General features: G+C 34.7%; 74 protein-coding genes (1 of these 74 only partly in view). 66 read left to right on the top strand and 8 right to left on the bottom strand.

The features are described 5' to 3' along the window. Positions 1-555 carry the 5' portion of a hypothetical protein gene (locus ACWZFG_RS03480; protein WP_177503328.1) on the bottom strand. Its footprint begins 117 nt before the window's first position, so the window shows 555 of its 672 coding nt (coding positions 1-555); it begins with the start codon at positions 553-555; its stop codon lies off the left edge, out of view. A 180-nt stretch (positions 556-735) separates the two neighbouring features. Here ACWZFG_RS03480 and hflX point away from each other — a divergent pair, with 180 nt between their 5' ends. After that, positions 736-2,523 (top strand): GTPase HflX, encoded by a 1,788-nt coding sequence (gene hflX, locus ACWZFG_RS03475; RefSeq protein WP_177503336.1) that lies wholly within the window; start codon positions 736-738, stop codon positions 2,521-2,523. Positions 2,524-2,549: 26 nt separating this feature from the next. Continuing rightward, positions 2,550-3,800 (top strand): methionine gamma-lyase family protein, encoded by a 1,251-nt coding sequence (locus ACWZFG_RS03470; protein WP_418626716.1) that lies wholly within the window; start codon positions 2,550-2,552, stop codon positions 3,798-3,800. A 164-nt stretch (positions 3,801-3,964) separates the two neighbouring features. On the opposite strand, the gene ACWZFG_RS03465 is transcribed toward ACWZFG_RS03470, so the two are convergent. The 6 genes from ACWZFG_RS03465 to ACWZFG_RS03440 form a co-directional block, all read right to left on the bottom strand. After that, positions 3,965-5,146, bottom strand: coding sequence for a tyrosine-type recombinase/integrase (locus tag ACWZFG_RS03465; RefSeq protein ID WP_455577099.1), 1,182 nt, complete (start codon positions 5,144-5,146; stop codon positions 3,965-3,967). Positions 5,147-5,237: 91 nt separating this feature from the next. Next, on the bottom strand, positions 5,238-5,747 hold the full coding sequence (locus ACWZFG_RS03460; RefSeq protein ID WP_455577098.1) for a hypothetical protein: 510 nt from the start codon (positions 5,745-5,747) through the stop codon (positions 5,238-5,240). 4 nt (positions 5,748-5,751) lie between these two features. Further along, complete coding sequence (locus ACWZFG_RS03455) at positions 5,752-6,066, bottom strand: hypothetical protein (protein WP_455577097.1); 315 nt, start codon at positions 6,064-6,066, stop codon at positions 5,752-5,754. Positions 6,067-6,147: 81 nt separating this feature from the next. After that, entirely contained in the window at positions 6,148-7,239 is a 1,092-nt protein-coding gene (locus ACWZFG_RS03450; protein ID WP_455577096.1) for a type I restriction endonuclease, read from the bottom strand. A gap of 164 nt (positions 7,240-7,403) precedes the next feature. Further along, positions 7,404-7,847, bottom strand: coding sequence for an ImmA/IrrE family metallo-endopeptidase (locus ACWZFG_RS03445; RefSeq protein WP_455577095.1), 444 nt, complete (start codon positions 7,845-7,847; stop codon positions 7,404-7,406). A gap of 18 nt (positions 7,848-7,865) precedes the next feature. Then, positions 7,866-8,246, bottom strand: coding sequence for a helix-turn-helix transcriptional regulator (locus ACWZFG_RS03440; RefSeq protein ID WP_455577094.1), 381 nt, complete (start codon positions 8,244-8,246; stop codon positions 7,866-7,868). Positions 8,247-8,403: 157 nt separating this feature from the next. On the opposite strand from ACWZFG_RS03440, the gene ACWZFG_RS03435 reads away from it, so the two are divergent. The 47 genes from ACWZFG_RS03435 to ACWZFG_RS03205 all read left to right on the top strand — a co-directional run bounded on the left by ACWZFG_RS03435 (position 8,404) and on the right by ACWZFG_RS03205 (position 39,638). Next, positions 8,404-8,634, top strand: coding sequence for a helix-turn-helix domain-containing protein (locus ACWZFG_RS03435; protein ID WP_455577093.1), 231 nt, complete (start codon positions 8,404-8,406; stop codon positions 8,632-8,634). Positions 8,635-8,860: 226 nt separating this feature from the next. Next, complete coding sequence (locus ACWZFG_RS03430) at positions 8,861-9,418, top strand: hypothetical protein (RefSeq protein WP_455577092.1); 558 nt, start codon at positions 8,861-8,863, stop codon at positions 9,416-9,418. A 50-nt stretch (positions 9,419-9,468) separates the two neighbouring features. Next, a complete protein-coding gene (locus ACWZFG_RS03425) occupies positions 9,469-9,693 on the top strand; it encodes a helix-turn-helix domain-containing protein (RefSeq protein WP_455577091.1) in 225 nt (74 codons plus the stop codon). 127 nt (positions 9,694-9,820) lie between these two features. Beyond that, a complete protein-coding gene (locus tag ACWZFG_RS03420) occupies positions 9,821-10,144 on the top strand; it encodes a LysM peptidoglycan-binding domain-containing protein (protein WP_455577090.1) in 324 nt (107 codons plus the stop codon). Between the two features lie 9 nt (positions 10,145-10,153). After that, positions 10,154-10,294: a hypothetical protein gene (locus tag ACWZFG_RS03415; RefSeq protein WP_177505946.1), complete on the top strand. Its 141-nt coding sequence runs from the start codon at positions 10,154-10,156 to the stop codon at positions 10,292-10,294. Positions 10,295-10,365: 71 nt separating this feature from the next. After that, positions 10,366-10,563: a hypothetical protein gene (locus ACWZFG_RS03410; protein ID WP_177505947.1), complete on the top strand. Its 198-nt coding sequence runs from the start codon at positions 10,366-10,368 to the stop codon at positions 10,561-10,563. Positions 10,564-10,610: 47 nt separating this feature from the next. Further along, a complete protein-coding gene (locus ACWZFG_RS03405) occupies positions 10,611-10,787 on the top strand; it encodes a hypothetical protein (RefSeq protein ID WP_177505948.1) in 177 nt (58 codons plus the stop codon). Then, positions 10,788-10,970, top strand: a complete 183-nt coding sequence (locus ACWZFG_RS03400) for a hypothetical protein (protein WP_455577089.1) — start codon at positions 10,788-10,790, stop codon at positions 10,968-10,970. After that, on the top strand, positions 10,960-11,538 hold the full coding sequence (locus ACWZFG_RS03395; RefSeq protein ID WP_455577088.1) for a host-nuclease inhibitor Gam family protein: 579 nt from the start codon (positions 10,960-10,962) through the stop codon (positions 11,536-11,538). Before ACWZFG_RS03400 ends, ACWZFG_RS03395 begins: the two co-directional genes overlap by 11 nt. 3 nt (positions 11,539-11,541) lie before the next feature. Beyond that, complete coding sequence (locus tag ACWZFG_RS03390; protein ID WP_455577087.1) at positions 11,542-12,078, top strand: ERF family protein; 537 nt, start codon at positions 11,542-11,544, stop codon at positions 12,076-12,078. A gap of 51 nt (positions 12,079-12,129) precedes the next feature. Further along, positions 12,130-12,774, top strand: a complete 645-nt coding sequence (locus ACWZFG_RS03385) for a hypothetical protein (RefSeq protein ID WP_455577086.1) — start codon at positions 12,130-12,132, stop codon at positions 12,772-12,774. 76 nt (positions 12,775-12,850) lie between these two features. Then, the gene (locus tag ACWZFG_RS03380) at positions 12,851-13,066 is read left to right on the top strand and encodes a hypothetical protein (RefSeq protein WP_455577085.1); all 216 of its coding nucleotides are present in this window, start codon (positions 12,851-12,853) and stop codon (positions 13,064-13,066) included. Then, the gene (locus tag ACWZFG_RS03375; protein WP_455577084.1) at positions 13,063-14,385 is read left to right on the top strand and encodes a DnaB-like helicase C-terminal domain-containing protein; all 1,323 of its coding nucleotides are present in this window, start codon (positions 13,063-13,065) and stop codon (positions 14,383-14,385) included. Before ACWZFG_RS03380 ends, ACWZFG_RS03375 begins: the two co-directional genes overlap by 4 nt. Positions 14,386-14,389: 4 nt before the next feature. Beyond that, the gene (locus ACWZFG_RS03370; protein WP_455577083.1) at positions 14,390-14,692 is read left to right on the top strand and encodes a hypothetical protein; all 303 of its coding nucleotides are present in this window, start codon (positions 14,390-14,392) and stop codon (positions 14,690-14,692) included. Further along, the gene (locus tag ACWZFG_RS03365) at positions 14,682-15,074 is read left to right on the top strand and encodes a hypothetical protein (protein WP_455577082.1); all 393 of its coding nucleotides are present in this window, start codon (positions 14,682-14,684) and stop codon (positions 15,072-15,074) included. The genes ACWZFG_RS03370 and ACWZFG_RS03365 overlap by 11 nt, the downstream gene beginning before the upstream one ends. Next, entirely contained in the window at positions 15,067-15,459 is a 393-nt protein-coding gene (locus ACWZFG_RS03360) for a single-stranded DNA-binding protein (protein ID WP_455577081.1), read from the top strand. The genes ACWZFG_RS03365 and ACWZFG_RS03360 overlap by 8 nt, the downstream gene beginning before the upstream one ends. A 14-nt stretch (positions 15,460-15,473) precedes the next feature. Then, on the top strand, positions 15,474-15,962 hold the full coding sequence (locus ACWZFG_RS03355) for a hypothetical protein (RefSeq protein WP_455577080.1): 489 nt from the start codon (positions 15,474-15,476) through the stop codon (positions 15,960-15,962). 15 nt (positions 15,963-15,977) lie between these two features. Then, positions 15,978-16,349: a hypothetical protein gene (locus ACWZFG_RS03350; protein ID WP_455577079.1), complete on the top strand. Its 372-nt coding sequence runs from the start codon at positions 15,978-15,980 to the stop codon at positions 16,347-16,349. Between the two features lie 48 nt (positions 16,350-16,397). After that, positions 16,398-16,721 (top strand): hypothetical protein, encoded by a 324-nt coding sequence (locus ACWZFG_RS03345; RefSeq protein WP_455577078.1) that lies wholly within the window; start codon positions 16,398-16,400, stop codon positions 16,719-16,721. 249 nt (positions 16,722-16,970) lie between these two features. Beyond that, the gene (locus ACWZFG_RS03340; RefSeq protein ID WP_455577077.1) at positions 16,971-18,350 is read left to right on the top strand and encodes a hypothetical protein; all 1,380 of its coding nucleotides are present in this window, start codon (positions 16,971-16,973) and stop codon (positions 18,348-18,350) included. Positions 18,351-18,532: 182 nt separating this feature from the next. Then, on the top strand, positions 18,533-18,811 hold the full coding sequence (locus ACWZFG_RS03335) for a hypothetical protein (protein ID WP_455577076.1): 279 nt from the start codon (positions 18,533-18,535) through the stop codon (positions 18,809-18,811). Beyond that, entirely contained in the window at positions 18,804-19,175 is a 372-nt protein-coding gene (locus ACWZFG_RS03330; protein WP_455577075.1) for a hypothetical protein, read from the top strand. The genes ACWZFG_RS03335 and ACWZFG_RS03330 overlap by 8 nt, the downstream gene beginning before the upstream one ends. A 64-nt stretch (positions 19,176-19,239) precedes the next feature. Further along, entirely contained in the window at positions 19,240-19,599 is a 360-nt protein-coding gene (locus ACWZFG_RS03325; protein WP_455577074.1) for a hypothetical protein, read from the top strand. Positions 19,600-19,666: 67 nt separating this feature from the next. Continuing rightward, positions 19,667-20,143 carry a helix-turn-helix domain-containing protein gene (locus ACWZFG_RS03320; RefSeq protein ID WP_455577073.1) on the top strand — a complete coding sequence of 159 codons (477 nt, stop codon included), beginning with the start codon at positions 19,667-19,669 and terminating at the stop codon, positions 20,141-20,143. Continuing rightward, on the top strand, positions 20,136-21,542 hold the full coding sequence (gene terL / locus ACWZFG_RS03315; protein WP_455577072.1) for a phage terminase large subunit: 1,407 nt from the start codon (positions 20,136-20,138) through the stop codon (positions 21,540-21,542). The genes ACWZFG_RS03320 and terL overlap by 8 nt, the downstream gene beginning before the upstream one ends. Positions 21,543-21,557: 15 nt before the next feature. Beyond that, complete coding sequence (locus ACWZFG_RS03310; protein WP_455577071.1) at positions 21,558-22,922, top strand: hypothetical protein; 1,365 nt, start codon at positions 21,558-21,560, stop codon at positions 22,920-22,922. Further along, entirely contained in the window at positions 22,922-24,640 is a 1,719-nt protein-coding gene (locus tag ACWZFG_RS03305; protein WP_455577070.1) for a hypothetical protein, read from the top strand. The genes ACWZFG_RS03310 and ACWZFG_RS03305 overlap by 1 nt, the downstream gene beginning before the upstream one ends. 12 nt (positions 24,641-24,652) lie before the next feature. Continuing rightward, entirely contained in the window at positions 24,653-24,937 is a 285-nt protein-coding gene (locus ACWZFG_RS03300; RefSeq protein WP_455577069.1) for a hypothetical protein, read from the top strand. A 6-nt stretch (positions 24,938-24,943) separates the two neighbouring features. Beyond that, positions 24,944-25,339 carry a hypothetical protein gene (locus ACWZFG_RS03295; protein WP_455577068.1) on the top strand — a complete coding sequence of 132 codons (396 nt, stop codon included), beginning with the start codon at positions 24,944-24,946 and terminating at the stop codon, positions 25,337-25,339. 139 nt (positions 25,340-25,478) lie between these two features. Next, entirely contained in the window at positions 25,479-26,003 is a 525-nt protein-coding gene (locus ACWZFG_RS03290) for a hypothetical protein (protein ID WP_455577067.1), read from the top strand. Positions 26,004-26,069: 66 nt separating this feature from the next. Continuing rightward, a complete protein-coding gene (locus ACWZFG_RS03285; RefSeq protein WP_455577066.1) occupies positions 26,070-26,768 on the top strand; it encodes a hypothetical protein in 699 nt (232 codons plus the stop codon). A gap of 35 nt (positions 26,769-26,803) precedes the next feature. Further along, the gene (locus ACWZFG_RS03280) at positions 26,804-27,913 is read left to right on the top strand and encodes a P22 phage major capsid protein family protein (RefSeq protein ID WP_455577065.1); all 1,110 of its coding nucleotides are present in this window, start codon (positions 26,804-26,806) and stop codon (positions 27,911-27,913) included. Between the two features lie 15 nt (positions 27,914-27,928). Continuing rightward, on the top strand, positions 27,929-28,126 hold the full coding sequence (locus ACWZFG_RS03275) for a hypothetical protein (RefSeq protein WP_455577064.1): 198 nt from the start codon (positions 27,929-27,931) through the stop codon (positions 28,124-28,126). Positions 28,127-28,128: 2 nt separating this feature from the next. Further along, entirely contained in the window at positions 28,129-28,641 is a 513-nt protein-coding gene (locus ACWZFG_RS03270) for a hypothetical protein (protein ID WP_455577063.1), read from the top strand. Then, a complete protein-coding gene (locus tag ACWZFG_RS03265) occupies positions 28,638-29,060 on the top strand; it encodes a hypothetical protein (RefSeq protein ID WP_455577062.1) in 423 nt (140 codons plus the stop codon). The genes ACWZFG_RS03270 and ACWZFG_RS03265 overlap by 4 nt, the downstream gene beginning before the upstream one ends. A 3-nt stretch (positions 29,061-29,063) precedes the next feature. Beyond that, entirely contained in the window at positions 29,064-29,516 is a 453-nt protein-coding gene (locus ACWZFG_RS03260) for a hypothetical protein (protein WP_455577061.1), read from the top strand. Then, positions 29,513-30,673, top strand: a complete 1,161-nt coding sequence (locus tag ACWZFG_RS03255; RefSeq protein WP_455577060.1) for a phage tail tube protein — start codon at positions 29,513-29,515, stop codon at positions 30,671-30,673. The genes ACWZFG_RS03260 and ACWZFG_RS03255 overlap by 4 nt, the downstream gene beginning before the upstream one ends. 33 nt (positions 30,674-30,706) lie before the next feature. Then, complete coding sequence (locus tag ACWZFG_RS03250) at positions 30,707-30,853, top strand: hypothetical protein (RefSeq protein ID WP_455577059.1); 147 nt, start codon at positions 30,707-30,709, stop codon at positions 30,851-30,853. A 48-nt stretch (positions 30,854-30,901) separates the two neighbouring features. After that, positions 30,902-31,333, top strand: coding sequence for a hypothetical protein (locus ACWZFG_RS03245; RefSeq protein ID WP_147668499.1), 432 nt, complete (start codon positions 30,902-30,904; stop codon positions 31,331-31,333). A gap of 249 nt (positions 31,334-31,582) precedes the next feature. After that, positions 31,583-36,088 (top strand): VgrG-related protein, encoded by a 4,506-nt coding sequence (locus ACWZFG_RS03240; RefSeq protein WP_455577058.1) that lies wholly within the window; start codon positions 31,583-31,585, stop codon positions 36,086-36,088. A gap of 62 nt (positions 36,089-36,150) precedes the next feature. Then, on the top strand, positions 36,151-36,657 hold the full coding sequence (locus ACWZFG_RS03235) for a hypothetical protein (RefSeq protein WP_455577056.1): 507 nt from the start codon (positions 36,151-36,153) through the stop codon (positions 36,655-36,657). A gap of 69 nt (positions 36,658-36,726) precedes the next feature. Continuing rightward, on the top strand, positions 36,727-37,080 hold the full coding sequence (locus ACWZFG_RS03230; RefSeq protein ID WP_455577055.1) for a hypothetical protein: 354 nt from the start codon (positions 36,727-36,729) through the stop codon (positions 37,078-37,080). Between the two features lie 109 nt (positions 37,081-37,189). Next, positions 37,190-37,360, top strand: a complete 171-nt coding sequence (locus tag ACWZFG_RS03225) for a hypothetical protein (protein ID WP_455577054.1) — start codon at positions 37,190-37,192, stop codon at positions 37,358-37,360. Between the two features lie 112 nt (positions 37,361-37,472). Further along, positions 37,473-38,216, top strand: a complete 744-nt coding sequence (locus ACWZFG_RS03220; protein WP_455577053.1) for a BRO-N domain-containing protein — start codon at positions 37,473-37,475, stop codon at positions 38,214-38,216. Beyond that, entirely contained in the window at positions 38,213-38,452 is a 240-nt protein-coding gene (locus ACWZFG_RS03215) for a hypothetical protein (RefSeq protein ID WP_455577052.1), read from the top strand. Before ACWZFG_RS03220 ends, ACWZFG_RS03215 begins: the two co-directional genes overlap by 4 nt. 100 nt (positions 38,453-38,552) lie before the next feature. Continuing rightward, positions 38,553-39,389 carry a hypothetical protein gene (locus ACWZFG_RS03210; RefSeq protein ID WP_455577051.1) on the top strand — a complete coding sequence of 279 codons (837 nt, stop codon included), beginning with the start codon at positions 38,553-38,555 and terminating at the stop codon, positions 39,387-39,389. Further along, positions 39,390-39,638, top strand: coding sequence for a hypothetical protein (locus ACWZFG_RS03205; RefSeq protein ID WP_455577050.1), 249 nt, complete (start codon positions 39,390-39,392; stop codon positions 39,636-39,638). A gap of 55 nt (positions 39,639-39,693) precedes the next feature. Here ACWZFG_RS03205 and ACWZFG_RS03200 read toward each other — a convergent pair whose 3' ends face one another. Beyond that, positions 39,694-40,260, bottom strand: a complete 567-nt coding sequence (locus tag ACWZFG_RS03200; protein ID WP_455577049.1) for a hypothetical protein — start codon at positions 40,258-40,260, stop codon at positions 39,694-39,696. A 130-nt stretch (positions 40,261-40,390) separates the two neighbouring features. Here ACWZFG_RS03200 and ACWZFG_RS03195 point away from each other — a divergent pair, with 130 nt between their 5' ends. The 17 genes from ACWZFG_RS03195 (at position 40,391) to ACWZFG_RS03115 (ending at position 55,590) form a co-directional block, all read left to right on the top strand. Next, complete coding sequence (locus tag ACWZFG_RS03195) at positions 40,391-40,945, top strand: hypothetical protein (RefSeq protein ID WP_455577048.1); 555 nt, start codon at positions 40,391-40,393, stop codon at positions 40,943-40,945. A gap of 265 nt (positions 40,946-41,210) precedes the next feature. After that, positions 41,211-41,459 (top strand): AbrB/MazE/SpoVT family DNA-binding domain-containing protein, encoded by a 249-nt coding sequence (locus tag ACWZFG_RS03190; RefSeq protein WP_147668515.1) that lies wholly within the window; start codon positions 41,211-41,213, stop codon positions 41,457-41,459. Continuing rightward, positions 41,456-41,791, top strand: coding sequence for a type II toxin-antitoxin system PemK/MazF family toxin (locus ACWZFG_RS03185; RefSeq protein WP_177505068.1), 336 nt, complete (start codon positions 41,456-41,458; stop codon positions 41,789-41,791). The genes ACWZFG_RS03190 and ACWZFG_RS03185 overlap by 4 nt, the downstream gene beginning before the upstream one ends. A gap of 68 nt (positions 41,792-41,859) precedes the next feature. Beyond that, complete coding sequence (locus tag ACWZFG_RS03180; protein WP_455577047.1) at positions 41,860-42,759, top strand: hypothetical protein; 900 nt, start codon at positions 41,860-41,862, stop codon at positions 42,757-42,759. A gap of 4 nt (positions 42,760-42,763) precedes the next feature. Beyond that, positions 42,764-44,200 (top strand): hypothetical protein, encoded by a 1,437-nt coding sequence (locus ACWZFG_RS03175; protein ID WP_455577046.1) that lies wholly within the window; start codon positions 42,764-42,766, stop codon positions 44,198-44,200. A 2-nt stretch (positions 44,201-44,202) separates the two neighbouring features. Continuing rightward, positions 44,203-45,309, top strand: coding sequence for a hypothetical protein (locus ACWZFG_RS03170; RefSeq protein WP_147668526.1), 1,107 nt, complete (start codon positions 44,203-44,205; stop codon positions 45,307-45,309). An 11-nt stretch (positions 45,310-45,320) separates the two neighbouring features. Beyond that, the gene (locus tag ACWZFG_RS03165) at positions 45,321-46,202 is read left to right on the top strand and encodes a hypothetical protein (protein WP_455577045.1); all 882 of its coding nucleotides are present in this window, start codon (positions 45,321-45,323) and stop codon (positions 46,200-46,202) included. An 85-nt stretch (positions 46,203-46,287) separates the two neighbouring features. Further along, positions 46,288-47,430 carry a hypothetical protein gene (locus ACWZFG_RS03160; protein ID WP_455577044.1) on the top strand — a complete coding sequence of 381 codons (1,143 nt, stop codon included), beginning with the start codon at positions 46,288-46,290 and terminating at the stop codon, positions 47,428-47,430. Next, positions 47,430-48,326, top strand: a complete 897-nt coding sequence (locus ACWZFG_RS03155) for a phage BR0599 family protein (protein WP_455577043.1) — start codon at positions 47,430-47,432, stop codon at positions 48,324-48,326. Before ACWZFG_RS03160 ends, ACWZFG_RS03155 begins: the two co-directional genes overlap by 1 nt. Before the next feature lie 12 nt (positions 48,327-48,338). Further along, positions 48,339-51,404 (top strand): phage tail protein, encoded by a 3,066-nt coding sequence (locus tag ACWZFG_RS03150; RefSeq protein WP_455577042.1) that lies wholly within the window; start codon positions 48,339-48,341, stop codon positions 51,402-51,404. Beyond that, positions 51,405-52,760: a hypothetical protein gene (locus ACWZFG_RS03145; protein ID WP_455577041.1), complete on the top strand. Its 1,356-nt coding sequence runs from the start codon at positions 51,405-51,407 to the stop codon at positions 52,758-52,760. Beyond that, positions 52,760-54,106 (top strand): LamG domain-containing protein, encoded by a 1,347-nt coding sequence (locus ACWZFG_RS03140; RefSeq protein ID WP_455577040.1) that lies wholly within the window; start codon positions 52,760-52,762, stop codon positions 54,104-54,106. Before ACWZFG_RS03145 ends, ACWZFG_RS03140 begins: the two co-directional genes overlap by 1 nt. A gap of 42 nt (positions 54,107-54,148) precedes the next feature. Continuing rightward, entirely contained in the window at positions 54,149-54,466 is a 318-nt protein-coding gene (locus ACWZFG_RS03135; protein WP_147668544.1) for a hypothetical protein, read from the top strand. After that, positions 54,453-54,614 (top strand): hypothetical protein, encoded by a 162-nt coding sequence (locus tag ACWZFG_RS03130; RefSeq protein WP_177505058.1) that lies wholly within the window; start codon positions 54,453-54,455, stop codon positions 54,612-54,614. The genes ACWZFG_RS03135 and ACWZFG_RS03130 overlap by 14 nt, the downstream gene beginning before the upstream one ends. Positions 54,615-54,659: 45 nt before the next feature. After that, positions 54,660-55,238 (top strand): GH25 family lysozyme, encoded by a 579-nt coding sequence (locus tag ACWZFG_RS03125; RefSeq protein ID WP_455577039.1) that lies wholly within the window; start codon positions 54,660-54,662, stop codon positions 55,236-55,238. 62 nt (positions 55,239-55,300) lie between these two features. Next, positions 55,301-55,432, top strand: coding sequence for a hypothetical protein (locus tag ACWZFG_RS03120; RefSeq protein WP_455577038.1), 132 nt, complete (start codon positions 55,301-55,303; stop codon positions 55,430-55,432). Beyond that, entirely contained in the window at positions 55,417-55,590 is a 174-nt protein-coding gene (locus ACWZFG_RS03115; protein WP_177505056.1) for a hypothetical protein, read from the top strand. The genes ACWZFG_RS03120 and ACWZFG_RS03115 overlap by 16 nt, the downstream gene beginning before the upstream one ends. Positions 55,591-55,707: the final 117 nt, after the last annotated feature.

The following is a 55,707-nucleotide window of genomic DNA, read 5'->3' as shown; positions in this document are numbered from 1 at the left end:
TACAGTTTCATTAAAGCCTAAATCACGTAAAATTTCCTTTCGGTCATTGATAGATAGATCGGAACTAAATGTATCAATAATAATTCCCATCGCCCCTATCAGTTTTACGTTATCTTCTTGTATTGAGCTTGGCTGCCCTATTAATGTTATTTGGCGTAAATGATTGCTTTGTGAATTTACTTTTTCAATCAATAAAAGCTTATCTGAAAGTGCATAATGATAGGTATCTTCACTGCCAGTCTTTTTTTCAACAGTTCCAATAGACAAATTAATTTTTTCTGCATAATCGTTATCATTAAACTGATTTTTAAACTGTATGTATGATATACCAAGATCGTTTGAAGGGTGAGTGGAATGATTGCCATTCATAGAGCTTTGAAAATTCATTGCTAGCATCCCGCAGATAAAGATTACAGCAACAGCAATTATGATAAAAATAATATAACTACGTTTTTTTACGGGCTTTTTTTCTTTCTTTTCTGCTAGTATTCGACCACAATTTGCACACAGGTGCGCATTTTCTGGTACTTGGTAATCGCAATATTTACATTTCATTTTTAACATCATCCTTATTTATAATATTTTAATCATTATTATAACAAATTCTTTATTATTTTGCTTTAGTTATATAGTATATATTTTTTATAACTTTGTGATATAATAATAGATAACTTTGGTGAGGGAACAGAGGCTATTAGCAGCCTCTGTTATTTCTTCATAATGGAGGCGATACTTATGGACGATATATATGGAGATACTGATGGAATAAAAAAGAGCATTTTAGATAATTTAAAAACTCTTTATCAAATGACAATTCCTTCTTATCAAATTATTACTGCTGATTTGGCAAGAAGTTTATTAGATTTTACAAGGCAATTAAATAAAGAAATTGCCATTTATGTGAACAGACGTGGCAACATTATTAAAATTGCAATTGGTGGCATAAAAAATGTAAGTTTACCTGAAATCCGTGTTTCGAATCGCAAATTAAGTGGAGTTAGATGTATCCACACGCACCCTAATGGTGAATCTGATTTAAGTAGCCATGATATATCTGCTTTAAAACATTTGAAATTTGATGTTATGGCAGCTATAGCGGATGATTCACAGAATAATATTATAGTTTCTATTGCATTTTTGACGGGAGAATGTGAAGAAAGAGATTCTTTTATAGTAGAAGAAATAAAAAGCTTGTCGATTTCAGCTATTGAACGATTAGACTTAAAGTATTTAATTACAATTATTGATAATCGCCTTCTAAATCAATCTAATTTAATCGACTTAAATTTTTCGGAACGAGCAATTTTAGTTGGATTAGAGACAAAAAATAAAAAGATGCATTGGAGTATTAATGATTCATTACATGAACTAAGTCAGTTAGCTGAGACTGCTGGTGCAGACGTTATATCTCAAATTCAGCAGAAGAGAGATTTGCCGGATAGCGCATTGTTTTTAGGAAAAGGGAAAATAGAGGAGTTGCTATTATTAATTCAAGATATACAAGCAACTCTTGTTATCTTTGACGATGAGTTATCACCATCACAACAAAGAAATATTGAAAATATATTAAATATAAAGGTTTTAGATCGGACAGCGTTAATTTTGGACATATTTGCACAAAGAGCACGTTCCTTTGAAGGAAAGTTGCAAGTTGAGTTAGCACAAATGCAATACCGCTTACCTAGAATAGGGGGGCAGGGACTCATTTTGTCCAGACTTGGCGGGGGAATAGGAACTAGAGGCCCCGGGGAGACGAAACTTGAAGTTGACAAAAGAAAAATTCGCAGTCGAATTACAGAGATTGAGCGGCAAATTAGCTTAATAAAAAAACAGCGTTCGTTACAAAGAGAAAATCGTTCCAAGAGCAATACGCCTACAGTTGCTTTAGTGGGGTATACAAACGCAGGAAAATCAACTCTTTTAAATTTGTTAACGAATGCTAATGTATTTGCAGAAAATAAACTTTTTGCGACGTTAGATCCTACTACTAGAAAATTGAATTTAGCGAATGTGAAAACAGTACTTTTAACAGATACGGTAGGATTTATTCAAAAGCTACCACATCAATTGATTTCTGCTTTTAGGGCCACATTAGAAGAGGTTCAAGAGGCTGATTTATTGTTACATGTTGTTGATTGTAGTCATCCTAATTATTTAGAGCAAATAAATTCGGTTATGTCTGTTTTAAGTGAATTAAATGTTGATGATAAGCCCATGATTTTGGTATACAATAAATGTGATAAATTGTCGAGTATACCAACTTATCCAAAAGAAAATGAATTATATATTTCGGCTAAAAATCGTATTGGAATAGATTCTTTATTAAAGCAAATTGAAGAGTTTTTTCTACAACAACATCTTGAACTTGAGTTGTTAATTCCATATAATGAAAGCGCATTAATTTCACAATTACATGAAATAGCAGTTGTACAAAAAATTGAATATGTTGAATTAGGAAACTTAGTACAAGTTTCTATTCCTAGTGAGTATTTAGCAAAGTATGAGAAGTATAAAAACATATAGTATAGTAAGTGAGGTCTAAATAATTTATGTATCCATTTTCAGAAAAAATTTTATTAACGAAACAACAATCCCTAATAGCATGTCGATCTTATTTTGAACGCGTTGAAGAAATTGCAGAAAAAAATACATTGAAAGTTCTAAATACATTACGTAAGCACAAAATTGCTGAGCATCATTTTCACACTACATCAGGCTATGCTTATAGTGATGCTGGAAGAGAAAAATTAGAACTTGTATGGGCTGATATATGCGGCGCAGAAAAGGCATTAGTTAGAACTCAATTTGTATCCGGAACTCATGCATTAGCATCTGTTTTATTTGGAATATTGCGTCCAGGAGATGAGTTGCTATCCATAACGGGAACTCCATATGATACTATGCAAACGGTTATTGGATATCATGAGGAATCGGCAGGATCATTAAAAGAATTTGGAATTTCATATAATGAAGTTCCAATAAAAAATGATAAAGTGGATTTAGAGGCTGTAAAAAAAGCAATTCATTCGAATACAAAGATGGTATTAATTCAAAGATCAAGAGGATATAGTTTACGAGCACCACTAACAATTGATGATATTGAAAAAATATGTACGTTTGTAAAATCAATTAAACATGATTGCATATGTTTTGTTGATAATTGTTATGGCGAGTTTGTTGATATAAGTGAACCAACCGCAGTTGGAGCAGATATTATAGCAGGGTCACTAATTAAAAATCCTGGTGGTGGTATTGCACCAACAGGAGGATATGTTGCGGGAAAAGCTGAATTAGTAGATTTAGTGTCTTATCGTTTAACTGCACCAGGAATCGGTAGTGAGTTAGGTGCATCATTAGTAGATAATAGATTACTTTTCCAAGGTCTATTTTTGGCTCCGCATGTTGTTGCCCAGGCAATAAAAGGCGCAATTTTTGCTGCTGAATTTTTTACTAAGTTAGGATATTATACATTGCCAGAAACAAGTGCGATTCGTAGCGATATTATTCAAGCAATTCAATTAAATAATAAAGAAAAAATGATAGCGTTCTGTCAAGGTTTGCAGAGATTTTCACCAGTAGATGCACATGTGAGTCCGGAACCTTGGGATATGCCAGGCTATTCTGATCAAGTAATTATGGCTGCTGGGACTTTTGTGCAAGGTGCGTCTATCGAATTAAGTGCTGATGGACCGATGCGAGCTCCGTATATTGTATATTTGCAAGGTGGTCTTACATTTGAGCACAGTATTATTGGAATAATGGGTGCTGCTCAAGCAATAGAAGATATACATAATAGTTAAAATAGTTAAAAAATTACATAGATTTGGATGAATTTTCATATTAGTTCCGATAATGATAAATTATACTTAAAAATGCCTGCAATCCTTTTAACAATAGGGGTTGCAGGCATTTTTTTATTTTATTTTCCCACACCTTTCCCACGAAATAAAATTTTGTGGGAAAACTAACCGACGTAAAAGTTGTTTTTACTTTTTACTATAGCATCTTCGCGCATTTTCTTCGTAACATGCATATAGGTATTAACTGTTGTCACAATAGAAGCATGTCCTAGATGTTTTGATACATATTCGATAGGAACGCCACTTTCAAGTAAAATTGTTGCATGTGTATGTCTTAGGCTGTGGAACGATTTATCATCCATACCGTTATTCTTACACCATTTATTGAAAAAACGTATATCATTTGAGGTAAGTGGTTTTCCGGATGATTGAATACACACGAATGATTCTTTATTATCGTCACAATAAAACTGTCCATATCGAAGTTTATTTTCTTTTGTTTTTAAAAAATGCTTTTTAATGATATTAGCGAGCTTTTCATCATAATGGACATCTCGAATAGACTTTTTGTTTTTAGGGATGACGAGTTTTCTATAAGGGGTTCCTTTTATGGTTTGAGGTAGCATTTCATCTTTTGGCTTTTTATCGACCAACGTCCAACGAACTTCTATAATACGATCTTCATTATTAATATGATTGGCTTTAAGGGCAAGACATTCGCCAACACGCATACCGGTATAATAGGATAATGCGATAGGGAAAAACAAATCTGTATCAGGGGTAAAGTAATTAAATATTTTAGATATTTCTTCGTTCGTAAATGCGAGATTTGCTGTTTTGATATCTTCAGCTTGATTAAATGATGGCATTGTGATAAATTTTGCAGGATTATCTAGCCTGTATTGATATGGCTGTACTGCTGCATTTAATGATTTTTTCAATATAGCAATATAAGTGTTGAGTGTGCTTTTTGAATAACCATTTTCTTTTCGTTCATCAATAAAGTTCTGCAATAGAATAGGGGAGAGACTTTTAATTTTATATTTACCAAGTTCGGGACCTATATGATTTCGAATTGCACTTTCATATGAAATATATGTATTATCTTTTATATTTTTCTTAATTTCAAGAAGCCAATCTTGAAGAAAATCCATATATGATATCTCGCTCGGTTCAAAAAAGTTGCCTGTTTCATCAAGTTGTCGTAATACTTTCCGCATTACGGTTTCGGCTTCTTTTTTTGTTCGTCCACCATAACGTTCAATCTGGTTTCTTTCATCTTTTACTTTCCCTAAATCAATTCTGTAATACCACGAGTTTCCTTTTTTGCGTACTGATCCACGCATGGTAATCATCCTTTCGTACATATGTTCTATTTAATGAGTAAAAATATAATACAGTCCATGGATAGGAGCTGTATTATATTGATCTATTTTGTTATGGGTTAGTCCCAGTACCAATAACAAAGTTATTATAATCGCCAGACGATGTATTTTTATAAATACGTTGAATTATTACAAATTTCCCTTCATCTTTAGGGAAACTAGTTTTTAGTAATTCGCTTTCTCCAACTGTAATATATCTAACGTTCCCGTCGTTGAATTGATCTTCGCTATACTCTTTGATAATTTTCATGTCTTTAGGAAGAAAATCTTTGATTTTTTCAATGGATAACTTATCAGAGGAATCTATTTTTACAGTTACATGATAAGCTATATCTTCTATGGGAATAATGCTGATTTTGTCAGAAGCAAAACTGACCAAGGTATCATCTATTTTTTTCATCTTTCCATATGTATTTTCAAAGTCTGTTAATTTGTCACCAAGCCCAGCTTTATTACATATTGTGTTGCTTTCCTTTGTCTGACCACAAGCAGTAGCGAAAGCAAGAGAAATGATAAGTAATAAGACAAGTAGTGCTCTTTGATAGAATTTTTTATTTTCCATTAAATCAAACTCCTTTTGTTAATTTATATAACCGCCATCCAACTATGAAAATAATCGTGCTAAGAATGATATTAGTTACTAATTTTATTAGCACTAACTTATTTACAAATTCTTTTGACTGTTCAATATAATCAGAGTTAGATTGAGAGACTAATCCTTTTTGAATATTACTTTGTATGATTTCTTCTACGCGTAAAGCATGATTAATTCCAGTAGTTTTAGCATCAATTAAATTATTTATAAATAGAGTGTTAAAAAATATCGCAAACATGGCAATAATTATGGCGCATTTTAATTTAATTTGTTCATTGATAATCATGTTTGACACACTTTATAGATACGATGAAGGTACTTTTTAGCATCTGTTATCAGCTCCTGTTAAATTCAAAAAGGAAATATATCATTCAGTAACGTTTAAGTATCTATTAGCTACAGTTAATAGATTTTCTTTGTATTCAAATAAATCATCAAGTGAATCTAACTGATATTTAATTTTTTTCTTATTTTCATCAGGCAAAATTAAAGCAATTCTTTGTTCGCTAATCTGCAATCTACAAATCCATTTACGAATATTATTATTGAGTAAAACAGAAAAATAACTTTCTGTATCTTTATAAGAAATAGTGTTTTCTCCAATACAATCACGTAGTAATGTTTTAACTATACAAAATGATTCAATTTCTTCCTCGGTGGTAATTATTCTAGATACTTCTTCAGCATCATTTTCTGAATCATCATCTATTTCAACGGTTTGGGTCGCTGCTTCTTGTCCAGTGACATCTGAACCTAAAGCTGTTTTTAGGCGATCGTTTATTTGTTCGTTAATAAATTGATTTAAAGACTTTTTAATAATTCCTCTAAATTTGTCAATTACATTTTGTGTTTTCATTCCATCATAAATATCGTTAATTATACACCGAATAAAATCTTCTGTAGGATCTACAAGTTGTTGAGAAAGTAATTGTTTTATTTGGCTACTATATTTTAATTCAGATGCAGATGTAAAAATTGTATCAATATCAAAATTAGCTTTTTGGAATTTTTTTAATTCAGGAACAAGCATTTCTTTAATATCTAGTAAATTGAATTCTAAAAACGGTTTTTCATCCATTTTATTTTGTTCATCTAAATCCGTAAAAAATTGATAAATAATCCCGTTTGTTAATATTCCGAATTTAGCTGAAGTAGTGGAGAAGTATCTAAATAATTGGGAACCATGCTTGTCTAAATTCTCTCCACACCATTTAGCTTCAATTAATATAAGAGGATTATCATCTTCATCCATGATGGCATAATCAACTTTTTCACCTTTTTTAATTCCAACATCAGCAGTGTATTCTGGAACAAATTCAAGTGGATTAAAAACATCATAGCCAAGCATTTGGAAGAATGGAAGAATCATTGCTGTTTTTGTAGCTTCTTCGGTAGTGATTTTTTCTTTCATTTTTTCAATACGGGAAGAAAACTGTTTCAATTGATCGATTAAGTCCATTTTTAACATCTCCTAGATAATTATTTTATGTATACAAATTATAAATAGTGAAATATTTATAATGAATTTTCTGTAAATTTATCAAAATATGTCGAATAGCCCTATTTACAATGAAAACCTACATCCATTTTGTTGGATTGTAGGTTTTTATTCTGCCTGTATGGTCAATTTGCATCACACTCCATAAATGTTGATAAGATAGTATGTACTAGATGCGGATCTGGACGTTTGTCATTAATAACTTCACTAATTAAATCCGCGTTAATATCATTGGAATAGGATAGTAGATGTATTGCATATTTATTTGCTTCATATTCTCTCTTAGCAGGAACATAATATGTACTGTCTGCATGAAAATAGTAGCCATAGCCTTTATGTAGTTGGGCGTGTCCAATCTCATGACAGATAGTTAATTTTTGCGCTTGGTAGCACAAGGTATCACTTAAAATGATATACTTACGCTTTAGTACGCGTACCAAAAAACCGCGGATATTATCAGGTAGGGGAGCGTATATAATTTTTAAATCTAATACTTTAGCTAAATTAAATGGATTGCTAGTACCGTGTTTATTAATAAGATTTTTTACGCGAAGCCTGTAATTTATCATAATGATACCTCCGCATAGCTACTGTTTTTTTCTCTTATTGCGTTCTTTAGCATCCCAAAACGCAAGTTCAAGAGCAGCACGAATTTTTTTACGATCATCATCGTTTAACTTATAGGTATCACCATCGAACATAACTTCGGCTTGATTGAGGAATTTTACTAGATCTTTTGGTTGTTTAGGAGAAGTGTCAGGTGGAACATAGTCAGTGCCAATTATTACTTCTATAGACTTACCAAGTACTTTAGATAGATTGGTTATATCATCATGATTTATTGTCGTTGTATATCCGCGTTCCCAATTCGAAATAACTTGTGACGACTTATTAACTAAATCGCCTAATTCTTTTTGAGTTAACCCTTTTTCTTTCCTAAATCTCTTTATTCGTTCGCTAATTGTCACTTTTTCTCACCTCTTATATGCAATATTAACATAAACTAACGAAATTTGTTACAAAACTAACGGGATTTGAGAAAATTTTATAAAAACATATTGACTATAACGCAATCCGTTAGTATAATAATTATAACGAAATACGTTAGTTGAGGGTGGTGATTAAATGGGAGCACATGAAAATATTGAAAGAGTTCGTGTAGCAAAAGGTATTACGAAAACTTTTATTGCTAATAAATTAGGAATGTCTTTGCAAGGTTATAGGTATTTAGCTAGTGGTCAAGTAAGATTAGATGTTGAGCGAATGCAGATAATTGCCAAAGCACTAAATGTTAATAGTGCAATTTTTTTAGATGACAAACTAACGGATTACGTTATAGAAGAAATATCTTCATAAGTAATCAAGCAATTCCACACCTTTCATAAAGTCAATGTCAGCGAAGTATCGCATATGTACTGTATGTGCCATCGGCGTACTAAGAAATTGATTTTACGAAGGGTGTGGGGAGAGAAAGGGGTGAGGAGATGGAGGAAACAGCAGTATTAAAACTGCTCAATAATTAATGTACTACAAAAATCTGTGTGAAAAAAGTACATCAATTACACAAAAAGGATGTGAAATGATGGATGTAAATATGCTAGGGGATTTATCAGATATGGTTCAGCTTGCTGTAATGTCGTGTGACATACCACCAAAGGTACTAGCGAAAGAGGTTGAATGTTCCCTATCCGCTATATACGAAGCCGCTAAGGGGAATAGGCAAATACCAGCTAAGTCAATGCGTGAGTTCGCTAAAACAAATCTCATAGCGGCGGCGAGCATGGCAATGCAAGTAACAGGACTAAAAGCATTCTTCGGATATCGAAAAGGGGACAGGCATATACAGAGCAGGCTTGTTGAACTCAAAATGTACGACAAGCAAGCTGATGAAGCAATGCACAGCTTACCGGAACTTCTATTTAATAAAAACAATCGTGCTGAATTGAGCGATGAAGAGCTGAACAACCTTATTCGTGCGGTCACGAAAATGATTGAGCGCGACAATGTAAGTTTTAATCTTATGATGGAGTTGGATATAAAATATCAACTCAACCTTACAGAGTTGATGCAAAAAGGCATAAAAAAAGAAACCGCATGTGCGGGAACACATACGATTTCGCGGTTTAAAAATATTATGTAATTAATTATATCAAAACATAAAAGCAAAATCAATGTAAAAGGGTGAGATGGATGGATCAAAATGATTATCTTTTAGGCAGTGATGAAATAGCGAAAAGATTGGGGTGTAATCGTAATTTTGTAGGCGCTTTAATTAATTCCGGTCTATTGAGGGCTCTAAGATTTGGTAGAACACGCAAAGTTAGAAATTCAACATTAAATGAATTCTTGAAAAAGTATGAAGGTTACGATTTACACGAGTTGGTCAAAAAAAATCCCTGTCAAGCGACAGGCTAAGACGAGGTGATGAAAATGTTACTCACGATTCGAGATAGTACATTCATTATCAATGACAACGGATTCAAAATCATTACGCAAGATAGCCACCTTGTAAGCGACTACTTAGTGAAGGAGAGTGCAGATAGTGAGGATGCTAACTAAAGCAATTCTGGTTGCAGGTGTTATCGCTGTTAGTGCAACATTAGCAGGCTTCGTAATTCCACCGCATATAGACAAAAGCGAAACTTACATAGTTAAGAAAGGCGACACGCTTTGGGATATTGCTGGTGTGTACATGAAGAAGAATACATATGCGCCACGTCAGCAAGACGAATTTATGCATGGAATTATCGAGCATAATTACGACAGATTATTTGTACCCCGTGTTACTTCTCATGATAGAAGTGGGGCAACGATTTATCCTGGCGATGAATTAGAGATAGTTTGGCAAGAAAAATTGGACAAGTGAGGGATTGAATTGGCAAAGAAAAAGACCTGCTATGTATGCGGTAAAAAACTTCGTGGAATTGACGGTACATATATGACGAATGAATTTCATAAGCCTGTATTTGTTTGTAAGGATGATAGAAATTGTCAAAAGCGATTCATAAGGATTTAGTATTGCATTGCTAGAGGTCATGAAGCTCATGGCTTCTATGGAGGGCAATACTCCAGAAAGAAGGTGAGAATATGGAAGAAGTAAGATGCGTTAAACAGGACAAAGCTTTGCTTGAACTGGAGTTAAGTAGTAGATTCGGCAATAAGCTTGCACCTGTAAGGTATAGCTTGGCAGCAGGCCAACGAATCAAAGGTATGCTAGGGATGAACCGCATAGACCCTTGGAGAAAAGAAAAACCGTCAGCGACGGCAATCGCTAACGGCAAGTAAAGAAAAATCAATTTAAGTGATTATATCACAAAAGGACGGTGTAATCAATGATAGTTAAATGCAACGCAGACACATGCAAGCATTGCAACAGTGGAATTTGTTTAGCTCCTGTGATTGAGCTAGAAAACGTTGAATTCGAGTATGGAACGTGTAAGTCGTTAGATACGGATAAGGAATATCAAAATGAGCAGTTTTGTAAATCGTATGAAAGCGAGTTGATGTAAATGAAAGTGTATAGAGTTTCATTTCGCGATAGATCAAGAAAGGAAATTGAAAGCGTAGAGCTTCAAGCTATTACGGCAGATATGGCGTTGACGTTTTCTCAAAAGGTAGCAAGACGAATCAAAGGATGCGTAAGTATGTCGGCAGTGCTAATCGGAACGGAGGATGGAATATATGTCAACTAATCTAGCTGAAATTATAAATGAATTCGAAGAACAAGAGTTTCAAGAAGAAATATCTGCAATCGCAACCGATGAAGAAGCTGAAAAAATAATGCAAAAAATCGCTTGGGTTGCCAAGAAAAAAGCAGAAAAGCAATCACAATATGATGAGCAAATAGCTTTTTTGAACCGCAAAAAAGCTGTAGCTGATGAATGGTTACAGAAGGAAATTGAATCATTGAACGGATATTCTGCAAGCCTAGAAAGTCAACTTAGACCTTATATTGAGAAAAAATTAGACGGTAAAAAAACACGTTCAATAAAATTTATCAATGGTAAAGCTGGACTCAGAAAAGGAACTGAAAAGTTTTACATAGCAAACCAAGAAGTAAAAAACGATAATCCTAAATTAATTGAAATTGTAAAAACTTATGATGAATCCTTGATAAAAACCAAAGAGATAGCCGATTGGGCATCGTTTAAAAAGACTTTGAATGTAACTGATAGTGGTAAGGTAGTAAATGCAGATGGCGAGATTATTCAAGATATGGAAGTTATTTGTTCGGAAGATAAGTTTTATGTGGAGGTTTAGAAAATGATTAAAAAAATCATTAATATTCAGTCGCAGCTTAAATGTGAAAAATCGCAGTATAACGATTTTGGTAAATATAAATATCGTTCATGTGAAGATATTCTTGAAGCTGTGAAACCTCTTTTAAAGCAAGAAGAATTAATGCTAAATGTAAGTGATGAAATAGTCATGATAGGAACAAGATATTACGTCAAGGCTACAGCTGAAATATCAGACGGAACCAATAAAATATCAACTATAGCTTATGCACGTGAAGATGAAATCAAGAAAGGCATGGATGGTAGTCAAATAACTGGTGCAGCATCATCTTATGCACGTAAATATGCTCTAAACGGTTTATTTTGTATAGATGATACCAAGGATTCAGATACCACAAATAAAGGCACACAGAGAGAAAGCGAAAGTAATGAACTAACAGTAATGTTAAAAGGAAAGACTTACAAATTAACGGATTTGTCAAAAGAACAGCTAAAATGGATAGCTGATAATTATAAGAATCAAACTATTAAAGCGAAGGCAATAGAATTGCTGAGTAAGTAATACAGGCGGCAATATCAGTCGCCTCAAACCTACAGGATAGGAGTAGGGAAAATGAACTACATAAAACAACTAAACTTATTCGATGATTTGAGTGTTGCAATCGGGTTGCCGACATCTGCACAAACCATTTACTATAAATTACTTAGTCTAAATAACCGTGCAGCATGGGCCGAAACATTCATCGCGACTAATCAAGTAATAATGTTTAGAGCAGGTATAAGGGATGAAAAAACGTTTATAAGAAACAGAAACCTGTTAAAGCAGGCAAATCTTATAGATTTTGTTCCCGGTAAAAAAGGTCAGCCAACGAGATATAAAATAATTGATTTAGAATTCACTGGGTATAACCCAGTATATATGCCAGTACAAACGCCAGTGAATATGCCAGTGAAAACGCCAGTACAAACGCCAGACATATATAAACAAGAAGAAAACAAAAAAGAAAAGAGTAAAAAGAATTTTACTCCACCTACACTTGAAGATGTAAAAGTATATTGTCTGGAAAAAGAATTAACTGTTAATCCTGCTGACTTTTACAATTACTTTGAATCTGGTAATTGGATTGATAGTAAAGGTAACAAAGTTCGTAATTGGAAGCAAAAAATACTTACTTGGCAAAATTATTCTAGTCGTCAAAATAAACAAGCTACAGTTTATAAACCGCCGAATGGCAAGGGTGTATTTGTTGCCGATTAATATATAGGGGAAAATCCAGTATATATGCCAGTATATATGCCAGTACAAACGCCAGTAAAAAAGAGGAAGTGAGAAAATGAAAATAGATAATAAAGAACGCGTGTTTATGATCGAATTTTTAAAAGACAGGACAGAACAAATTGCTTTAAAAGCAATAGAGCATTTAAAAAATAACACATACGAAAAGTTATTTTTTACACAAATGTTAAGTGGTAGTGACCTTGCAGTTGTTGGATTACTCAATATTCTACATAACAGGTATTTAAGTGGGCGAAGGAATGTTGCTATATGAGTACAGGAATAGATTATGAATCAGAAAGATATATCATTGCTTGTATGTTGCAAAAAGAAGAAGTATTGCAAATGGCTATTGAAAAATTACAAGTTAGCGATTTTGTCTTAAAAGAAAATCAAAACTTATTTATAGCGATTTCGCAAATGTATGACAATCAAGAAAAAGTTGATATAGTCACGGTACCGATAAAGCATCGTGAAATTATAAAAACTTTGCCTAATAACTGGAGTACATACACGGATGTTTTTTATACCGAAGGCGGTGTTAAAACAGCAATTAATAAGCTGAAAGCAGAAAGTAAAAATAGGGTTTTATTAAACTTAGCAGATAAAATCAAGGCTGATATTAAAAGTGGCGAGAATCCCGATACTGTTTTTAGTGAAATTGAAAAATGTATGGTAGAACGTACATCAACAGCTAATAGAAAATATCTTAACGGAAAAGAATTTGGTATTGGATGTCTTGAAGCGGTATGTGAACGCATGGATGAAGCTACACGAACAAAGAATGTAATCTACACAGGTTTTAAGTCGCTAAATAAGATTAGTGGCGGTATGGAAAAAGGGGATTTAATTATAATATCTGGGCGCACAGGTGGCGGTAAATCCATTTTCGCAATGAATCTGATAAAGGATATAGCAATAATGCAAAAAAGACCTTCTTTGTATCTCAATAGTGAAATGAGCGAAAGACAGATGCAACTTAGACTACTTAGCCATATGAGTCAATATTCACACCAAAAATTACGTGGTGGTGAAAATATTACTACTGACGATTTTAGAAGATTATCCGAAACAAGCGAAAGAATATCACAAGGTAATTTTATCTTTGCGACAATACCGGATCTACAAGTTGAAACGGTAATCGGTGATATTGTTAAGTATAAGCGCAGAAATGATATAGAGTTTGTTATTGTCGATTATGTTGGACGTGTAGATACAATGAATAACAAAAATAAAGATGATTGGCAATTGTATAAAAGTGCGGCACAAAAATTAAAAACAATAGCACAAGAACTTGGACTGGTTGTAATCATGATTGCACAGTTAAGTAAGTCCGGTGATTTAGCACAATCAAGTTATATGAGTCACGAAGCGGATCTATGGCTCAGTATAGAAAAAATGAATGAGGAAGATGTATTTAATAACGAACCGTTTAATCGGTGGCTAGATATCAAAAAAGCGCGAAACGTAGATGATACGAGTATGTTAAGGTTTAGATTTAATGGTGATACACTGACTTTTACGGATGATTTTTATAAGGCGCGTGTATTTCAAGACTTAGAGAAACAAAAAGAAGTAGGCAAGGCGGTGTAGGGAAATGAATAGATCAAGTCGGAGAAAGCTATCAAAGAAAGGCGTAGCAGAAAAAGTAATTGGACTTGCCCTAACCGATACACAGCGGAAAATACGTATAGATACAATCAATGATTTGAGCGCAATGGTATACATGGTTCTACATGACAAATTCGGATTTGGAGAAAAGAGAATAAAGAGATTTTATTCTGAAATGGGAAAACTCGGCGAATGTATGAGAGACGGACTTGTCAACATGGATGATATGAAAAAAATGCTGCTTGAAGAGTGCAAAATAAATATAGGCGGTGTAAGCGATGATAAGTGATAGTGAACTAGATATGGCGATTATTAAGTTGAATGATGCTTATGTAAATGAAGAAGTAAATTTACCAGATGAATGTGACATTATAGTACCTGCATTATTGGAATTAAAAGAGCATAGGGAATCATCCTTACGCCCTGCAACCAAGTTTTTAGCAAACACCATAGGACAACAATTAAGCCATATTCACCAGGAATTTAAAGAGGTGGAATTAGAACTTGGATATGGATGTTTAGGTATAGATAAAGCGGTAGAGGAACTTATAGATTTACAGACAGCGTGCGAAACAATGCTTGCTATATTAGGATTAGATGAAAAACAACGTATGCAAGCTAGGCGCAAGGTCATAGAAAAGAATCAAGCAAGGGGGTATTACTGTGAATAAAGTAATTCTAGTAGGTCGTCTAGCACGCGATCCAGACGTAAGATATACGACTTCGGGCAAAACAACGGCTTCATTCGCCTTAGCTGTGAATCGCAGAGTAGGACAAGGCAAGGAGCAACAAGCTGATTTTATTCCTATCGTTGCATGGGAAAAGTTAGCCGAGATTGCAGGAAATAATCTTATAAAAGGTAGTCAAATTCTAGTAGAAGGACGTATGCAAATCCGTAACTATGAAGATAAAAACGGTCAAAAGCGATACGTGACGGAAGTTATTGCACAAAACTTTGAGTTTTTGGGTAGTAAGCCAAGTGGACAATCTAGTATGCCAACCGGTGCAGAATCGTTTGGTAGTGAGGTAGATGATGATGAATTAATACCATTTTGAGAGGTGAAATAATAATGATGAAAGTTTGTAGAGAATGTTGCAGAGAACTACCAATAGAGGAATTTTATAAGCATTCGCGAATGGAAGATGGACATTTGAATAAGTGTAAAGAATGTGTTAAATCAAGAGTTGGAAAGTATAGAGAACATAACATAGAAAAAATCAGAGAATATGATAGAAATCGCGGAAGTTTCCCAAAAAGACAGGCTATTAGAACGAAAATAACTAAAAAACGCAGGCATGAGGTTGACGGATATCAAAAGTCGCACAATGCAGTTGTTAGAGCAATTAAAAAAGGCTTAATACAACGATCGAATACTTGCCAAATTTGTGGGAAACAAGGCAAAACAGAAGGACATCATTTTGATTATCACTTATCTCTAAAAGTAATCTGGCTTTGTCCTGCTTGCCATAAGCAATATCACACCGGCAAAAGTATGAGAGCGGAACAGGTTAGGAAAATAGCGGATATGATGTTGGCGGTAAGAAAAGATGTCGGATGATGTGGGGTGAGATAGATGGAGAAAATAACAATAGTAATTCCAATGAGATTACCAGGATTGAATGATTACATAAATGTGTGCAGGAGTAATAAATATCAAGCAGCTACATACAAAAAGCAAGTTGAAAATGATTGTTTAATATTTATCAGATCAGCACTAAAAGGACGTAAATTTGACAGTATAGGCTTATGCTTTAGGTGGTTCGAAAAAAATCGTCAGAGGGATAAAGATAATATTGCATTTGCTAAGAAATTTATTCTTGATGCATTACAAACAGCAAAGATATTGGTGAATGATGGATGGTCACAGATAAGATATTTTCACGATGAATTTGAAGTGGACAAGGATAATCCTAGGGTGGAGATTACAATTGAAGGAATGAAATAGAAAAAGGGCGGCATAGACCGTCCTATTCGTGCGTGTGGGGTGATTGATATGGCGAAAGAAACACTTTGTAATTTATGTTTAAAAAAAGGCGAAGTACATACAATGCTTTACAGTCGTAAAAACAAACGATATATTTGTCCAAACTGCAAAACAATTACTTTGCCAATGCCAAAAGATGATGATTATGTTGAAAAAGAAGTATCGGATGAAATAAAAGAACTTATGCAGGAGAAGTACAAAGCTAATCTGCCCGCTAAAGAGCCTATTCCAGCCGGAGAGGCTATGAAAGGTGGTGGGGGTAAGAGTAAAGGGCAGAGTAAAAAAGGGCTTATGCAAAAGAAATCGCTAAGTCAACTTTATAAAGAATTATAAAAATTTTTAGTTAAAGTTAAAAATATTGCACACTTTACTAAAGTTGTGTTATAATGAGAATATCCCGTGTACCTAACGGGCAATTACATAAAAATTTTAAGCCGTTCACGTGTTGGATGGCTTTTTTCTATGCTATTTTAAAAACACAATAAATTTTTTAAGTAAAAGAGGAATGCGTGTTCTGATCATAGAATGAATCTCTAAAGGTTATATTTTGTAAAATATTATCAGAATGGAGTTGAACTCTCATTGGAATTAAGAAAATTATTATCTAGAGAAGTTGGATTACTACTAAGGAGTAAAAGTTCCCAAGATCATCAATGGTTAATAAAACATTTGAACTTTGGAAAGCCGTTCGAGCCGAACAAAGTTGAATTTTCTGAGCAAGAACGAGCAATGTATATTAATAATATAGAATATATAATTACTGCTGCAAATAAGGAGTGGAGACTAAGGGATGAGAACCCGTTTATTGAGTTAGAAAATGGAACGGCAGTTTGCCAAATTTGCGGCAACACACAAACTAAAAAAATTTTCTATATAAGAAATCAATTAACAGGGAACGAACTAAATGTTGGAAGTGAATGTATTCAAAGATTTAAAATAGCTAAAACTGGAACTATAGCACAGACAATGCAGGAATTTCAAGAAAATAGACAACGTACACGTTTAATGCAAAGTATTCCTGACATTTTTGTTAAAGCGGTATCGTGGAAAAATGAAATAAAAGTGCAACCGTATGTTATCCCTAATAAATTAGCTAATCGATTTTTAAAGATTTGTGCTGAAATTGAGAGTGAATATAATAAATATATCAAAAGTAAAGATGAACCTTCGGCAGATTTAATTGAGAAATTTAAGACATTGATATCTACAGGAGAACAATACTTCGATGAAATTGAGCAATATATCAAAGAAATTAATTTGGTTAGTAGACCAGCAACGCGAAAAGTATGGACATGGATGAAACAAAAACAATTGGATGAAGGAATACAAACAGCTCTTAAAAATATTGAAGAAACAGGACAAGTTTTATGGATAGATGCTTGGCGCATTACGGAAAATGGGTTTATGGTGTCTTTAATAGATGAGATAAATGATTTTTTGAAAAAAACGATGATAAGTATAAAGTTTATTGATGTAGATGGGGGTAGTGATAGAAATGGAAGATATGTTATTGAAACATCGGCAATAGATGGATCTTCGATAAAATTGAGTTGCCATCATGGAGAATTATTTTTAGAATGTGGAGATATTTTATTAGGCGAAGAAAGCAACGATGATAATAGCATACAAGAAATTGTAATTAAAAATAGCATCCCATATTCATCGAAAGATACAAATCAAATTATTGTAATAGCTCGAAATAATTTGTTAGGAAACATAATTTTAGCACCAGAATACGATAATAATAATACGGATATGATAGCTGTTCTTAATAAAAATACAGGATTATTTGCATGGCTTAACGAAAACACATTAGCAAAAATATTAGTCCCTTTTTCAGTGAATTTGCAAGATGAAAGATCAATAATGAATGAAATAGAAAAATTACATTTAAAATGGATGGATAAAAAAGAAATTAAAGAACTCCTAAATATTGAGAAAATAATGAAAAATAAATATTAAAAATAGTCACCTACATATTTGTAGGTGGCTATTTTTTATGCGCGGAGGTAGCTATGGGAGAGAAAAAAGAGAAACCACAGGAAAATCACACAGCAATAGTACATCCACCAACAAAGCCAGCACGAAAAGGTAGCAGAGTGACAAGGGTGTTAAAATAATGTTATTTTCTGGGAAATATTAAAATGATAGCAAAAGATAAAAGAATTAGGCTCAAAGGAAAAGCATTAGCAAAACTAAATAGTGATATATATGAACGTGACGGCGGTGTATGTGTAATATGCGGTCGTTTTGTTATGCCCGGAACAAAATATCATCACGAGCCTTGCGGTGCGAGAAAAAGTGATGAAATAGAAAAGGGTGTAGTCCTGTGTAATGATTGTCACTATGAACGCCATCACGGGAAAAATTTGCAACTATACAAAAACAAAATAAACAAATATTTGGAGGGGTTATATGGATAGCAGGGAACTGGCAGAGTTAAGGCAAGATTTGCTACAGGCGCGGCGCAACATGTGTGAATGCGTAAAGAAAATAGATCCGCTCAGAAAAGCAATGATATTATCCAAGACAGCATACCAAAGGGAATTGGCTAGGGCAAAGGTTAAAGCTAGAGAATTGGCTCAAACAACAGCTGATAAGCAAGCCACAATGATAAATGCAGTAGCAGAGCTAGACGATAACGTAATTAAGGCTAGAGATGATTATGATATTAAACTTGCGATGTATGAGCAGGCTGAATGTGAATTGAAGAATGTAGAGGATGAAATCAAGGCGGTAAAGAAAGCGATGAGTACAATTGAAACAGAAATGAGAAGTTTTGGTTAATATTGCAGGATAATGTTTCCTTTTGTTGAAGTAATAAGTATTTTGATAAAGGGAGTTGGTTAGTGTGTTAAACAAAGAAAAGGCATACGTTTATGAGCTCAATCCGACAGATGAATTTTCCCCATTTAAAACCGAAGAAGAATTATCATTAGATGATAATACCGAAAGTGATGAAGATTTAATGTTTGATGAAGGAATAAAGCAAGAAATAAAAGATACTATAAAATATGCAAAAGAATTGTTTACTCGTTATACTTGTTGGGAAGGTGATGGTGAAGTTTACATATCTGGATTACCAGGAGATAATTGTGATACATTCCCACTAATATTTGTTACTATAAAACAAGTAAACAATGGATGTACATTTTTATATTCGCCTGTTGAACTGCCATATTTAGAAGATTACTTAGCAAAAAAAATATAAATATAACCTAAGCATCCTACGGGGTGCTTTTTTCATGCGTAAAAACAGGGAGTTGGTGGTGATGTAAATGGCTAAAGGAAAATATGAAGAATGGCTAACAAATGAAGGGTTAATCAAAATAGAAGGTTGGGCGCGTGATGGATTAACAGATGAACAGATAGCGACCAACATAGGCATTTCAAGAAAAACATTATATGAATGGATGAAGAAGTATAGTAACATTTGTAACACCTTAAAACGTGGTAAAGAAGTAGTTGATCGTCAAGTTGAAAATGCGTTGCTTAAGCGTGCATTAGGTTATGAGTATGAAGAAACTACATCGGAACGCTTTAAAGATCCAGTTACAGGTGAAGAAACGATGATTGAAACTAAGCGAGTTACAAAGCAAGTAGCGCCAGATACAACCGCCCAAATATTTTGGTTGAAGAATCGAAAGCCTGCTGAATGGCGTGATAAGCAAGATATTGAAATGTCAGGTCAAGTTAATAATCCATATGCTGGACTAACTACAGAAGATTTAAAGAAGCTGGTTCGTGATGGATAAAAGACTAATTAAATTAGGGGCACAGATAGAACTTGCAAAACGTGAGTTCTTTTTTTATTGCAATTTAAAGGCGCCTGATTTTTATAAAGATGATCGCAAATTTTTAGTTGATTTATGTAATGATTTTCAGTCTTTTTATGAATCTGATGACGAGGTAATGATAATTAATTTGCCACCGCGTCACGGTAAGAGTCGTTCAGCTGGTTTATTTGTTGAATGGGTACTTGGTAAAAACAATAATGAAAAAATAATGACAGGTTCATATAATGAAACATTGTCCACTATGTTTTCTAAGAATGTCAGAAATGATATTCAGGAAGAAAAAGCAGATTTATTTAAACCTGTTTATTCTGATGTGTTCCCTGGTACGGTAATCAAACGCGGTGATGGTGCAATGAACTTATGGTCATTAGAAGGTGGCTATAACAACTATCTAGCAACTTCACCAACTGGTACAGCTACAGGTTTCGGATGCTCGTTAATGATTATTGATGACTTAATTAAAAATGCTGAAGAAGCTAACAATGAAAACATCAAAGAAAAACATTGGGAATGGTTTACTAATACAATGTTGTCACGCCTTGAGGAAGGTGGCAAAATAATCATCATTATGACCAGGTGGGCTAGTGATGATTTGGCAGGCAAAGCAATAGAACATTACACAGCAGAAGGTAAAAAGCTTCGTGTTGTATGTATGAAAGCTGTACAAGATGACGGAACCATGCTTTGTGATGAAATATTATCAAAGAAATCTTGTGAATCAAAGAAAAAAGCAATGGGGCTTGATATTTGGTCAGCGAACTATCAGCAAGAGCCAATTGATTTAAAAGGTCGGCTATATACATCATTTAAAACCTATGATGGCATGTTGCCGGCATTCAAGGAAATTAGAAATTATACTGATACAGCAGATGAAGGTTCAGATTATCTGTGTTCAATCAATTATGGCGTAACTTTTTCAAATGAAGCCTATATACTAGATGTACTTTATACACAGAAATCAATGGAAACTACGGAGCCTGAGACTGCGAAAATGCTTTATGATGGAAAAGTAAATGTTGCTGACATTGAATCAAATAGCGGAGGACGAGGCTTCGCTCGGTCAATAGATCGTATTCTTAAAACTGAAATGAAGAGCAATTATACAACTGTAAGTTGGTTTCACCAATCAAAAAACAAAATTGCAAGAATTCTATCAAATGCGACCTGGGTAATGCAGCACATTTATTACCCTGCAGATTGGAAAAATCGCTGGCCGGAATACTATAAGGCAATGACAACCTATCAACGAGAAGGTAAAAATAAGCACGATGATGGTCCTGATACTACAACTGGTATTGCTGAAAAAGTTACATGTGGAATATTGGATATTTCATCATCAAGGCATAGTATTTTTTAGATTGGAGGTGAATACATGCATTATTTTTATGACAAAACGGGTTATGATTTTTTAGAAGATGCTTATTCCGGTGGTGGTGGATTCAAAGACGGAAGATATTTAATTCCTCATCCTAGAGAAGATTATGAAAAACTCCTTAACAGAAAAGAATTAGCCTATTATTCTAACTTTGTAAAACCTGTTGTCGATTCACTTACGAATCCAATTTTTCGTAAACCAATTGCAAGGGATTGGGAGGGACAAAGTCATTACCTATCAAGTTTTCTCGAGGATGTGGACAAGTTAGGCTCAAGTATGAATAGATTCATGAAAAAGGCCGCAAGATTGGCTAGACTTCATGGATCTATTTTTATTGTGGTTGACAATACTGCTGAACTAGACAAAACAGTTGCTGAAGCTAAACAAAAACGTGCGTTTCCATATTTGTATATGATTAAGCCCAATCAAGTACTTGAATATCAATGTGATAGGTTTGGGGTGTTAGCATCAATCACATATGAAGTTAGTAATGCTTATAATAAGTCATTTGGTGGAGTTAATATTAACAACGATGTTGAAACATGGACTTGGGATAAAAATAACTGGGAATGTAAAAAGGGTGATACTGTAGTTGCTGGGGGCACCAATGAATTAGGGATTGTTCCGATTATTCCGTTTTTAGGAGTAGATGCTGAAACAGGTGATTTATTACCTACATCGCCAATGCTTTCAATAGCACGTACCAATTTACAAATTTACAATTTATGTAGTGAACTAAGAGAGATTTTAAGGAATCAAGCTTTTGCAGTACTTTGTTATCCGATAACAGAAAAAGTGAGTATAGATAAAGCTCAAAATGGTATTAGAATTGGAACTGATACGTTATTGCCTTTCGATGGTGAAACAAAAAGCATCCCATGCTTTATTGCACCATCTGCAGAACCGGCAACTTTAATACAAACTGAAATAGCTAGGCTTATAGAAGATATCTATCGGCAAGCAAATCTTACAAGTGTTGTTTCGGTGCAAACAAAAACCTCTGGTGTAGCCAAACAATGGGATTTTGAACAAACCAATCAAAATTTATCAGATATGGCCGAGATGTGCGAACTTGTTGAACGAGGCATTATTAAGTTATTTGCATTGCGAACAGCATCTACAATTAATTATAAAGTAGTTTATCCACGTGATTTTGGCATCGTTGATGTGCGAGCAGAACTAGATAAAGTAGCTGCAGCACTTGATTTAAATGTTGGAAATGAATTCAATAAAGAAGTCAAAATTAAAGCAGTTGATACCTACTTATCAGGGATCAGTGACGAGCGATATGATGAAATTATCGCGGATATACAAGATGATACCGATGATTTAAAGTTTACTAAATCCGAGGATGATTTATAATGCAAGAGTTTAATCAAGAAAGGTTTAGACAGCAAGTTCGTGAAATTCTAAAAGGTTATAAATCTTCTTATGACCAACTGGTTAAACCGGTTGAAGATGAAATTATCAAAAGAATAAATAATGGCGATAATGTATCTACCGCAGTATCTGGAGCTCTTGCAGATACTTCTTTTTTTGCTGTAACAAAAAAATCTATTACAGATGCAATGTACTTATCTGCATGTGCAGGTTACGGGATCCTACCAAATCTAATTGCCAATCCATCTGAAGATAAGATAAGAGAAAAGTTGTTATCGGAAAGTTGGACCGGTGATAAAATGAATTTATCAGAGCGATTACACGGAACAAAAAAAGTTGTGAAGCAAAGAATTGTAGATACAATTAGTTCCGCGATGCGTAAAACTAAACCAGTAAAAGAAATGGCAAGAGATCTATATGATGGTTATAACAGCGGCAAAGGTGTTATAAATAAAGCTGATTTACCTGAGTATCTTAAATCATTGCGATTTGAAGCATTAAAAGCTGCTCGTGGCGATAAAAAAATGACACTTCCTCTGGAAAAAGCGATTGGATTAGCTGAGTATAATATCGAAAAATTAACCTCAAGAGAATTAAAAGCGGCTTACAAAGCTATTCTTGATGCAGCGAAAAAATTTCAAGCGGAAGCATTAATAAAATCTACAAAAGTAGCATTAGAAGAAAAAACACGTTATTATGCGGAACGCATTGCACGTACCGAATCGGTAAGGGCATGGTTTGATGGATTTATTGCTGAGAACCAGGACGATCCGGATGTGTGGGGATACAAATGGGTACTGAGTGGTAAACATCATTTAGTAGGTTTTGATCAATGCGATTTATGTGCAAATATGAATGTTGGTTTTGGTAAAGGAATATACCCAAAAAGTAAAGTACCGAGTATTCCTCGACACCCGCATTGCATGTGTATGCTTGAGATTGTTTATGAATGGGAAGTAGATAAAAATTCTAAGTTTGATGCAAATAAAGCAAGAGAATACATAGATTCACTGGATAAGAATAAAAAGGTTTCGTTGTTTGGCAGAGGTAGTACTAGAGAACATGACAAAGATTGGGACTGGCAAAAACATCTTAAGGACTGGGATGGCTTTGGCCAACCTAAAAGTAGATTAGCACCAATAGAAATCGAATTAAAAGGTAATGAATATAAAGAGTACAAGGAATCAGAAATTTATGAGATGGCTGATGCTATGAATGAAATTGCAGGCCAATATGCTCAAAATATTAGTAAGTGGAGTGGTAAACTTAATATTACGGATGGTGGTTATCAGGCGAAGATGTGGAACTGTAGTATTTCCTTGCGATTTCAAGCCTGTAATCATTTAATTTTACATGAAATGCTTCATGCCAGATCGGTGAGTTATTATGATAAAAAAACATATGGATATCATAATAAAATTGAAGAAGCTTCGGTTCAATTGTTAAATCAAGAAATTAGTAAAAATAAAAAAATCCTGATTATCGATTCTGACTATGATGACAATGCAGAAATTCTGCGAAAAATAAATCGCATAGCTAAACTGTATGAAAGCGATTTAGATTTTGCTACTGCATTATTTAATATTCCATTACCTAAACGTCTTGAATGGTTAGAAGATAAAGTTTATGAAAATATGATGCAGGCAGGGAATTTTGAAGATTACCAGAATGTAAATGAATTAATAAATCATTTTGCATAGGAGTTGCTGAATATGGACGTTAATGAGGCTATTCAAAAAGTAAGAGAGTTGTATAATAAAGGCTATGCTAAAGTGAAGGACGAAGATATTCTTGAAGTGTACAATGAATGTCGGGCTTGGATAAAAAGTGCATCAAAAGAGGATAGAGAGATTTTTTGGAGGAAGAGTCCCTGGGAATCTATCTGCATTATGCGTGATGGAATCATGAGAGAAATTGATCCAAATTATGATTATGTAAAAGAAGAAAATGCAATAGTCATAGATGCAGATATTTATAGAAAAATAAAAGGAATGTGATTTACTATGGATCTGGATTCAAAACAAAAGGTTTTATTAGCTATCTATACGGAATATCAAAAAGATATTCCTAAAATGGAATTGATCACAAATGTTAATCTTGATATGGATAGTCAGGTTTTTCGTATTGCAGTAGATAAATTGCAAAGCGAAGGATTTATAATAGGGGCAAAAATTCATTTCCCAGCCGGTAATCCTTATCCGGATAAATTAATACCTCATTTTATAAAAATGACACGTGAAGGTATTGAATTTGTTGAAGAAAAAATGGAAATTCAACGATCATGGACAAGTAAAGAAAAAGTAGAAGACTTAAAAATAAAATTTGGTAAATTAGGCTGGGATGCTTTAAGCGATTTTGCGGCAAAAACATTAGTGGAAATTTTAAAGCAAACAATTTAATAAATGCGATTAATACGCTCACTAAATAGTGGGTGTTTTTTTATGAAGGGAGGGAGTTAAAATGAATACGAAATGCACCCGTGGAGGTAGTAAACCTAAAGGTAGTAGAGGAAAATAAATTGAAGGGAGTAATAAACAAATGGCTAAATATCGTAAAAAACCAGTAGTAATTGAAGCGTTCCAGTATGATGGAGATTTAATGGATAGCAACGGTAAGTATTATGTTCCAGAATGGGCAGTTAAGGCACACAAAGAAGGTGTTATTTATTTTGATTCGCAAGACAGTGATAGTCCACCTACCGAATTATATATTAAAACACTTGAAGGAAATCATCATGCAAGTGTAGGTGATTACATCATTCAAGGTGTACAAGGAGAGATTTACCCTTGCAAGCCGGATATTTTTGAAAAGACTTATGTAAAAGTAAACGAGAATGATAATATGCTTGTATCAAAAGAGGATTGTCTCGCTCGTGAAAATGGGGATAATACATTAACACCGTATGAAGTTGTATGTGCTGATGAAAATGTATTTGTAATTGCGCCAGTCTCAATTAATGATGATGATAGCTGTACTACTGATTATGAACAGCTTGAAGCATATTCAAATGATAAAAGCATAAATAGTTTAGAAAAATTAGGATTTATAAAGATTGAGGATTAATTAAACGACTAAGCAATATAGCTAGTCGTTATTTTTATGTTCAAATTTATATAAGGAGAGATTAACATGCCTAAAACAAAAGAAGAGATTTTAGAAGCGCTAAAAGCACTTGAAGGTGGCGAAGAGTATGTAACTGGTTTTAATGCCATTTTGAAAGATGCAAACAAAAGTTCTAAATCACTAAAAGAACTTAGCGAAAAAATCAAAGAGTTTGAAACAAAAAACACATCATTAACTGAAAGATACAATAAAGTTTCAGATTTTGTAGGACTTCCGGTGGATGTAGATGATCTTGATGTAGCACTAGAAGAATTAAAAAAGAAAAAAGGAGGCAATCCTGATTCTGCTGTATTAAAGAGCCAAATGAATGAGCTGCAGCGTAAATTAAAAACTCTTACAGACGATAATGTTGCAAAAGAGAAGCTATATAACGATGAAAGAGGAAAGCGCCATCAAATGATTCGCGATATTGCTCTTAGAAATTCGTTAGAAGCAAATAAAGCCTTAAATCCGGCCATTACCGCAAGACTGCTTACTCAAAATGTAAAAATTTTAGACGATGATAATGCCATTTTTATTGGCGAAGATGGCTCTGAGGTAACTGTGGATGAGGGGGTCAAATCCTTCCTGGATAAATATCCGGACTATTTGGCGAATAAACAAGTGCCAGGTGCAGGTGGTTTTGGAGATGGTTTAGGTGGAAAAGCCGTAGATTTTAATAAACTATCTCCAGAAGAGTATCGCAAATGGCGCGAAAAACAATAAAAACTATTAATTAATAATTGAGAGGATGATTTTTCATGGGAAACACTTTATTAACACCGAGCATTATTGCTCAAGAATCTCTTATGGTTTTGCAAAACAATATGGTACTAAGCGATTTGGTTTACAAAGATTATTCAAAAGAATTTGCCAATGTAGGTGATACCATCACAGTAAGAAAACCTGCAACTTTTACAGTGAATGAATTTGGCGAAACTATTGTAATCCAAGATGCAAAAGAAAAAGGCACTCCAGTTGTAATGGATAAGCATCTAGATGTATCCTTTGCAATTACATCCAAAGACTTGAGTTTAAACATTGTTGATTTTTCGGAACAATTTCTTACACCTGCTTTAAGTGCCTTTGCACAAGGCTTAGATGAACGAATTGCAGGTTTATATGTGGATGTTCCATATTGCACGGGTACGGCCGGAACTGCTCCTAATAGCATTGGGGCATTGACAGGGGTAAGAAAGGTGATGAACGACAACAAGGTTCCGATGGCAGGGCGTAATTTAGTTTTAGATACTAGCGCCGATGCAAAATTACTTGAACTTGATTCGTTTAATCGTGTGGATGCAAGTGGTACAAGCCTGGCTATGCAAGAAGCTATTTTAGGAAGAAAATTCGGATTTAATTGCTTAATGGATCAAAATATTAAATATCATTCAAATGGTACTATTGAAGGTGCTGCAATTAAATTGTCTGGTCCTGTTAGTAAAGGCGCTACTTTAGCTGCATTAACGGATACTTCTCTTACTGGCACCCTTAAAAAAGGTTCTTTATTCACGGTAGCTGGTGATTCTACTACTTATGTAGTTACAGAAGATGCAACTGCAGCAAGCAATGTTTTGCAAGTGAAATTCTATCCTGAAATGAAAGCGGATGTTAGTGCAAATACTGCAGTAACATTAATCGCTGATCATGCTGCAAATATTGCTTTCCATCGCAATGCTTTTGCCTTAGTATCTCGTCAATTATCTTTGCCAATGGGCAATACTTTATCTAGTTATATCAATTACAAAGGTATGGGATTACGTGTTACTTTTGGCTATGATATCAATCACAAGAAAGATATTTGTTCTATTGATATGCTTTGCGGTTTTAAAACAATGATTCCAGAGCTTGCTTGCCGATTATTAGGTTAATGGGAGGGGAATGTGATGAAAATAAAGACAATTACACTTTATGATAAATCCGGAGAAGAAATCATCGTGAATGAATCTGATTTTGAATCGTATAAAAAATTAGGCTTTTTGAAAAAAAAGCCTAAAGTTGAAAATGATCCACCAAATGATCCGGCAAAAAAACCAGACCCTGATGGAGATATCACTCCACCAGAAAATCCAGATGGTAAATAATCATGAAGATCAAGGTGAAGTTTGACGCGGAAGCTACTTTAAGAGCATTTGAGCGTGCACCCGCAAATACAAATCGAGACTACAGAAAGGCTATGTTGGAGTCATGTAAATTGGTTCAGCAAGGCGCAAGAGAGGTACATCGATTTAAACCAAACACAGGTGAACTTGCAAGAAGCGTTTCTTATCGAGTAAACAAATACAATGATGGAGTTGTTTACTTAAGTGAGAAAATAGCGCCTTATGGGAAATTTGTTCATGAGGGGACAAAACCTCATGATATTTTCCCTAATAAACACAAGATGTTACGGTTTGCAACATCTCCTAATACTGCACTCTTTGGAGGAGGACGTTTTTGGCGATTCCATGAGGGTGGATTTACTTATGCTTTTGGGGTGCATCATCCTGGTACAAAAGCAGATAGATTTCTTTACAAGTCTGCATGGAGAAATCAAGATGAAATCAATAATATTTTTGGCAGGTATACTCAAAAAGCAATTAAGGAGGCTGGATTATGATTGAGGAAAATAATGGTCTTGGAAATTACAAAGGTAAAGTTTATTTCGATTTGACTGTAATCGAAGGAGAATCTCTTTTAAAAACCGTTGTAGGAATTAGCCATATTGAAAAATCGACAAGATACATTGAAAATTTAGCAATAAGTTTGGGTGTTAAAGTTGAGGAAATTACGAATCCAGTTCCAATGAAAATTCAAGAGCTTGCAGAGTGTTATATGTTTATGGAAGCGGCAAAGAAAAAATCAAAAATGAATGCTTCTGGAAGTAGTGAGGGTGCAGATGCTTATGAGTTAAAAAGACGTGTTTATGCTGCAGAGGTGGATAAGTTAACAAAGGAAATTACCGCGAATGATTTTTTAGCTAATAAATCTTCTACCGCGTGGGAATTTCCTTTTACTATGCCGTTATATAGGGGGTAAATTATGGCAGATTGTATTCAGTGGTGGCCATTAGCAAAGCATTTATCCCAGTCTTTAAAACAGTTTCAGACCGACGATGGTAAATCTCCATTTGATAAGTTTTATATTTATGCAGGTTCAAAATCAAATGATAAAGATTACCCATGTATAGAGGTAAAGTGGGACTTGGAAGGTGACATTAATCTACATGGTCGGTCTGAAGCGATCACGAATCTATGGATTGATATGTTTATAGAAAATAGTGATGATAATCCAGAAAAGCCTTATATGCTTTTGTATTTTTATCAAAATCATATATTGTCTGTTTTAGAAGAGTGGCCGAGTAAAATAAGTGAAGATTTAAAAGTAGCGGTGATGCTGAAAGTTAAGGAAATTGTATCTGATGCAGATATGTTTCGTCCTAACTGTGCTTGCCGCTTTTCTATTGAAATAAATTGGAGGGGGAAAACAATATGAGTAAAAAACAAACACTAGAAAGAGCGATTGATAATAATCTTTCTAGCTTTAATTTTGATTTGCAACTCTTTGCACCAGACCCAAATGATTTGTTGATTGGTGCAGGAAAGGTTTTATTTAGGCGTTGGGAAAATGGAGAAAAAACAGTATTTATGCATCTAGGAAACTGTCCTGAATTTAAATTGGCACCAAATATTGAAAAGGTTACAAAGTATTCTTCAATGGATTCAGCAAAAGAGGTATATGCGGAAGCGATTAAATCAATGGGGTATACACCTTCGATTACGCTTGATGAATATAATCCTTTTAATCTGGCATTAGGTTTATACGGGGAACAAGGTATTGAAGTTCAAGAGACTAAAGCTGTTACAAAAGAAATCCATACGGTTAAATTAGGTGCGCTTATCTCTGTGCCTTATAAAAATATTACGGATGTTACGATTTCACCAGTGACAACAACACCTGCAGAAGTTGGTAATGCAACATCATATGTTCAGTCAGGTGAAGCTGGTAAGGCTACCGTTACTTCTGGTGGTAATTATACTGGCAGTGATAATGGTGCATATTATATTGAAATTACGAAGGCAAATACAGTAGAAGGAACTATTACGGATGCAGAGTTTACTTGGCGTAAAGGCATTGCAGGAACACCTAGCGAAGCTGTTGTTGTCACAGATTCAGCGCAATCAATTGCTGAAGGTGTAACAGTTAAATTTACTGCAGCAAGTTCTGGACAAGATTTAGTTGTAGGTGAAGTTTATGAAATTAAAGTGAAAGCTGCAAGCGGCTCTTATATTGCAGGAGTAGATTATATCCTAGATAAAAGTATGCTTCGCGGTGGTATTATTTCAATTCCTAAAACATCAAATATTCCAGATGGTTCAAAAGTATTTGTTGGATACACGGTGCCTACTGCTAAGTATCCGAAGGTTATGGGCGGCACTGTGAAGAAAATTGAAGGCGACTTAATGTTTATTGGCGATCCGAAGCATGGTCGTCCATATGTATTAGAAATTTGGCATGTTAACCTTACGCCAAACGGTGATGTTGGTTTGATTACGGAGGAATGGGGTTCATTTACTATTGAGATGACAGTTCTTGCAGATAGGGTAAATCATCCGGATGAACCATTCTTTAAAATGACTGATGTTGCGTAATGTATTTTGATTTTGATAGGAGGATAAAAACTAATGAATAATAAGAAAATCAATTTATTATTTTATAATTTTATCCATTTCTATGTATTTCAAGGATGGTTTTTGGGTATGGTTTTTTCGGCTATTGGTGCAGTAATATGCTTTTATTTAGCATACGAAATAATGAAACATGGGTTATAATTTATAAAGCCGTCCTTTGGGGCGGCTATTTTATTTGGAGGATTTTTTATGAGTGATAATAGTCAAAAAGAAATAGATGTTTTATTAGCAGAAAAAGAGGTTGTCGTAAATGGCGAAAAGATTCTTATTAAGCCATATTCTTGGGCTCAAAGCATGAAGATTGTACAACCTATTGGAGTCTTGCTTGAGGTAGTTGTATCTAATGTTGAGAAGATAGATTTAGCTTTAAAAAACTTTTCGAAATCTGAAAATAAGATTGGTCAAATCCAAACAATTATTGATTTACTTGACTCTGTTGATGTAGATAAAGTAACAGAATCTATGTCGTATCTAATTCAATTGGCAATAAAGAAGCCAAAAGATTATGTAGATGAATTGATGATTGATGAAATATTTGATTTAGGTGCGGCGATTTATGAGGTAAATAAAAGTTTTTTCAAGAAGCGCTTGGCAGTCATGAAACTACCGAGCGGAAAGTAGAAAGCTCTGTTGTAACTCCATACGATGTCATACAAAAAATGATTTCCAATGGACACACAAAAGATCAGATTCTAAATGAATATAGTTTTTCAGAAATAAGGCTGTTTTACGAAAAAATACTCAAACATGAAATGAGAAAACAAGCTGATTTCATAGAAGGTGTCATTGCTGGTGTAGGTGGAAGTTTTGGTGGTTCAAAAGAAGTGTTGCCAATGATTAATCAGCTTAGAAAGTGAGGTGACATAGTTATTGGCTAAACAAAATGAAATAAGGGTACATATTTCTGCTGAGAATCAAGAATTTGTTAACAAAATGAAAGAAATCATTGACTTAGTCAAGGATACAAAAACAAAGACGGAACAAAATGCACCCAAAATACCAGAACCCACTGGGTTGGTTAGCGGTCTTGTTAAAGCTAGTGCGCTTATAGGAAGTGTTTATGCAGGATTAACAAAACTAAAAGAAGTAGCAGAATCATTTATTGGAACAGGATTTAAGTTTAATCAAACGATGGAAACCGGTAAGCTTGGTATAGGCGGTATTCTAATGTCTATGACAAAAATAAATGGTAGACAGTTAGAATTAAATGAAGCACTTGAGCTATCAAATGAATTATTGAATAGAATTCAAATTAGTGCTGCTAAAATTGGTCTGCCTGCTGATGAAATGATGAGTGCATTTCAATCTGTTATTGGACCAGGGTTAAGCGCTAAAATGACTTTGGAAGAACTTGTTAATTTTGTTCCAACAGCAACTAAGGCCGTTAAAACCATGCTTGGCTCTATGGCAAATGAGATGCAGGTTACACAGGAACTTCGTGCAATGATTTCAGGCGATATTGATATGAATGCACAAGTTTCTAGATCGTTGGGCATTACTCGTCAAGGTGTAGAAGAAGCCAAACAAACAGCCGGCGGTTTATTTAATTATTTAATGGAAAAGATGTCTGGTTTTAAAGCGATTGCTGTAGAGTGGCCAAACACTATGACTGGGGCACTTGAAAAGTTTAAAACTAGTTATTCGCAGGCATCTGGGAGTGTTTTTGAGAAGAGTTTTGATAAAGCAAAAGATAAATTAAATGAATTGACCGATAAATTGTTTGTTGTAAATAAGGAAACCAAGTTAATTGAGTTTAATCCTGAACTATTAAATACATTAGAATCTCTTGTTGATAATGCTATTTTGCTAACTGAAAAGATTATTACTGTCGGAAATACGGTAATTCCTTACTTAGGATCACCACTTCAAATTGTAGGAAACATTCTAAAGTTTATTGTCGATAATGTTTACGGAGTTACTACCGCACTTGGAACTTGGATAGTAATTCAAAGAATGATAACTCTTTTTGAGTTAGCACGAACGAGACTTGTAGAGTTGAAAACTGCCGCAGCGACAGCGATGGCTACAACTACAGGGGGCGCTACAACAGCTACTGTTGCGGTAGGAAGATTGGAGACAGCATTATTTGCAGTAAAAACAGCAATTAGAGGGCTTGCATCGGCTACGCTTTGGGGTGCGATTGCTGTTGCTGCTGGAGTAGCAGTAGAGAAAATTGTTGAGCATTTTGATAAGATAGATCAAAAGAAAAAGAAGCTATCAGAGCAAACTGATAAGAACTTGGGATGGCTATCTGCCGGACATGAAGGAAATGCTGACAGTGTAAGTAGTGGAGAGAATGATCCTTGGGGAGGGATAAGCTATGGAAAGTGGCAGTTTTCTTCTAAACAAGGTACGGCAGATAAATTTGTTGATTGGTTAATTGCTAATGGTTGGGAAGCTGGGAACTTTCTTAAATATGGCGAAAATGTCAATGCAGGAATTCCGGCACATGAAGTACAGGTCGGTACAGAAGAGTTTGAAAGTTTATGGCATCAGGCATTTGAGAAATTTGGCGACAGTTTTGAAAATGCACAACGTGCATTTATGAAAGAAAATTATTATGACCCATTTAGAGACCTTTTAAAAGAGAATATGGGACTTGATGCGGATGCAAGATCTAAAGCATTAAAAGAGGTTCTAATTTCTACATCCGTTCAGCATGGACTAGGTGGAGCGCAGGAAATTATGGCTAACGCTGCAAATATTGCAGGGGTACCAAACGCCTCATGGTTAACTGACGAACAGTTGATTTCATATATTTATGAAGCAAGAAGAAAAGCATTTCCTCAAGATAAAGCTAGATATGACGAAGAAGAACCTGAAGCTATGCAATATCTTGCAATGAATCCTCAGAAATCTTCACTTGGGAAGGTTAATCTCGGAGATATTGAAGTTAAAGCCCAAGAAGCGGCTGAAGCGGAAATTAAGAAATCTCAAAATGCATTAAAACTTGCTACTCAACAAATGCAGGCTAATGCTGAATTAGAGAAAGCTGTTATTACGAAGAAGCTTGAAAACCTTGAATATGAAAAAGAAAATTTAGGTATTATTGAGTATACTAAGCAAAAAGCGCAACTACAATATGATCAAGCCAAAATTGACGTAGATGTTGCTCAGGGGAAAAAAGATTTAATTAACAATGCTTTATATAAAGAAAAAGAAGATAAAACAATTGACCTTGATAAAGCAGAAAATGAAATTAAGGTAGCTGCACAAAAGTTAAGTGATTTTGGCGAAAATGTAGCTGACGTTAATCGAATCCTCGGTAAATTTTCGGAAGAAGGTACTACATGGAAACGTAGTGAAGCAGATAACCCTGATATTGATGGGTTGAAAGATCCAGCTAAAAACGCAATTTCCATGCTAGGCGATTACTTTTATAAACTTACAGGACAACAACTAACCGTATCATCTGGACTTAGAAATTGGGGTGGACATGTTTCCGGTCTCAAATTTGATGTTGTTGATGATGCAGCAAACACGCTTCTTGAGGATAATGTAAATGGGATTCGTGATGCAATTGTCAGTTACGCGAGAAGTCTTGGAATTAAGGTGCTTAACGCCTATGAAGGTGATGAGGGACCTGATGCACCTGGACATCTCGATTTTGATGCTACTGATTTTAATATTAGTCTCGAAGCTAAGGCGAAAAAACATATTGGCAATGCTCATAGTAAAGTTGGTAAAGAAATTTACGATGGGATTTTGCAACTATATCAAGATGCAGATGAAATCATCCAAAAATTAAATGAAGCTAAAGGTGATATAGCTTCTTCACAAAAAGAGCAATTAAATAAAAAGTATAATGAGCTTATCAGTAAATTTAGCAAAGCAGGGTTAACGGAACTTGCCGATAAGGTAAAAGAGCTTAAAGGAATTGAGTTTAATAATATCGATTTCGCCCAAACACAGAAAGATTTAGAATATGCAAATGAAGAACTTGCAGAGTATCAGGAGCAGTTATTCAATAAAATGGTAAAGGGTTCTCTTGATGCAGGTAATGTAACGCAAGCCTATATTAACAAGTATCATGAGGTATTTGATGGCTATTTAGAAGAGCTACAAAAACAGCTTGATGAAGCGATGAAGCTTGGGGATAAGAGTCAAATCAGCAGTATTAAGAAGCAGATTAAGGAAACGTTTGAAAATCTGACAAACGGTATTGAAGAAAACTTAAAACGTATTAATGATGAAATCGATGCTGAAATTGCAGAAATTAATGCGAATCGCAAGATGACGAAGATGCAAAAACAGGATGCCCTTGATAATGCTGAGAGAAGAAAGTATGCTAATGAAGCTAATGAACTTAGAAAGAAAGCTAATCAATATAGGAAAGAAGATAATAGAAATGGCGATAATAAGCACGATTATAATATAAAACAATTAGAACGAGAAGCATCACTAAAAGATAAACTGGCAGAAATCCCTTCACTTCTTGACAAAATCCATGAGGCAAGTACACAAGCCTTTGAAGATGGTCTACTCAACTTCTTAGAGCGTGGTATTTTTGAGTGCGAGAACTTAGGCGAAGCATTTAAAGAGCTTGCAATTACAATTCTTCAATCAATGCAAAAGGTTTTTTCCGAAGATTTGACTAAGAACATTATGACAGGTTTAGGATTTGGCGACAGGTACAAGAAAAAAGAAGAAGAAACTGACCTAACCAGTCAAGCAGCAAACTTATCAGGAATGTTTGGGAACATCACTAATGAAACCACAGGATTCCTTACTTCCTTTGATGGGCAGATGATGCAGTTTGCTCAACAAGCACAAGTAGCATTTCAAAATATATTGCAGACAATAAGCTCTGCTGCAAATGCAATCCCTTCGTATTTCCCAATACTAGGCAGTAGTAATACTCCGTCAACTTCTGGAGGAACAGGAAACTTCTATCAATCCCAATACGGCATTGATTATAGTAGCGTTCCTAAATTTGCAGAAGGTGGAGCGATATCACAAGATGGGAAAATTACTGGACCAGGTACAGGAACTAGTGATAGTATTCTTGCGTGGGTTAGTAATGGTGAACGTATTGTAGATGCGGCTACAGTGAAAAAATGGGGACATAATTTTTTCGAGCGGTTAAAAACAGGTGATATTTATAACATGCATATACCAATTCCTAAGTTTGCTCGTGGCGGTGCAATTGGTAAGGTTGCTGCAAATGCAGCTATGCAGGGATTAACCTCATTTAGTCAAGAATTAGGAACGAATATAAGTCCAACGTTTAATAATACTGCTAACGTTAGAATTGATGGTGGACAAGTTGCTAATGTTTTTCGAGATATAATAAAAGCTGACATTAAGAGTCATGTTGAAAAAGAAATGGTTCAAAATTCAAAACGTAACAGCATGATTATGAAAAAGATGTGGTAATATTTACGTAATATAACCCCTAATGCTATAATATGGTTAATAATAATATTGGGGGCGGTATTGTGAAACGGATTATTTTGATGGTGCTTTGTTTTATGGTGATTAGCTTTAGCGTTTGTAGTGCTGAAATTCGAAAAGGGCAAATTGATACTTTTGACAATAGTTTCAGGATTAATAGTTTAAATCATAGTATTGGTGACATAGAACAATTTAATTTTTATAAGAAAAAAAATGAGTTGAATGTAGAATATAGTTTTTACATTAGAAAAGAATGTTTGTATGAAATTCAGTTTGGATATATAATAGATAAATTTCAAATAAAAATAAATGATGATATTTATGACTTAAAAGTATTAAAGCAAAATACTCAATTGAATAGCTATAGTTTTGGACATGCTTTTGGAGAGATAATTGCAACAATAGATGTTAAAAATGAGCTTTTAAATGAATTAAAAAATGCGAAGAATATTGCAGTTCGATTGACTTATAGTGATGGAACAAATGATACTGCAAATATTCCAGACGAAGTTCTAGCCGAATGGAAACAAGTAATAGCCACAGAAAAATAAATAAGTATAAGATACGACACTCGTTAGGGTGTCGTTTTCTTATGCCCAAATTTAAGGAGAATAATAAAAATGGATAGTAAAAATACGTTTATAAAAATGATTGGAATTCTAAAAAAAGCTCATGAAAGGCAAACTGGAAAAACACCAGAAATTATATTATATACAGCTGGCGGTATGGTAAAAGGAACTTTAAATTTAGAAATGACAAATATATTTCATGAAGTTAATGATAGTTTAACTGAAATAGGAGAGAAAAGTGAATCGCTTTATATAGGGGATGTCATAGCATTAAAAGATGTAACTATTGGATTTCCATCATTAAATGCTACAACCATTAATGAAATGTATTTTCATAAAGATGCAATTTTAGGCTTTGTACTTTTCGATGGAATAGTTGATTACAAAGAATATAAAATATCGTAAATATATGAAAAAATTCTGTTTGGTCGGCAGAATTTATTTTTTAAAACACCTCTTGTATTTTGGGTTCCAAAATGATAAGATAATTATGGGTTCCAAAAGAGGTGATTAAATGCCCGAAAAAAAGAAAGTAGGTCGCCCAACTGCTAGCCCTAAACGTCATGAAATAAAAGTAAGATTTGACGATGATACTCTAGGAATATTAGATAAGTATTGTGAAAACAAAGAAATAACACGCGTTCAAGGAATAAGAGAAGCAGTTATGCGATTGAAAACAAAATAAAAGCACCCGTCCTCTCCCGACCAAAGGATAAACGAGTGCTTTACACCAACCGCGAACGATTGATAAATATAATTATATCATTCTTTGCGGCAAAACGAAAGGAAGATATAATATGAATGAATTACAAATTTTTAGCAATAAACAATTTGGAGAAATTAGAACGATTGAAATTGAAGCAAAAATATATTTTGTTGCAAGTGATGTTGCTAGAGCGTTAGGGTATAAGAATACAAGAGATGCCATTTTGAAGCATTGTAAGGGGGTCGTGAAACGCGACATCCCTACAAATGGTGGTAAACAGCTAATGAACGTAATTCCAGAAGGTGACTTATATCGCCTTGTCACTCATTCAGAATTGCCATCAGCAGAAAAATTTGAATCATGGATATTCGATGAAGTATTACCTACTATCCGCAAAACAGGCACATACTCGATAAAACAAGAATCAGCATCAAAGGAGAATACCCAACTTACAAGAGCGAAAGCAATGCTACTCAATGCAAAAACCAGAGCGGCGCAAACATGGCTAAAAATTGCAGAAGCAGTCAATATTCCAGAATATAAGCAAATTGCTAGTACATATGCGGCGAATACTTTAGCCGATAAGCAAGTATTAGAATTACCAATCGCCGAACGAAAAACCTATTCAGCAACTGACATTGCAAAGCAATTCAATATCACTAAAAACATGATCGGCAAAATAGCCAATGAGCATAATCTCAAGACCACTGAATATGGTAAGCTGTTCTATGACAAATCACCCTACAGCAGTAAGCAGGTAGAAACATGGCGATATTATGAAAATGCTATACCTGCGTTTGCTAAGATCCTTGGGGTTGAGGTGATTGGGTTATGACAGCAGTAACAGCAATAGCCAAATCCTTCACAGATGTAGATAAAGATATTGTTAGTGATATGATAAATTTAATTGAAGATAATCCATCAAGGTATGGTGGAAAGTTTGCTGAAGTGATTTTAAAAGGATTGAAGCTAACAATTTTAAATTTGAATCAAGAGCTACATACTGCATCTATCAGTCGAGCAGAAGAAATCAGACGAGATTTGTTACAAATAAAGTTGAATATGAAATAAATTAAGCCACCTTCGGGTGGCTTTTATATTTAAAAAATTAATGGAGGATTTATGTTTATTATGGTGAAACTATAAAACAAATATAAAGGGAGCTGTTTAGATGCTAAAAAATGAATCATATAAAGAAAAATTTATTGCTTTTATTGACATACTTGGTTTTAAAGAAATAGTTAAAAAATCGGTTGAAGGAACGGGGAGAAGTATAGAAGAAATAAAAGAACTTTTTGATATACTGGATAGTTTCGATTCGAAGAAACAATTCAATTTATGTCCTCAAGCAAATAGAAATAGTAGTAGTTTAGACTTTGAAATTACTCAAATTTCAGATTGTGTAATTATGTCATCTGAAATATCCTCAGCAGGGATAATTAATTTAATTGAGAAAAGTTATATAATTGCTTCGAAGTTGTTGCGAAAGGGATGTCTTTGTAGAGGTTATATAGACAAAGGGGTTATTTACCATAAAGGCAAAGATATAATTGGAACTGGTTATCAAGATACATACTTGAAAGAAAGTGAAGTTAGTATTTTTGCTAATAGTAATAATGAAAAAGGAACTCCTTTTATAGAAATTGATAAAAAAATACATGAATATATAATAATGTGCGATGATAAATGTGTCCAAAAATTTTTTGGAAGAATGACAATTAAAGCTGGAATGCAGTTTGCTATTTTTCCATTTCATAGCTTTAATTGTTCTTTTATTTTGGCAGATGGTAAAGGAGTGCAATCTAATTTAACCGAGAAGCAAACCTATTGCACTGATTTAATAACTAAGATTGATGAAATTAAAACCATTATTTTATCTAATTCGAAGACTGAAAATCCTAAAGCTTTAGAAAAAATTAGACACTACATAGAAGCATTAGAAAATAAACAGAAAGAATTGAAATCAACGTATCAAATGATAGGTGCTTTTAGGACTGAGGAGAGATAGATGTCTGAAAGAAATTTTCATTATAATATTTGCAATCAATCTGATGAAGAGTTGTTTAAAAAACAATGCGCTGCCATTGAAAAACACATTCCACATTTGAGAAAATCTAAAATATTAATTGATGTTGATGGAAGCTTATTTCAAGAGTACAGGCATAGTAAAGGAATTATTGAAGTCAGCAATAGTCATTATATTAATGCTCTTTATGTTGACGCTGATTTTGATTTATTGCCTTATTTCAAGAAATAAATATAAAAGAACTTGCAAACGCAGGTGCTTTTTTAGTGATATGGATTCAAAAATACTAATTTAATTGTCTTTGTGTTTGCTTTCTAAGATCCTCAGCTTCTTCCATCGCTTTTTTATATGGCGCTGTATTAGTGAATTTTAGTACTGTAAAATATTTAATATCACCGACTTGTAAAGAACTTAAGCTAATTGATGTCGTATTACCTTCCCATTCACAGGTAGTGTAAACATATCTCGTATTTTTAGGTTTACTTGGTTCACCAAATTTTAAGTTTAAAATTTGATGCAATTTTGAAAATTGTTTCATTTTGTGGTCACTAAATTGAAATTCGACAGAAATAAGAGCGTTATCCTTAAAATAATATACGATTTGTCTTACCTTTTGACCTTCAAAAGTGATGTTATCACTAATATTATTAAATACTTTACAGTTAGGGAAATATCTAGTTAAATAAATATCGTTTACTAATTTTACATCTTTTTGTTCTACTTCTTTGATAGTAGAGCCCCATTTCACACCTTCTGGATTATCTGGCTCATTAGGATAGGTTGAAGCGTCAACAGTTGAAAGTGAGATTGTAAAAGCTACAGTTATAATTAACATCAGTAAATATTTTGGCAAGTTATCACATCCTATTATTTTAATATTATTATAACTGAATTAAATAATAAATAAAGCAGAACATTGACAGAAAATAACTATATTGCTATCCTAAATATAAACTATTGTAATATTATGGAGGATTTTATTTATGTTATGGATGTTATTTGTTGCATTTTATTTGTTACTATGTAGGAAATACAGAACTTATTATTATCAAGATGAATTCGATAAAAGAAAAGATAAAATTATTAGCATTTTCTTTCTGATTTGGTTACCTTTTCGTTATATTTATAACAAACTACATCTTTTGTTTTTAGAGTACATGTTTAATATTAATAAAGATGAAAGTGTATATAATTATTTTTATGATAAATACAAAAATAAAACTTTAAGCCAATTAAAAATTTCACTTGCGTATACTAATGCATTTTCAGAGACAATACGCTTTGCTATACCAAATATTTTAGCTTTATTGGGAGGGATAATTGCACTAGCAATTGCATTTATAAGTATTGTTCAAAATTCAACTAAAGTAGATAAAGAAATCATAACGATAACAATATCTATAACAATATTTTCATTATTCTTTTTATTAGGTTTTCTTATATCATGTATGTTTAGGCAAAAACAATTAGAAATAAATATTATAAAAAAGAGTGTCATAGAGAATCTTATTGAAGAAAAATTAAAAGAAGAAAATTAGTAACACTTTTTTTAGATAGTTGAGACAGCTTAAAAGGCTGTCTTTTTTATACATAAAATTAAAGGAGGTCGATACAATGGAGAGAATAGAACCTATTTTTGAAGAGTTAATTGCTAATCAATGTGAATATCTAAAATCAAAATTTAATTAATTATTTAATTTTTTAAATATATTGTCATAAAAATTATATTTCACGTCCATATCGTACTTGTATAAAGTATCTACATTGTATATACTAGAGATAAAAAGCAAGGATGTGAGAGAAATGATTGTAAGTATAGCTAAATGGGGAAATAGCCATGCAATTCGTATTCCAAAAGAAATTTTAGAAAAAGCCAAATTGGGTACAAATGATAAAATAGAAATATTTTTTAATGGTCAAGAAATTACAATAAAAAAGATGGATACAAGCAAAAGTGCACGTCTTGCCCAACGTTTTGCTGATTATCAAGGAACGTATAAATGTGAAGAACTCGATTCTGGATTTGCTGTAGGAAAAGAGGTTCTAGAATGAAATCATATCCGCAAGTTGGCGATATTATACGCATTGATTTTGATCCGCAAAGTGGCAAAGAAATAAAAAAAGCGCGTCCAGCTTTAGTGGTTTCTTGTGATTTTTTTAATGAGAAAATAGGGTTGGTAATGGTTTGTCCGATTACTTCAACGATTAGAAATTTCCCTTTGCATGTAAAACTGGATTCGCGAACAACAACACAAGGAGAAATTATGTGTGAGCAATTAAAATCATTGGATTTTACTGCACGTTCATGGAAGTTTTTCGAAAAAGTACCTGATGATATTCTAGATAATGTAGTTGACATACTTAGTGACGTAATTGGACAGTAAATAGAGCCAATCAAGGCAGCTTAAAAGGCTGTCTTTTTTTATACATAAATTTAAAGGAGGTCGATGTAATGGCGGTTTTAAATGCTACAGCAACAACGGTAAAACAGCTTATGCAAGACATTACTGCATTTCTTATCGATGAAAATAATTTTACATCGGGAAATGCTTGGAAACTACTAAGCCCATCTACATTGGATGAAAACACTACCGAAGTTATTCTAGAGGGGAAAGGTGATGCCCAAGATAAGATATACGTCGGAATGAAGTGGCAAAAATTTAGTGATGATCAAGAAAACATATTACTTAATGGATTCGCTGGTTATGATCCTAATTTAGCTTGGTACGAACAACCAGGAGCAATTCCAGAAACATCTAAATTGCCTTGCGTTCCTCTAGCCAAAGATGTTTTAATGACCTACTGGTTAACAGCCAACACACAAAGATTTACGTTTCGGGTTGAAATGAGTAATCAATATGAAGGTGCTTATCTTGGCTTTATGAATCCCATCGCAATAGAACGTCAATATCCATACCCACTTGTTATAGGAGGTAGTGCATTTGAAGGAATGAGCTGGACGAATCATAGTGATTCGCATAGCTTATTTATAAATCCAGTAGCTTCTGGAGGATTTTCATCACTTTGTATCCGTAGACCTGATGGTACCTGGAGATATGGAGGCAATAATTTATTTACTTGGCCAATTGATACAACACCAATAGATACCTTCACTATTTATAAAAAGACCGGATTAGAAAATCCTATTGAAGATAATATGTTTTATCCCGTTTTAGTTTACGAAACAAATCCTGTAGGTATAATTGGAGAGCTTGATGGTGTATATTGGCTAGGAAACCGTGTGGATTTAGCAGCTAAAGATAATGTAATTTATAAAGACGTGACCTATAAGGTCTTTAACAATGTCTATAATCGTAATGATGATGCCTACCATGCAATGAAATGGGTGTGATAATATGCTCAATTATACAAAAGGCATAGCAACAGATTTTAACGACTTGATTCGCAAAATCGTTGTATGGGTTACGGATGAAACGATTCATGGAAAAGATGTTTGGAAGGTTATGCGTAACGAACCATGGCCAAGAGGTACTATATTAAAAGCGCATGGATTTAAAGACGGTGAAATTAGCTATATTGGACTTATGCCGAATACAATTGTTAAAGGCGATACTTATAAAAATTGGTTGATGCAGAAAGAAAATCTTGCTACATATTTTGTTTGGAGCGATAAAGGCTTAAAACAAAATGGGCAAGATTTTTTTGTAAGTGGAAATGAAATAAGAACTGAAAATGCTATTCATACGTTTACAGAAACCCCCGATATATTTGAACGTTCGGCACAAGTTCTACATTTAGGCGCATTTAAACAATATAGTGAATTGCTAGACTGGCATGAGCAGGCCGGAGGGATGGATTTTACAGATTTACCTTTAATGAATTTGCAATACACAACGAAAATAGGTAACGCGAATCCTTATATGCAAGATTTTAATCCTCCGGTTTATCCAGGAGTCGGATATCCTTCATTGTCCTTAGATAGCAATGGACCGACTATTGGAAATTTTAAATATTGGCTGCTTAAAGATAGGCACTGCCTTATTATTGTGATGAACAATGCAGAAAAATGGGACAGTGCATTTATTGGATTGATGAATCCTTATGATCATGAAGAATACGCTTTTCCTACTGCTGTAATTGGTGGCACAAGTGGACTTGTGCCATTTGGAAAAGACGTAAAATATACTTCAAATCAAATTACTCCTAGTGCTGTTATCGGTTTAAAAGTAGATTATCATCCTGATAACTGGCATCTAGGTCATGGAATACCTGTATTTGCAACAGCAGGCATAGATCATCCTCTTTGCCCTACACAAGCCATGCTTATGCTTCCAGATGGTAGATGGCAAGGGTTTGCTAATTATGTACAACCTTTAAATGCAGTAAGCGAGCATAGCTGTAATGGAAGTCGTATTACCAAACATTATTTTTTGCGAACTGAGCCAATAAGACCAAGTAAAATAAATTTTTATATTAGACCTACTGACGCTGATCTTACGGATTTTTCTCATGTATATGATAAAAACCAAGATAACTATATTTATAAATTAGAACCGGTTGAATTTATGCAAGCAGACGAAGAACGAAAAGGTGTTTTAGGAAAAATTCCTTATATGTATTATCCGAGTCATGCACCAGTTAGATATGGTGAAATTACGATTAACGATAAAAAATATTTAATGCTGCCAAATGTGTGGGAAAAGCGAAAGTTTCACTTATTTGGCCAAGCAGGTGTTATCTATGATGTTGACTTAAATGTACTCTTAGCGAGAGATTTAAAAAATGAAAAAATAGCAAGAATGATGAATCTTGTTATTCGATTGGAGGAATAACAATGGCATATCAGAAGTTTACTGAACTTACAAATGCAAATGCAATCATGGAAAAAATCAGTGAATATGCCGCAAATCAAGGCTGGGTAGTGTTAGAAAATAATATATCTGATTTGCCGATAGATGGCAGTGCTAACAGTGATGGACTTAGATTAGCAGTGAAAAGTCCTGATGGAAATGTATTTGCAGTATTTAGAAGTGCCAATGGGAAAAAGATATTTCCATCACAAAAAAATGATACAAATGCACATGGAATAGGGCTTACATGCGCAACTGCATACACCTCTAAACCAGCATCGGGTTATTGGTATGATCAACCGAATGTAGTTCGTGAATATGGAACGCAACAAGCAATAGGTGTAGGAATCCCAGTAAATCCGAATGGAAGTCATACGCTTTATATGAATTCGATAATGAATCCTACCCCGATGTTAGTAATTAGCATAGAAACAAGTGGAGTTTTTCAACATCTAGCAGTTGGATATCTTCAAAAAGTCGGCAATTGGGATGGGGGATTAATTTTTTCTGGAAGTCGCAACAGTTACAATATGTTTACTGCTTCGTCATCTTTTGATGCAACAACAATTGAAACAGAATCTAAGCCTATATTCTCAATGACAACTGAGGCAAACACTTTTCTTCGAATGGATATTGATGCTGCACCAATTCGCCTGCCATCTGTTCTTTGGGCAAGTGCGGGGAAAAACAGTATAGCTTCATTTGCAAATTGCTATACCGGCAAACAATTAGGATTACCTGTAAAAACAAGTGAGGTAAAAGCATCCGCATGGAACGCAAATGTACCTGATTATACAAAACTACAAAGTAAATCAAGTACTGATACAGGAGTAAATGTAAATACGCTTAATTGTATTACAGTCAATATGAATCTTGTTGCCTATGTGATTCGTGATCCAGATGGATTAAGAAATTTTAGTCCAGTTGGATATGTGCCTGGAATCTATTTTATTTCAATGAGAAATGTTGCACCAGCGCAAACCTATGAAATCAGTTATCCGAAATCCGGGTATCTTCATCAAGTATTTCCGTATACACGCAGACGTGGTATCTATGGTATGGACGGTTTTTCATTGCAACAAGAAGAATAGGGGGATGAATGATGCCGACCGGACAAATGCATCCTAGTTTTGGTGGTTTTTCCTTTGGCACAAAAAGTCTAAGTAAGCCTCCAAAACCTTATTTTTCAACAAAGCTGAAACCACTTAATTCAATAGGGAAAAATAAAAATTCTATTATCTATGGTGATGAGGCAACACCGGATTTTACAGATTTATTATCAGTTCTTTGGGGAGACAAAGAGCCGATTGCAGTTGATAAACTACAAGAAGGGTATACTTACCTGTGGAATATTGGACAAGGCACTCTCACGATCACCGATGAAAATGATTCCCTCGTAACAATCAGAAAAATATCGTCCTGGAGTGATTTAGGCATTGAAGCATATATTTTAGAAAGTCATCAATTTCAATATTTGCTTGATGCTAGTTATGACGATGATGTGTATCTGATTGGCAGCAGGCAGAAAACAAATCGTGAATGTTCGGTAATGACAATTATGTATGGTGAATTTGACCAATATTTAAAAGGTGTACTTCATGTTGCCTATAAAAGATTGTATGATTGGTTAGCTGATGAAACAAACCTCACTGGAAGTGATACTTACGAATGTATGGGTGCAATTGAAGAGCTGAGAACCTTCTTAAAAGCACTTATTATCAATCTGGCGGCAAAAGCCGATTTTACAAAAAACATTTCTCTTGTAGATACAGGCGGTACAGGAAAACGTGTAATTGTAGACCGAAATGGCGTTTATGTAAAAATCGCAAATTATCTGATGGCATATACAGTGTCTATGAGTATCATGCAAGCGGATAAACATTGCTATGAACCCTGGATGCTTTGGCAAATGTTTAAATGGCTTGGGCAAAGCAGCTCAATAGAAATTGAAGATACAATCTTTGATTTAAGTCCGATGTGGTAGGTGGGGTAAAATGTCAGATAAAATAGTTGAGAAACTTGAATATAAAACGCAAATTCATACTGCATGGAATGGCAGTGAACAGCGCATGGCACTCAGGAGCGAACCAAGAAGATTTGTTTCCTATGACTATATTGGCAACGAAACATGGCAAAGTCAGTATCTGAGAATGCTAACCTTCGGACAGCAAACACAGCGTATACAATTCCCATTATGGCACGCAAAATGTGAGCTGGAGATAAAACAGTACAAAGGGCAAGCAAATATAACAATTCCAACAGCAGCACTTTGGGGCTATAGGAATATTGGTTCTGTAATGCTCTGGACAAATGATCGTGACGGTGGCGTAAAATACGATATCAAATACATCACAGCAAACGGTGTAATCGGACTTACCAAACAGCTTACCTCAGATTGGGAGGCTTTTAGTACCGTTGTTGTTCCGGTGTTTTATGGCGTTCTGCAGCAGGAAGATAACTATTCAAACACGCATTCCAATCTATCAACAATGACAATTAATCTTGAACTGTTGCAAAATCAAAATGCACCTGCATTTCCACCAGCCTGGGATGAATTTCATGTAGAAACAACCATGCGAGATACCTGCCCGGACAGAGGTTTACCGGATACCTATATGGGAGCTGAAGTCTTTAAGGACGAACCGCCATGGCTGGATAATATAGCGGCAAACTATAGCAAAAATGCAAATCGCTTGGATAATGAAACGGGAGTATTTCGGTTTGATTTAAAATCTTATGACACGGCCGAAACACGGCAAATAAAATATATGGGAATCTCACGTGCTGAAGGATACAACTTTCAGCGTTTTTTTATGCGCTGTAAAGGGATGCTCAAATCGTTTTACGCACCAACATGGATGAATGATTTAGAACTTGCAGGCGATATGCCAAGCGGACAAATTTATCTTCTGGTAAACTTCAATATGTTTTGGAAGTATTATGCGAAATCGAAGCGCAGAAGGACAATCGTTATTTTCTACTTAAATGGTACTTGCGAAATACTGAAAATCGCCGGCTATTCAATTGACGATACAGGCAAATATGGCAAGATTTACTTAGAAAATCCGCTTACTCATTCGCTGCTGAAAAAACAGGTTGCCATGATTTCATTCTTCTGCAGATACCGCTTTGGCAATGATGCGCTAACGATAGATCATGATACTTTAGAGATTTCTACAATGGACTTGAATTTCGTGGAGGTGGATGAATAATGGCAAAAAGCAATATTGAAAAATACGAGAATTCCGTGCAAGATGGCGTTCCGGTTGAATGCTACAAATTTACCTATCAGGATATGAACTATTTGTACACGAGTGCAGCAAATGATATAGAACTTCAAGTGACGGAAAACAACATCACGCGTACAGAAAAATATTTCGCCGAAGTGATTTCTAGAAGCAATGTAAAACCAGGGAGTACCGGTTCCATTAGTAGCTCTATAATCACTGTGTCCAAAGATCATGCGATTGCCAAACTATATCAAGGGCCACCACCAGAAACACCGGTAACTGTGCTTGTGTATCGGGCGCATGAACCTGACTTAGCACGGTTTGATGTAGTTTTATTTGCGAGAGTTTCGCAGGTAAGTTTTAAAGATTCGCAGTGTGAGATTACAGTCACACAAGAGAATTGGCTTAATAAAGAATTACCAAACGGAATGAATCAATATTACTGCAACAATGTAATTTTTGATCATAAATGCAGACTAAATAAAGAAGATTACGCAGTCCAAATATTTATCGATAAAGTAGACGGGTTAGAAGTGTTCTCACAAAAACTCGCCGAGTATGAAGATGACTATTTTACCGGTGGGAAAATCTATTTTGACGGATATGTCCGGATGATTGCCCAGCATAAAGGAAACGTAATCAAGATAAAATACCCATTCATGAATACGCCACGAAACAATGTGACGGTGATGCCCGGATGTGACCATCTTTTTAAAACGTGTGCACTAAGGTATAAAAATGCTTTGAATTTTAGCGGCGTTCCTTATTGTCCACCTACTGACAGTGAAAAAAATCCGACAGGTAAAGGCGCATACTGGGTGGATAGTTTAGTTGTGCAGCGCGATACCGACGGATTTGTTGGTACTATTAAATTGTAAGGAGGGATAGGCATGGGATTAAATGCATTTACTGGCTGGGGTCTATCTACACTAGCGTTATATTTTCTCAATAAAAGTTCAAATAGTTCTAGTGAAACTGAAATGGATCCAAGTGATTTAAATGTCGGAAGTAATGAAACGAAAATCGGTAGTCCTATTCCTGTAGTGATTGGAAGATGCCTTGTTAAATCACCAATCGTCAGTTACTTTGGAGATTTTAGGGCAGATAAATATACAGAAACCTACGCTGCGCATGCAAACTTTAATGCATGGCCGCTCGTGTTTGCACTTATTGCGCAGTATATTTCTTCTCCTGCAACGACAAAAGGTGAAGGAAAAGGGAGTGCAGATACCAAAGATGGGAAAGCTCCTGTTACTGTTGAAATCTGGGGTAAGGATATGGCTGTAGGACCACTCATCAATTCGCTTTTTATGTGGCTTCTGTCTTGGCTTATCAACGGTCGTAATCTCAAAACAACAATTCAAAAAGGCTTTAAATATTTTCTTGGATACCAATTCCTCGTTTGCTGGTCCTCGCCAACAATGCGGCTTCGAGCAATCTACATGAAAGAACAAAAGGTATGGGAAGGTGATGAATCAAGGGAGAATCACCAAACCACACCTTTTTCTATCTCTGTAGATGATAATGAGCTCTTTGGTGGTCCAGATGAAAATGGAGGCTTTATCGGTGAAATCAAAACGTATCTTGGTGGGGATAATCAAGGTGCGGATCCTTGGATGGTTCAGCAAATGTCAAACGAAAGTGTACAGCTTGAACTTCGAGGGCTCACTCCTGCATATCGTGATTTTGTCAGCATTGTTGTTCCAACCGCGTATATTGGAAAATCTGCTACAATTCCTGAAACGTGGATTGAACTTCAAGATTGTCCGAATTATTTAGGATTAGGACCTGTTGGTGAAGATGCAAATCCGGCCGAAGCTTTATTTTTAATTCATACGAATCAAGATTGGGGCTTGGCTGAAAGTCCAGATAGCATCGATAAAGAATCATTGATGAAAATCGGCAAAACATTAGCCGACGAAGGAATAGGAATTTCCATACCGATTACTAATACGACAGAAGCAAGAAGTCTTTTTGATGATATTTGCACTCATGTTAATGCTGTCAAATACTCTGATCCGATTACAGGAAGACTCACTTTCAAGCTAATTCGTGATGATTATAATGTGGATGAGGTTCAAGTTGTCGATACAACAAATGCGAGTAGTTTCACTTTTACTAGGCTTGATTGGACTCAGACTATATCAAAGATATCTGTTGGATATACGGATAGAAAAGCAATGTATGAAGAAAGCACAATTCCTGCAGTTGATCCAGCGAATATTGAAATAAATAATGGCGTGCAAACAACGAAATCGTATAATTACAACTATTTCACTACTGCTGAAAATGCGCTTTGGGCCGCTAAACGCGAAATAAATGAGCAATCATATCCACTGGCAACAGGGAGTATTGAAGGAAATCGTAAGCTGTCAAATGTTCGTATCGGTGATGTAATAAAGGTTAACTGGGAACCGTATGGCGTTAAAAATCTCTTGATGCGCGTTACTGATGTGGATTTTGGTGATTTTATCGATGGCAAGGTGAAGATTGAAGCAATTGAAGATATCTTTGGACTATCTAAAACCGATTTTGGCTTCTCCGGTTCTACCGAATGGGAAAAAGAAGAGACGTACCCAACTGGGGTACAAGCTTTTAGATACCTAGAACTTCCTTGGGAGATTTGCCAGTGTAACGATACCTATGTATCAGCTTTTGCCGCAAAGCCAGATGCAAAAACACAAACTTGGACGGTTTGGCGACAACAGCAAAATACACCTTTTCAAAGTACAAACAGTATGTCGAACTGGTCGGCAACAGGTAGACTCGTTTATGATATTGCTGAATTTAGCGATGTAGAAGATATCCTTGGCTTTGAAATAGCAGATTTAGGTGGTATAGAAGAGCTTGAAAGCAGTAATATTGCGGATATCTCAGTCGCGAGAAAAGGTAGCAGGTTGCTTGTGATTGATGATGAAATTGTTTCCTATAGTATGCTGACTCAGTTGCCAAATGGGCATTGGTATGTAAAAGGTGTAATGCGTGGTGTATTTGATACGGTACCGCGAAAGCATTTTGCCCAAACCAATGTTTTCTTTATTCGAAGCAGTTACTATGCAAATGTTACGACTGGCGGTCCGGTCTGCAGAGAAGGAAATATCGTCACCGAGCAGTACAACATCACAACTAGTACAGTTGACCATGACGAGGAAATGGATTATACCAAAACAAAACAGCTTACAACTACGCGTAGACCAGAACTTCCTAGTGTACCAGGGAAGATTAGAATGGCTGCACATTTGCAAGCTGATCAATATCATACAGATAAAATTGCCGGCGATTTAAGCATGAGTTTTATACCTCGCAATAAGCGGCAATCTTTCGGCTGTGTATCGCAAAATGATGAAATTGAGTATTGGACGAAACAAGACCTGGTTGCTGAAGTTGGTACCGATTATATCGCTCGTGTAACGGTTGCCGGAGTAAGCAAAGATTATACGATAGATTCTTCTCCATTTACCTATACCTGGGAACAACGTTGCAATGATTTAAATTCTCTTAATGAAAAAACGATGATTGAACTCTATGCGCGAAAAGGGGAATTGCTTTCCTATCAAGCGCAAGAACGTTCTTTTGATTGGACGATACCTACACTTGTAAATTGCGTAGCTTCTGAGAGTGATTGTGCAGCACTTTTAGCAAATTGGAGTATTGTTGATAGGGTTGTCATTCCTGATGGAGATTTGGCAACGACAAAACAAATTATGTTTACGGATATGCCAATTGTGATTTTAGGTGAAAAGGTTTCTGCCGGTACCGCAAATGCAATCTGTAGTTATGATGGCGACTACTTTGTGGCAAATGGACAAATCATGATTGTTACAGGAAAAAATACATATGAACTTTACACCATGCAACCAGGCTACGTTTTTAGATCGTATTTCGTACCAACAGCAACAGGCGGCAGTATGTATTATGAATGGGATGGCACAAAGATTATAGAAAGGGTGATGTAAATGGCAGAACTAGAAAAAACGCCGAACCTTGGCATTCCTCGAATACTGGGGAATCAGCCATTGGTTCGGCAGCAATTTAACGGTGCAATAGATGAGCTCGACAAGCAGGCACTAAGCGTAAATCATGCGGCGACAAAGGCACATTTTGAACTGTGGAAAGCAAATACAACGTATAAAATTCAAGATATCGTAAGAACCTCAACTTGTCCAAGTTGGGGTTTTTATATGTGCACTACGCCAGGTACTAGCGGTACGAATGAACCACAAGGTTATGGTGAAGGTGACGAAATTACCGATGGTACTTGTGTATGGAAACTAAAACTTTTTGGTGGTCCAACATCGATGAATCATGGAGATTTAAAATTTAGAAATCAGCCTGATCAGCATAGTATCGAAGCTATCACTGGATTACTTGATGCATTGGATGGTAAGGTTGATAAAGTTGAAGGAAAAGGGCTGTCTACGAATGATTATATCTCTACAGATAAAGCTAAAGTAGACAAAATATCTGAGGTGAATGGTAAATTTACTTACAACGGAAAAACCATTACCGGTGGAGCAATAACCTGGCAGGAAAATCAAAACTATGATATTGCTGAATTGATTGTATATGATAATCTTCTTTATCGATGCATTAGAGCTCATACATCAAGTAATTTTCAAGTAGATATAAGTAATTGGCAGCAATTAACGATTGGTTATATTCCAGATTGGCAAGGCGAGACTCAATATATAGTAAATCAAGTGGTCGTTCGCGGTAATAGTATTTTGCGATGTGTAAATTCGCACACGTCAAATGATTTTAGTAATACTGAACGTAATAGTTGGATAGTCATTGCCGGTAAAGGTGCAAGCCTGCCAATTTGGAAATCAAATACTGAATATGAAATTGACGAAGCGGTAATTTATAATGATGTAATCTACCGAGCTATTGTAAATCATATATCAAGCGCAGCGTTTTCATCAGATATGATCGTTGGAAATGAGAAATGGCGGACCGTAAATAGTGGAAGTGGTAGTGGGAATGTATTGCAGGTTACTAAATTAGGTGTAATTGCACCGAAAATCGAAGAATTGATAATTAATTATACAGAAACATTTAAACTGCCTGCAGTAGAGGTGCTTAAATTTGAACCTGGTGCACAAGACCAAATTGTTACAGCTTGTTCATTTAATAATTCAGATGCAACAGATTTTGTTTATGATGCTGAGTTCGTAGAATTTGATGGGAATATGAGATTAAAAACTGTGTTTGACATTCAAATGAGTGAGCAAGTTATGTTAGAAGATATGTTTATGCAAGAAAGTAGTATTATAGATTTATCTTTATATAAAAATGTAGAGGAGGTAAATTAATGGCATACAATACAGCTTTAAGTGTTCGGTTTGATGCAAGTGGAGCAAAAGATTTAGTAACAGACAACACATGGACAAATATGGGGAATCTTACGTATGCTACAGAAGGTAAATTTGGTAATAGATGTGGACTTTTTAATAATGGAACTTCTTATCTACGTTGCAACAAAGCAATAACAATAAGTGGTGATTTTACTATCGCATTTTGGAACAAAAGAAGTGGGGTAAGAAGTGAATATACTATTGTATTAGGAGAATCCGTAAACGGTGCTACCAACTCTGTTCAACTTGAAGATAGAAATTCTAGTGGTGGTTTATGCATAAGATTGAGTGGTAGTATACATGGTAATGCCTCCGCTACTACTTATTTGGACGGTAATTGGCATCATTATGCAATTACTAGAAAAGGAAGTACTATATATTTTTTTGTTGACGGAACATTAAAGGGAACATCAACTGGAACTAACAATTTAAATCTTAGTAGTAATGCCTTCATAGGTAAGTGGGGTTATACAAGCTCAACTTCTGGCAATATCGGATATTTAGACGATATTGTTATTCTAAGGGAGGCTTTGTGGACATCTTCTTTCTCGATTCCGACTAATTATTTATTATCGACAACATATAAGTTATATTTAAATATGTCTAATCAAGTGTACGGAGTTGTTAATGGAGCATTCAGTAAATTATCTGATAACTGGAATACATTATCTGACCTAGAAAAATATAATATTTTTATTAGTACTAATTTTAATAAGGCTACTGCCGAAGATTTATTATCTATGTCTAAATTTAAAATATTGAGCTTGTCTATTATTGATACTCCCTACCAATCTAAGATAACAGCAGTTCCGAATGACCAATTAGTGTTACCATTAGGATTAATTAACACACAAAGTTTCGAAGGAATTGACAAAGTTTCAATAGTATCAAGCGTGTCAGGGGATGGAATCTGTAAAATAATTGTCACTGAAGATTTAATAACATATAAGACATATGATTTTGAATCCAAAGCATGGCAACATATCAATCATAACGATGTTACACAAGTAGAGGTATCGGGGATTGACATAGCACAAATGCAAAATATTCCTCGCAGTGCATGGGATGAACTAAATCTCACTGAAGGCATAGGATTTGCCTATCTGCTGGCACAGGAGAATACCTCTGATATATGTAAAATCGATGAATTAACATTGCAAGTTGATATGAAAGGCAGTTGGGATAAAGCAATTCATGGCACTGATTATAAATATGGATATCCGCAAAATAATATTCTTAGGGTGCAGTTGCTGACGAATGGTGATTACAAAATTAACTATAGCGAAGGGGAAAAGAAGATTTAAGAGCTGAAAAGCTCTATTTTTTATGGGGAGAAGGCGATTCCAATGGTGGAATTCATTGTGCAGTATTGGTTGCAGATGATTTGCGGTGCTGTTTTTACATATATGGTTTCAGTGATTCAGAAATCGAAAAGAGAAAGTAATGCACAGCGAATTGGTATGAGAGCGATTTTACGTGATCGAATCATCCAATCATATAATCACTACATAGAAAAAGGATTTTGCCCAATTTATGCACGAGAAAATGTGTCAAATATGTATGAGGCTTATCATAATCTGGGTGGAAATGGAACTGTGACATCTTTGTATCACAAGTTGCAGGAACTTCCCACGGAGGGAGGTGAGCAACATGAGAAAATTTAAAAAAGTGTTAAGTCAAAAAAAGACGCTAGTCATCACAGGATGGCTGGCGTTTTTAATTATCAGCATTATCTTAGCACTCACAGGTCAATCGTTTGATGGACTTGAGACGTATGCAAAGATTTTATCAATGTTATTGAGTTTATTTTAATACTAATGTTATTAGAATTATTTAAAGTGAAAGGATTGGATGAACATGAAAGTAATTGATATTAGTGCGTGGCAAGAAAATATTGATTGGGAAGCGGTGAAAGCGGCTGGAGTCGAAGGAGTAATTTTAAAGTTAGGGGAAAGAACTAGGCTTGATACAATGTTTGTTGAGCATGTTAATAATGCGGTGAAATATGGATTAAAGTATGGAGTTTATTATTATGCGCATGCAGCTACTATTGATGAAGCACGTGCCGAAGCAGTTTGGGTAGATAATCAAATCAAAACATATTTAAATGGGATAAATCCAGAACTAGGTATTTGGTATGATGCAGAAGATGGAGATATGACTACTGGTGATGTAACTGCTTTATGTAGTGCATTTGTATGTGCGTTGAATGAGGTTGGTTATACATATGTAGGGATTTACAGTTCTTATAATTGGCTTGCTAATGGCATTATTGATGTTAATCAGCTTGCCGATTACGTTCCATATTGGGTAGCACAATATTATCACGAAAACAGTTTTAAGCAAGAATTCCCAAATAAGTTAGTTCGGATGTGGCAATATACTGACCATATGTCTGATGAGTTACCTTACGATTGTAATATCTATTACGAGTAAATAACATAGCAAAAACCTCAATGATTAATTCTCATTGGGGTTTTTATTTTAAGAGGTGTAGCATGAACAATCTTGAAATGCTAGAAATTTGGGATGCTCTCCTCAATCTTGAGGAAGCAAGTGGAAACCTATTTCAAACCGAAATTCAAAGTATAAAAAACAAATTGGAGGAATTAGAATGTTTGACAAACTAATCAATTTACTATTAGGTACTGCAGAAAAAGTGAAAGAATTGGATGTGAAAACACAACAGGAAATTACAAAATACAACAATCGACAAATCAAGAAAACTGCAGTTGTATGTTTTGTTGCAGGTGCTTTAGTTACAGTTGTAATTCAAAATTTACTATAGTAAAAGCTCTGGCCAAAAATGATAAAAGCGGCAACCCTTTAAAACTAAGGGCTGTCGCTTTTGTTTTATCATCAAAATTATAAAAGGAGAAAATGAGAACATGAGTGATAAAATAAG

Source organism: Anaerosinus sp. (genome assembly GCF_965318445.1).
The sequence above is the reverse complement of the archived record's forward strand: the minus strand, read 5'-3'. Positions and strand labels throughout refer to the sequence as shown.

What these genes read in the sequence shown, in the direction of transcription:
- hflX (WP_177503336.1), top strand. Translation starts at nt 736, where the DNA reads ATGGACGATATATATGGAGATACTGATGGAATAAAAAAGAGCATTTTA.
- ACWZFG_RS03470 (WP_418626716.1), top strand. Translation starts at nt 2,550, where the DNA reads ATGTATCCATTTTCAGAAAAAATTTTATTAACGAAACAACAATCCCTA.
- ACWZFG_RS03465 (WP_455577099.1), bottom strand. Translation starts at nt 5,146, where the DNA reads ATGCGTGGATCAGTACGCAAAAAAGGAAACTCGTGGTATTACAGAATT.
- ACWZFG_RS03460 (WP_455577098.1), bottom strand. Translation starts at nt 5,747, where the DNA reads ATGGAAAATAAAAAATTCTATCAAAGAGCACTACTTGTCTTATTACTT.
- ACWZFG_RS03455 (WP_455577097.1), bottom strand. Translation starts at nt 6,066, where the DNA reads ATGATTATCAATGAACAAATTAAATTAAAATGCGCCATAATTATTGCC.
- ACWZFG_RS03450 (WP_455577096.1), bottom strand. Translation starts at nt 7,239, where the DNA reads ATGGACTTAATCGATCAATTGAAACAGTTTTCTTCCCGTATTGAAAAA.
- ACWZFG_RS03445 (WP_455577095.1), bottom strand. Translation starts at nt 7,847, where the DNA reads ATGATAAATTACAGGCTTCGCGTAAAAAATCTTATTAATAAACACGGT.
- ACWZFG_RS03435 (WP_455577093.1), top strand. Translation starts at nt 8,404, where the DNA reads ATGGGAGCACATGAAAATATTGAAAGAGTTCGTGTAGCAAAAGGTATT.
- ACWZFG_RS03430 (WP_455577092.1), top strand. Translation starts at nt 8,861, where the DNA reads ATGGATGTAAATATGCTAGGGGATTTATCAGATATGGTTCAGCTTGCT.
- ACWZFG_RS03425 (WP_455577091.1), top strand. Translation starts at nt 9,469, where the DNA reads ATGGATCAAAATGATTATCTTTTAGGCAGTGATGAAATAGCGAAAAGA.
- ACWZFG_RS03410 (WP_177505947.1), top strand. Translation starts at nt 10,366, where the DNA reads ATGGAAGAAGTAAGATGCGTTAAACAGGACAAAGCTTTGCTTGAACTG.
- ACWZFG_RS03405 (WP_177505948.1), top strand. Translation starts at nt 10,611, where the DNA reads ATGATAGTTAAATGCAACGCAGACACATGCAAGCATTGCAACAGTGGA.
- ACWZFG_RS03400 (WP_455577089.1), top strand. Translation starts at nt 10,788, where the DNA reads ATGAAAGTGTATAGAGTTTCATTTCGCGATAGATCAAGAAAGGAAATT.
- ACWZFG_RS03395 (WP_455577088.1), top strand. Translation starts at nt 10,960, where the DNA reads ATGTCAACTAATCTAGCTGAAATTATAAATGAATTCGAAGAACAAGAG.
- ACWZFG_RS03390 (WP_455577087.1), top strand. Translation starts at nt 11,542, where the DNA reads ATGATTAAAAAAATCATTAATATTCAGTCGCAGCTTAAATGTGAAAAA.
- ACWZFG_RS03385 (WP_455577086.1), top strand. Translation starts at nt 12,130, where the DNA reads ATGAACTACATAAAACAACTAAACTTATTCGATGATTTGAGTGTTGCA.
- ACWZFG_RS03380 (WP_455577085.1), top strand. Translation starts at nt 12,851, where the DNA reads ATGAAAATAGATAATAAAGAACGCGTGTTTATGATCGAATTTTTAAAA.
- ACWZFG_RS03375 (WP_455577084.1), top strand. Translation starts at nt 13,063, where the DNA reads ATGAGTACAGGAATAGATTATGAATCAGAAAGATATATCATTGCTTGT.
- ACWZFG_RS03370 (WP_455577083.1), top strand. Translation starts at nt 14,390, where the DNA reads ATGAATAGATCAAGTCGGAGAAAGCTATCAAAGAAAGGCGTAGCAGAA.
- ACWZFG_RS03365 (WP_455577082.1), top strand. Translation starts at nt 14,682, where the DNA reads ATGATAAGTGATAGTGAACTAGATATGGCGATTATTAAGTTGAATGAT.
- ACWZFG_RS03355 (WP_455577080.1), top strand. Translation starts at nt 15,474, where the DNA reads ATGATGAAAGTTTGTAGAGAATGTTGCAGAGAACTACCAATAGAGGAA.
- ACWZFG_RS03350 (WP_455577079.1), top strand. Translation starts at nt 15,978, where the DNA reads ATGGAGAAAATAACAATAGTAATTCCAATGAGATTACCAGGATTGAAT.
- ACWZFG_RS03345 (WP_455577078.1), top strand. Translation starts at nt 16,398, where the DNA reads ATGGCGAAAGAAACACTTTGTAATTTATGTTTAAAAAAAGGCGAAGTA.
- ACWZFG_RS03335 (WP_455577076.1), top strand. Translation starts at nt 18,533, where the DNA reads ATGATAGCAAAAGATAAAAGAATTAGGCTCAAAGGAAAAGCATTAGCA.
- ACWZFG_RS03330 (WP_455577075.1), top strand. Translation starts at nt 18,804, where the DNA reads ATGGATAGCAGGGAACTGGCAGAGTTAAGGCAAGATTTGCTACAGGCG.
- ACWZFG_RS03320 (WP_455577073.1), top strand. Translation starts at nt 19,667, where the DNA reads ATGGCTAAAGGAAAATATGAAGAATGGCTAACAAATGAAGGGTTAATC.
- terL (WP_455577072.1), top strand. Translation starts at nt 20,136, where the DNA reads ATGGATAAAAGACTAATTAAATTAGGGGCACAGATAGAACTTGCAAAA.
- ACWZFG_RS03310 (WP_455577071.1), top strand. Translation starts at nt 21,558, where the DNA reads ATGCATTATTTTTATGACAAAACGGGTTATGATTTTTTAGAAGATGCT.
- ACWZFG_RS03305 (WP_455577070.1), top strand. Translation starts at nt 22,922, where the DNA reads ATGCAAGAGTTTAATCAAGAAAGGTTTAGACAGCAAGTTCGTGAAATT.
- ACWZFG_RS03300 (WP_455577069.1), top strand. Translation starts at nt 24,653, where the DNA reads ATGGACGTTAATGAGGCTATTCAAAAAGTAAGAGAGTTGTATAATAAA.
- ACWZFG_RS03295 (WP_455577068.1), top strand. Translation starts at nt 24,944, where the DNA reads ATGGATCTGGATTCAAAACAAAAGGTTTTATTAGCTATCTATACGGAA.
- ACWZFG_RS03290 (WP_455577067.1), top strand. Translation starts at nt 25,479, where the DNA reads ATGGCTAAATATCGTAAAAAACCAGTAGTAATTGAAGCGTTCCAGTAT.
- ACWZFG_RS03285 (WP_455577066.1), top strand. Translation starts at nt 26,070, where the DNA reads ATGCCTAAAACAAAAGAAGAGATTTTAGAAGCGCTAAAAGCACTTGAA.
- ACWZFG_RS03280 (WP_455577065.1), top strand. Translation starts at nt 26,804, where the DNA reads ATGGGAAACACTTTATTAACACCGAGCATTATTGCTCAAGAATCTCTT.
- ACWZFG_RS03275 (WP_455577064.1), top strand. Translation starts at nt 27,929, where the DNA reads ATGAAAATAAAGACAATTACACTTTATGATAAATCCGGAGAAGAAATC.
- ACWZFG_RS03270 (WP_455577063.1), top strand. Translation starts at nt 28,129, where the DNA reads ATGAAGATCAAGGTGAAGTTTGACGCGGAAGCTACTTTAAGAGCATTT.
- ACWZFG_RS03265 (WP_455577062.1), top strand. Translation starts at nt 28,638, where the DNA reads ATGATTGAGGAAAATAATGGTCTTGGAAATTACAAAGGTAAAGTTTAT.
- ACWZFG_RS03260 (WP_455577061.1), top strand. Translation starts at nt 29,064, where the DNA reads ATGGCAGATTGTATTCAGTGGTGGCCATTAGCAAAGCATTTATCCCAG.
- ACWZFG_RS03255 (WP_455577060.1), top strand. Translation starts at nt 29,513, where the DNA reads ATGAGTAAAAAACAAACACTAGAAAGAGCGATTGATAATAATCTTTCT.
- ACWZFG_RS03250 (WP_455577059.1), top strand. Translation starts at nt 30,707, where the DNA reads ATGAATAATAAGAAAATCAATTTATTATTTTATAATTTTATCCATTTC.
- ACWZFG_RS03245 (WP_147668499.1), top strand. Translation starts at nt 30,902, where the DNA reads ATGAGTGATAATAGTCAAAAAGAAATAGATGTTTTATTAGCAGAAAAA.
- ACWZFG_RS03230 (WP_455577055.1), top strand. Translation starts at nt 36,727, where the DNA reads ATGGATAGTAAAAATACGTTTATAAAAATGATTGGAATTCTAAAAAAA.
- ACWZFG_RS03225 (WP_455577054.1), top strand. Translation starts at nt 37,190, where the DNA reads ATGCCCGAAAAAAAGAAAGTAGGTCGCCCAACTGCTAGCCCTAAACGT.
- ACWZFG_RS03220 (WP_455577053.1), top strand. Translation starts at nt 37,473, where the DNA reads ATGAATGAATTACAAATTTTTAGCAATAAACAATTTGGAGAAATTAGA.
- ACWZFG_RS03215 (WP_455577052.1), top strand. Translation starts at nt 38,213, where the DNA reads ATGACAGCAGTAACAGCAATAGCCAAATCCTTCACAGATGTAGATAAA.
- ACWZFG_RS03210 (WP_455577051.1), top strand. Translation starts at nt 38,553, where the DNA reads ATGCTAAAAAATGAATCATATAAAGAAAAATTTATTGCTTTTATTGAC.
- ACWZFG_RS03205 (WP_455577050.1), top strand. Translation starts at nt 39,390, where the DNA reads ATGTCTGAAAGAAATTTTCATTATAATATTTGCAATCAATCTGATGAA.
- ACWZFG_RS03195 (WP_455577048.1), top strand. Translation starts at nt 40,391, where the DNA reads ATGTTATGGATGTTATTTGTTGCATTTTATTTGTTACTATGTAGGAAA.
- ACWZFG_RS03190 (WP_147668515.1), top strand. Translation starts at nt 41,211, where the DNA reads ATGATTGTAAGTATAGCTAAATGGGGAAATAGCCATGCAATTCGTATT.
- ACWZFG_RS03185 (WP_177505068.1), top strand. Translation starts at nt 41,456, where the DNA reads ATGAAATCATATCCGCAAGTTGGCGATATTATACGCATTGATTTTGAT.
- ACWZFG_RS03180 (WP_455577047.1), top strand. Translation starts at nt 41,860, where the DNA reads ATGGCGGTTTTAAATGCTACAGCAACAACGGTAAAACAGCTTATGCAA.
- ACWZFG_RS03175 (WP_455577046.1), top strand. Translation starts at nt 42,764, where the DNA reads ATGCTCAATTATACAAAAGGCATAGCAACAGATTTTAACGACTTGATT.
- ACWZFG_RS03170 (WP_147668526.1), top strand. Translation starts at nt 44,203, where the DNA reads ATGGCATATCAGAAGTTTACTGAACTTACAAATGCAAATGCAATCATG.
- ACWZFG_RS03165 (WP_455577045.1), top strand. Translation starts at nt 45,321, where the DNA reads ATGCCGACCGGACAAATGCATCCTAGTTTTGGTGGTTTTTCCTTTGGC.
- ACWZFG_RS03160 (WP_455577044.1), top strand. Translation starts at nt 46,288, where the DNA reads ATGGCACTCAGGAGCGAACCAAGAAGATTTGTTTCCTATGACTATATT.
- ACWZFG_RS03155 (WP_455577043.1), top strand. Translation starts at nt 47,430, where the DNA reads ATGGCAAAAAGCAATATTGAAAAATACGAGAATTCCGTGCAAGATGGC.
- ACWZFG_RS03150 (WP_455577042.1), top strand. Translation starts at nt 48,339, where the DNA reads ATGGGATTAAATGCATTTACTGGCTGGGGTCTATCTACACTAGCGTTA.
- ACWZFG_RS03145 (WP_455577041.1), top strand. Translation starts at nt 51,405, where the DNA reads ATGGCAGAACTAGAAAAAACGCCGAACCTTGGCATTCCTCGAATACTG.
- ACWZFG_RS03140 (WP_455577040.1), top strand. Translation starts at nt 52,760, where the DNA reads ATGGCATACAATACAGCTTTAAGTGTTCGGTTTGATGCAAGTGGAGCA.
- ACWZFG_RS03135 (WP_147668544.1), top strand. Translation starts at nt 54,149, where the DNA reads ATGGTGGAATTCATTGTGCAGTATTGGTTGCAGATGATTTGCGGTGCT.
- ACWZFG_RS03130 (WP_177505058.1), top strand. Translation starts at nt 54,453, where the DNA reads ATGAGAAAATTTAAAAAAGTGTTAAGTCAAAAAAAGACGCTAGTCATC.
- ACWZFG_RS03125 (WP_455577039.1), top strand. Translation starts at nt 54,660, where the DNA reads ATGAAAGTAATTGATATTAGTGCGTGGCAAGAAAATATTGATTGGGAA.
- ACWZFG_RS03120 (WP_455577038.1), top strand. Translation starts at nt 55,301, where the DNA reads ATGAACAATCTTGAAATGCTAGAAATTTGGGATGCTCTCCTCAATCTT.
- ACWZFG_RS03115 (WP_177505056.1), top strand. Translation starts at nt 55,417, where the DNA reads ATGTTTGACAAACTAATCAATTTACTATTAGGTACTGCAGAAAAAGTG.